The organism is Paenarthrobacter nicotinovorans (assembly GCF_007670255.1).
GTDB lineage: Bacteria > Actinomycetota > Actinomycetes > Actinomycetales > Micrococcaceae > Arthrobacter > Arthrobacter nicotinovorans_B.
This window is the reverse complement of sequence record NZ_SZVS01000012.1, coordinates 1-57671: the sequence shown is the minus strand read 5'-3', so window position 1 is coordinate 57671 and position 57671 is coordinate 1. Positions and strand designations below refer to the sequence as shown.

Annotated in this window: 52 protein-coding genes, 1 tRNA gene and 1 pseudogene (1 of these 54 running past the window's edge); 34 read left to right on the top strand and 20 right to left on the bottom strand. The window is 63.7% G+C overall.

Annotated elements, in window-relative coordinates:
- The 4 genes from FDP28_RS16790 to FDP28_RS16775 form a co-directional block, all read left to right on the top strand.
- Nucleotides 1-537: the end of a molybdopterin molybdotransferase MoeA gene (locus FDP28_RS16790; RefSeq protein ID WP_144662686.1), read on the top strand. 807 nt of this gene lie to the left of the window's left edge; the window shows 537 of its 1344 coding nt (coding positions 808-1344); the start codon falls outside the window, past its left edge; the stop codon is at nucleotides 535-537.
- 65 nt (nucleotides 538-602) lie between these two features.
- Nucleotides 603-2909 carry an FdhF/YdeP family oxidoreductase gene (locus FDP28_RS16785; RefSeq protein WP_144662685.1) on the top strand — a complete coding sequence of 769 codons (2307 nt, stop codon included), beginning with the start codon at nucleotides 603-605 and terminating at the stop codon, nucleotides 2907-2909.
- 1 nt (nucleotide 2910) lies between these two features.
- Nucleotides 2911-3774: a formate dehydrogenase accessory sulfurtransferase FdhD gene (gene fdhD / locus FDP28_RS16780; RefSeq protein ID WP_144662684.1), complete on the top strand. Its 864-nt coding sequence runs from the start codon at nucleotides 2911-2913 to the stop codon at nucleotides 3772-3774.
- A 170-nt stretch (nucleotides 3775-3944) separates the two neighbouring features.
- On the top strand, nucleotides 3945-6974 hold the full coding sequence (locus FDP28_RS16775; protein ID WP_144662683.1) for an alpha-mannosidase: 3030 nt from the start codon (nucleotides 3945-3947) through the stop codon (nucleotides 6972-6974).
- Nucleotides 6975-6986: 12 nt separating this feature from the next.
- Here FDP28_RS16775 and FDP28_RS16770 read toward each other — a convergent pair whose 3' ends face one another.
- The 7 genes from FDP28_RS16770 to FDP28_RS16740 form a co-directional block, all read right to left on the bottom strand.
- A complete protein-coding gene (locus FDP28_RS16770; RefSeq protein WP_144662682.1) occupies nucleotides 6987-8012 on the bottom strand; it encodes a hypothetical protein in 1026 nt (341 codons plus the stop codon).
- A gap of 2 nt (nucleotides 8013-8014) precedes the next feature.
- On the bottom strand, nucleotides 8015-8911 hold the full coding sequence (locus FDP28_RS16765; RefSeq protein ID WP_144662681.1) for a hypothetical protein: 897 nt from the start codon (nucleotides 8909-8911) through the stop codon (nucleotides 8015-8017).
- A 27-nt stretch (nucleotides 8912-8938) separates the two neighbouring features.
- A complete protein-coding gene (locus tag FDP28_RS16760; protein WP_144662680.1) occupies nucleotides 8939-9727 on the bottom strand; it encodes an amino acid ABC transporter ATP-binding protein in 789 nt (262 codons plus the stop codon).
- Nucleotides 9714-10373, bottom strand: a complete 660-nt coding sequence (locus tag FDP28_RS16755; protein WP_144662679.1) for an amino acid ABC transporter permease — start codon at nucleotides 10371-10373, stop codon at nucleotides 9714-9716. The genes FDP28_RS16760 and FDP28_RS16755 overlap by 14 nt, the downstream gene beginning before the upstream one ends.
- Nucleotides 10374-11189 (bottom strand): amino acid ABC transporter substrate-binding protein, encoded by an 816-nt coding sequence (locus FDP28_RS16750; RefSeq protein WP_144662678.1) that lies wholly within the window; start codon nucleotides 11187-11189, stop codon nucleotides 10374-10376.
- A 238-nt stretch (nucleotides 11190-11427) separates the two neighbouring features.
- Entirely contained in the window at nucleotides 11428-12135 is a 708-nt protein-coding gene (locus FDP28_RS16745) for a hypothetical protein (protein ID WP_144662677.1), read from the bottom strand.
- The gene (locus tag FDP28_RS16740) at nucleotides 12132-12854 is read right to left on the bottom strand and encodes a hypothetical protein (protein ID WP_144662676.1); all 723 of its coding nucleotides are present in this window, start codon (nucleotides 12852-12854) and stop codon (nucleotides 12132-12134) included. Before FDP28_RS16740 ends, FDP28_RS16745 begins: the two co-directional genes overlap by 4 nt.
- Before the next feature lie 208 nt (nucleotides 12855-13062).
- Here FDP28_RS16740 and FDP28_RS16735 point away from each other — a divergent pair, with 208 nt between their 5' ends.
- Nucleotides 13063-14724 carry an ABC-F family ATP-binding cassette domain-containing protein gene (locus FDP28_RS16735; protein WP_144662675.1) on the top strand — a complete coding sequence of 554 codons (1662 nt, stop codon included), beginning with the start codon at nucleotides 13063-13065 and terminating at the stop codon, nucleotides 14722-14724.
- 3 nt (nucleotides 14725-14727) lie between these two features.
- The gene (locus FDP28_RS16730; protein ID WP_144662674.1) at nucleotides 14728-16641 is read left to right on the top strand and encodes an ABC transporter ATP-binding protein; all 1914 of its coding nucleotides are present in this window, start codon (nucleotides 14728-14730) and stop codon (nucleotides 16639-16641) included.
- 12 nt (nucleotides 16642-16653) lie between these two features.
- Here the strand turns inward: FDP28_RS16730 and FDP28_RS16725 are convergent, their stop codons facing one another.
- The 3 genes from FDP28_RS16725 to FDP28_RS16715 form a co-directional block, all read right to left on the bottom strand.
- Nucleotides 16654-17052 carry an NUDIX hydrolase gene (locus FDP28_RS16725; RefSeq protein ID WP_144662673.1) on the bottom strand — a complete coding sequence of 133 codons (399 nt, stop codon included), beginning with the start codon at nucleotides 17050-17052 and terminating at the stop codon, nucleotides 16654-16656.
- Nucleotides 17049-17492, bottom strand: a complete 444-nt coding sequence (locus FDP28_RS16720) for a DUF6314 family protein (protein WP_144662672.1) — start codon at nucleotides 17490-17492, stop codon at nucleotides 17049-17051. The genes FDP28_RS16725 and FDP28_RS16720 overlap by 4 nt, the downstream gene beginning before the upstream one ends.
- A gap of 1 nt (nucleotide 17493) precedes the next feature.
- Nucleotides 17494-17566, bottom strand: a tRNA-Arg gene (locus FDP28_RS16715).
- A 108-nt stretch (nucleotides 17567-17674) separates the two neighbouring features.
- Here FDP28_RS16715 and FDP28_RS16710 point away from each other — a divergent pair.
- Nucleotides 17675-18460 carry a DUF998 domain-containing protein gene (locus tag FDP28_RS16710; protein ID WP_144662671.1) on the top strand — a complete coding sequence of 262 codons (786 nt, stop codon included), beginning with the start codon at nucleotides 17675-17677 and terminating at the stop codon, nucleotides 18458-18460.
- Here FDP28_RS16710 and FDP28_RS16705 read toward each other — a convergent pair.
- From FDP28_RS16705 to FDP28_RS16690, 4 genes are all read right to left on the bottom strand, one after another.
- Nucleotides 18447-18872 carry a hypothetical protein gene (locus tag FDP28_RS16705; RefSeq protein WP_144662670.1) on the bottom strand — a complete coding sequence of 142 codons (426 nt, stop codon included), beginning with the start codon at nucleotides 18870-18872 and terminating at the stop codon, nucleotides 18447-18449. The genes FDP28_RS16710 and FDP28_RS16705 overlap by 14 nt on opposite strands.
- The gene (locus tag FDP28_RS16700; protein ID WP_144662669.1) at nucleotides 18869-20320 is read right to left on the bottom strand and encodes a PGAP1-like alpha/beta domain-containing protein; all 1452 of its coding nucleotides are present in this window, start codon (nucleotides 20318-20320) and stop codon (nucleotides 18869-18871) included. Before FDP28_RS16700 ends, FDP28_RS16705 begins: the two co-directional genes overlap by 4 nt.
- Nucleotides 20317-20844 (bottom strand): hypothetical protein, encoded by a 528-nt coding sequence (locus FDP28_RS16695; RefSeq protein ID WP_144662668.1) that lies wholly within the window; start codon nucleotides 20842-20844, stop codon nucleotides 20317-20319. Before FDP28_RS16695 ends, FDP28_RS16700 begins: the two co-directional genes overlap by 4 nt.
- 467 nt (nucleotides 20845-21311) lie before the next feature.
- Complete coding sequence (locus tag FDP28_RS16690) at nucleotides 21312-21932, bottom strand: hypothetical protein (protein ID WP_144662667.1); 621 nt, start codon at nucleotides 21930-21932, stop codon at nucleotides 21312-21314.
- Nucleotides 21933-21965: 33 nt separating this feature from the next.
- Between FDP28_RS16690 and FDP28_RS16685 the strand changes: the two genes are divergently transcribed.
- The 8 genes and pseudogenes from FDP28_RS16685 (at nucleotide 21966) to wsfD (ending at nucleotide 29090) form a co-directional block, all read left to right on the top strand.
- Nucleotides 21966-22811 (top strand): inositol monophosphatase family protein, encoded by an 846-nt coding sequence (locus FDP28_RS16685; RefSeq protein WP_144662666.1) that lies wholly within the window; start codon nucleotides 21966-21968, stop codon nucleotides 22809-22811.
- Nucleotides 22812-23006: 195 nt separating this feature from the next.
- Nucleotides 23007-23636 (top strand): annotated as a pseudogene (locus FDP28_RS20990) (choice-of-anchor G family protein); the annotation flags it as partial.
- A gap of 40 nt (nucleotides 23637-23676) precedes the next feature.
- Nucleotides 23677-24264, top strand: a complete 588-nt coding sequence (locus FDP28_RS20860) for a PVV-CTERM domain-containing choice-of-anchor G protein (RefSeq protein WP_260842508.1) — start codon at nucleotides 23677-23679, stop codon at nucleotides 24262-24264.
- Nucleotides 24265-24304: 40 nt separating this feature from the next.
- Nucleotides 24305-24487: a peptidase gene (locus FDP28_RS16675; protein WP_144662665.1), complete on the top strand. Its 183-nt coding sequence runs from the start codon at nucleotides 24305-24307 to the stop codon at nucleotides 24485-24487.
- Between the two features lie 87 nt (nucleotides 24488-24574).
- Entirely contained in the window at nucleotides 24575-25936 is a 1362-nt protein-coding gene (locus tag FDP28_RS16670) for a glycosyltransferase (RefSeq protein WP_144662664.1), read from the top strand.
- Nucleotides 25937-25941: 5 nt separating this feature from the next.
- Nucleotides 25942-26535 carry an exosortase S gene (xrtS, locus tag FDP28_RS16665; protein WP_144662663.1) on the top strand — a complete coding sequence of 198 codons (594 nt, stop codon included), beginning with the start codon at nucleotides 25942-25944 and terminating at the stop codon, nucleotides 26533-26535.
- Nucleotides 26522-27403: a septum formation family protein gene (locus FDP28_RS16660; RefSeq protein ID WP_144662662.1), complete on the top strand. Its 882-nt coding sequence runs from the start codon at nucleotides 26522-26524 to the stop codon at nucleotides 27401-27403. Before xrtS ends, FDP28_RS16660 begins: the two co-directional genes overlap by 14 nt.
- Nucleotides 27396-29090, top strand: a complete 1695-nt coding sequence (gene wsfD, locus FDP28_RS16655) for a glycan biosynthesis hexose transferase WsfD (RefSeq protein WP_144662661.1) — start codon at nucleotides 27396-27398, stop codon at nucleotides 29088-29090. Before FDP28_RS16660 ends, wsfD begins: the two co-directional genes overlap by 8 nt.
- Here wsfD and FDP28_RS16650 read toward each other — a convergent pair.
- From FDP28_RS16650 to FDP28_RS16640, 3 genes are read right to left on the bottom strand one after another with little or no spacing between them, the layout of a single operon-like run.
- Nucleotides 29064-29705 (bottom strand): response regulator transcription factor, encoded by a 642-nt coding sequence (locus FDP28_RS16650; protein ID WP_144662660.1) that lies wholly within the window; start codon nucleotides 29703-29705, stop codon nucleotides 29064-29066. The genes wsfD and FDP28_RS16650 overlap by 27 nt on opposite strands.
- A complete protein-coding gene (locus tag FDP28_RS16645; RefSeq protein WP_144662659.1) occupies nucleotides 29699-30847 on the bottom strand; it encodes a hypothetical protein in 1149 nt (382 codons plus the stop codon). The genes FDP28_RS16650 and FDP28_RS16645 overlap by 7 nt, the downstream gene beginning before the upstream one ends.
- Nucleotides 30844-32073, bottom strand: a complete 1230-nt coding sequence (locus tag FDP28_RS16640; protein WP_186313665.1) for a sensor histidine kinase — start codon at nucleotides 32071-32073, stop codon at nucleotides 30844-30846. The genes FDP28_RS16645 and FDP28_RS16640 overlap by 4 nt, the downstream gene beginning before the upstream one ends.
- An 88-nt stretch (nucleotides 32074-32161) precedes the next feature.
- On the opposite strand from FDP28_RS16640, the gene FDP28_RS16635 reads away from it, so the two are divergent.
- From FDP28_RS16635 to FDP28_RS16575, 13 genes are all read left to right on the top strand, one after another.
- Nucleotides 32162-32815 carry a response regulator transcription factor gene (locus FDP28_RS16635; protein ID WP_186313664.1) on the top strand — a complete coding sequence of 218 codons (654 nt, stop codon included), beginning with the start codon at nucleotides 32162-32164 and terminating at the stop codon, nucleotides 32813-32815.
- Between the two features lie 59 nt (nucleotides 32816-32874).
- Nucleotides 32875-35394, top strand: a complete 2520-nt coding sequence (gene pcrA, locus FDP28_RS16630) for a DNA helicase PcrA (RefSeq protein ID WP_144662656.1) — start codon at nucleotides 32875-32877, stop codon at nucleotides 35392-35394.
- A gap of 23 nt (nucleotides 35395-35417) precedes the next feature.
- On the top strand, nucleotides 35418-36107 hold the full coding sequence (locus FDP28_RS16625; RefSeq protein ID WP_144662655.1) for a hypothetical protein: 690 nt from the start codon (nucleotides 35418-35420) through the stop codon (nucleotides 36105-36107).
- 264 nt (nucleotides 36108-36371) lie between these two features.
- Nucleotides 36372-37541 carry an ADP-forming succinate--CoA ligase subunit beta gene (gene sucC / locus FDP28_RS16620; RefSeq protein ID WP_144662654.1) on the top strand — a complete coding sequence of 390 codons (1170 nt, stop codon included), beginning with the start codon at nucleotides 36372-36374 and terminating at the stop codon, nucleotides 37539-37541.
- Nucleotides 37542-37553: 12 nt separating this feature from the next.
- Entirely contained in the window at nucleotides 37554-38456 is a 903-nt protein-coding gene (gene sucD / locus FDP28_RS16615) for a succinate--CoA ligase subunit alpha (RefSeq protein ID WP_144662653.1), read from the top strand.
- 523 nt (nucleotides 38457-38979) lie between these two features.
- Nucleotides 38980-39384 (top strand): tautomerase family protein, encoded by a 405-nt coding sequence (locus FDP28_RS16610; protein WP_144662652.1) that lies wholly within the window; start codon nucleotides 38980-38982, stop codon nucleotides 39382-39384.
- 156 nt (nucleotides 39385-39540) lie between these two features.
- A complete protein-coding gene (iolC, locus tag FDP28_RS16605) occupies nucleotides 39541-40560 on the top strand; it encodes a 5-dehydro-2-deoxygluconokinase (RefSeq protein ID WP_144662651.1) in 1020 nt (339 codons plus the stop codon).
- On the top strand, nucleotides 40557-41519 hold the full coding sequence (locus tag FDP28_RS16600; RefSeq protein WP_144662650.1) for a Cgl0159 family (beta/alpha)8-fold protein: 963 nt from the start codon (nucleotides 40557-40559) through the stop codon (nucleotides 41517-41519). The genes iolC and FDP28_RS16600 overlap by 4 nt, the downstream gene beginning before the upstream one ends.
- Before the next feature lie 24 nt (nucleotides 41520-41543).
- Nucleotides 41544-43469: a 3D-(3,5/4)-trihydroxycyclohexane-1,2-dione acylhydrolase (decyclizing) gene (gene iolD, locus FDP28_RS16595; protein ID WP_144662649.1), complete on the top strand. Its 1926-nt coding sequence runs from the start codon at nucleotides 41544-41546 to the stop codon at nucleotides 43467-43469.
- Nucleotides 43470-43515: 46 nt separating this feature from the next.
- A complete protein-coding gene (locus tag FDP28_RS16590) occupies nucleotides 43516-45027 on the top strand; it encodes a CoA-acylating methylmalonate-semialdehyde dehydrogenase (protein WP_144662648.1) in 1512 nt (503 codons plus the stop codon).
- Between the two features lie 27 nt (nucleotides 45028-45054).
- Nucleotides 45055-45972 (top strand): sugar phosphate isomerase/epimerase family protein, encoded by a 918-nt coding sequence (locus FDP28_RS16585; protein WP_144662647.1) that lies wholly within the window; start codon nucleotides 45055-45057, stop codon nucleotides 45970-45972.
- A gap of 35 nt (nucleotides 45973-46007) precedes the next feature.
- The gene (locus FDP28_RS16580) at nucleotides 46008-47021 is read left to right on the top strand and encodes a Gfo/Idh/MocA family protein (RefSeq protein ID WP_144662646.1); all 1014 of its coding nucleotides are present in this window, start codon (nucleotides 46008-46010) and stop codon (nucleotides 47019-47021) included.
- 10 nt (nucleotides 47022-47031) lie between these two features.
- The gene (locus tag FDP28_RS16575) at nucleotides 47032-47904 is read left to right on the top strand and encodes a sugar phosphate isomerase/epimerase family protein (RefSeq protein ID WP_144662645.1); all 873 of its coding nucleotides are present in this window, start codon (nucleotides 47032-47034) and stop codon (nucleotides 47902-47904) included.
- Between the two features lie 53 nt (nucleotides 47905-47957).
- Here FDP28_RS16575 and iolB read toward each other — a convergent pair whose 3' ends face one another.
- The gene (gene iolB, locus FDP28_RS16570; protein WP_144662644.1) at nucleotides 47958-48851 is read right to left on the bottom strand and encodes a 5-deoxy-glucuronate isomerase; all 894 of its coding nucleotides are present in this window, start codon (nucleotides 48849-48851) and stop codon (nucleotides 47958-47960) included.
- 16 nt (nucleotides 48852-48867) lie between these two features.
- A complete protein-coding gene (locus FDP28_RS16565) occupies nucleotides 48868-49608 on the bottom strand; it encodes a GntR family transcriptional regulator (protein WP_144662851.1) in 741 nt (246 codons plus the stop codon).
- A gap of 317 nt (nucleotides 49609-49925) precedes the next feature.
- Here FDP28_RS16565 and FDP28_RS16560 point away from each other — a divergent pair, with 317 nt between their 5' ends.
- The 3 genes from FDP28_RS16560 (at nucleotide 49926) to FDP28_RS16550 (ending at nucleotide 52977) form a co-directional block, all read left to right on the top strand.
- The gene (locus tag FDP28_RS16560) at nucleotides 49926-50921 is read left to right on the top strand and encodes a substrate-binding domain-containing protein (RefSeq protein WP_144662643.1); all 996 of its coding nucleotides are present in this window, start codon (nucleotides 49926-49928) and stop codon (nucleotides 50919-50921) included.
- Between the two features lie 64 nt (nucleotides 50922-50985).
- The gene (locus FDP28_RS16555; RefSeq protein WP_144662642.1) at nucleotides 50986-52038 is read left to right on the top strand and encodes an ABC transporter permease; all 1053 of its coding nucleotides are present in this window, start codon (nucleotides 50986-50988) and stop codon (nucleotides 52036-52038) included.
- 12 nt (nucleotides 52039-52050) lie between these two features.
- Complete coding sequence (locus tag FDP28_RS16550) at nucleotides 52051-52977, top strand: ATP-binding cassette domain-containing protein (RefSeq protein ID WP_144662641.1); 927 nt, start codon at nucleotides 52051-52053, stop codon at nucleotides 52975-52977.
- A gap of 69 nt (nucleotides 52978-53046) precedes the next feature.
- Here FDP28_RS16550 and FDP28_RS16545 read toward each other — a convergent pair whose 3' ends face one another.
- Nucleotides 53047-54066, bottom strand: a complete 1020-nt coding sequence (locus tag FDP28_RS16545) for a LacI family DNA-binding transcriptional regulator (RefSeq protein WP_260842507.1) — start codon at nucleotides 54064-54066, stop codon at nucleotides 53047-53049.
- A 156-nt stretch (nucleotides 54067-54222) separates the two neighbouring features.
- Here FDP28_RS16545 and FDP28_RS16540 point away from each other — a divergent pair, with 156 nt between their 5' ends.
- From FDP28_RS16540 to FDP28_RS16530, 3 genes are all read left to right on the top strand, one after another.
- Nucleotides 54223-55410, top strand: a complete 1188-nt coding sequence (locus FDP28_RS16540; protein WP_144662639.1) for a Gfo/Idh/MocA family protein — start codon at nucleotides 54223-54225, stop codon at nucleotides 55408-55410.
- Nucleotides 55407-56426, top strand: coding sequence for a sugar phosphate isomerase/epimerase family protein (locus tag FDP28_RS16535; RefSeq protein WP_144662638.1), 1020 nt, complete (start codon nucleotides 55407-55409; stop codon nucleotides 56424-56426). The genes FDP28_RS16540 and FDP28_RS16535 overlap by 4 nt, the downstream gene beginning before the upstream one ends.
- A gap of 80 nt (nucleotides 56427-56506) precedes the next feature.
- The gene (locus FDP28_RS16530) at nucleotides 56507-57532 is read left to right on the top strand and encodes a Gfo/Idh/MocA family protein (protein ID WP_144662637.1); all 1026 of its coding nucleotides are present in this window, start codon (nucleotides 56507-56509) and stop codon (nucleotides 57530-57532) included.
- Nucleotides 57533-57671: the final 139 nt, after the last annotated feature.

Genomic DNA, 57671 nt, shown 5'->3' with positions numbered 1-57671 from the left:
ACGGACCATTTCCGGAAGGCGGTGGCCGAACTTGGCGGCCGGCTGCTGATCGACGGCATCGCGATGCGGCCGGGGCACCCAGCCGTGTTGGCAGAGTTGCCGGATGGCCGTTTCGTGGTGGGACTGCCGGGCAACCCGTTGGCGGCCATGATGGCCTTGTTCACCATCGGGGCACCTTTGCTTGCGGCGCTGGGGCACCGGCAGCTGGGCGAGGTGGGAGAGGTTCCCTGTGGCACCACCATCGACGCGGAGCCCGGCCGGACGCGGCTGATGCCGTTCAAGCTGGTGTACGGTCTGGCATCGCCGGCCCAACACACGGGACCGGGGATGATGCGTGGGCTCGCCGGCGCGGACGGAGTGATGGTGGTTCCGCCGCATGGAGTCCAGCTGGGTGAACCTGTCCCGGCTTTCCCCTTGCCCTGGGGGAGGGCGTTGCCCGTGCCCAAATCGCCCGAGGACAAGCCCCGGAAAACGGCCGCACGCCCGCAGCGGAAGCCGTCGTCGGGACCTGTCGACTGGAGCGGACTGGACGCCTGAGCGCGAGGCGGCCGCAGTGTTACTTGTGGCGAAAACCGCCGGCTGCAAGGTGCAATGATGGACTCATGAACAGGCATGCTCCCGAACAGGACATCAATGAAGATGACCTGCAGATCCACCCGCCCAAACGAGCCGCGGCAGGAGTCAAAGCCGTCACAGTGGCCCTCGAACGCGGATACGCCCAAGCCGGGGTAGCCCGGACTGTCCGGTCCATGCTGAGGGTCAACCAGCGTGATGGTTTCGACTGCCCGGGCTGCGCGTGGCCGGAGTCCATCACCGGACGGCGGAGCCCTGCGGAGTTCTGCGAGAACGGTGCCAAGGCCATCGCCGAAGAAAGCACTACGCGCACTGTGGGCTCACAATTCTGGGCCGACCACTCCATCGCCGAACTCGAAGGCAAAACGGAATACTGGCTGGGCAGCCAGGGCCGCATCTCGGAGCCCGTGGTGATCAGGCCCGGGGACACGCACTATTCACCGATCAGCTGGACGGAAGCTTTCGCGCTGATCGGGGACCACATCAACGCCACCACCCCGGATAAGTGCGTGTTCTACACCTCGGGCCGGACAGCCAACGAGACCGCCTTCATGTACCAGCTGTTCGCGCGCAGCCTGGGCACCAACAACCTGCCGGACTGTTCCAACATGTGCCATGAGTCCTCCGGCAGTGCGCTGAACCCCACCATCGGAATCGGCAAGGGCACCGTTTCCCTTGAGGACATCCACCACTCCCAGCTGGTGCTGGTGGTGGGCCAGAACCCGGGAACCAACCACCCGCGCATGTTGTCCGCCCTTCGCGACTGCAAAAACAACGGCGGCAAGGTGGTGGCCGTCAATCCGCTCCCTGAAGCGGGCCTGCTGAACTTCAAGGACCCCCAGTCCCTCAATGGCGTGATCGGTGGTGGGACCACCATTGCCGACGAGTTCCTGCAGATCAAGGTCGGAGGTGACCTGGCGCTGTTCCAGGCACTTGGCCACCTGCTCCTGGAGGAAGAGAAACTCAACCCGGGTACCGTCGTCGACCATTCCTTTATCCAAAGCCAGACCGAAGGCTTTGACGCCTACCGGCAAGCGCGTTCGGTGCTGGACTGGGAGCAAACGGAACGGGCAACGGGTCTTTCGCGTGCCGATATCACCAAAGTGGCCGCGATGATGGCGGCCTCGAAGGCCACCATCATCTGCTGGGCGCTCGGACTGACCCAGCAGCCGCACTCGGTGGACACGCTCCGGGAGATCATCAACCTGCTGTTGCTGCAGGGCAACTTCGGCAAGCGCGGCGCCGGCGCCTGTCCGGTCCGTGGCCACTCGAATGTCCAGGGTGACCGGACCATGGGGATCTGGGAAAAGCCCAAGGAATCCTTTCTTGCCGCACTGGACAAGGAATTCGGCTTCACCATGCCGCGCGACCACGGCTACGACTCAGTGGAAACCCAGCATGCCTTGGAAAAGGGTGAGGTGGATGTCTTTGTCTCCATGGGCGGCAACTTCGCAGCCGCAGGCTCGGATACCGCGGCGTTGGAAGAAGGCCTGAAAAAAGCGGGGCTGACCGTTCACATCTCCACCAAGCCCAACCGCGCCCACATTGTCCATGGCAAAACCTCGCTGATCCTGCCCACACTCGGCCGCACGGACATGGATGACAAACACCCCAAGGGCAAGCAGTTCCTTTCGGTGGAAGACTCCATGTCCGTCATCCACAAGACGCAGGGCCGGCTGGAGCCGGTGTCCGAGCACCTTCTGAGCGAACCGGTGATCGTGGCCCGCATGGCGCAAGCAACCTTGGGCGGGAACCACAGTGTCGATTGGCGGGCCATGGCCGAGGATTATGACGTGATCCGGGACCATATTTCGCGCGTGATCCCCGGTTTTGAGGACTTCAACGCGCGGATCCGTACCAAGAACGGATTCGTGCTGCCCAACCCGCCCCGGGATACCCGGACTTTCGCCACGGACATCGGCAAGGGCCGCTTCTCCGTGCGGCCGCTGGAATACCTGGAAGCTCCCGACGGTCACCTGATCCTGCAGACGATGCGCAGCCATGACCAGTACAACACCACGTTCTACGGCTTGGATGACCGGTACCGGGGTGTCTCGGACGGGCGTCGTGTCATTCTGGTCCATCCGGAGGACCTGACGGAGCTCGGATTCCAGGACCGCGAACTGGTGGACGTTGTCTCCACGTTCTCCGGGTCGGAGCGGCGGGCCAACAAGTTCCGGCTGATCGGGTATCCAACGGCCAAGGGATGCGCCGCGGCGTACTTCCCCGAGGCAAATGCGTTGGTGCACCGGGAGCTCGTGGCCCGGGAGTCCAACACCCCCGGGTACAAGGCCATGACTGTTCGATTTGTGAGGCACGAGGAGGCCGGTTCCTGACATGGGACGTGTGACGCAGCGCCGCAAGGTGCACAAGTTTGTCCTGAATGGCTCTCCCCAGGCATTGGAGCATCCGGTCCGCTTCAAGGAAGACGTCCTGGCGGTGGAGGAGCCCCTGGAAATCCGGCTCGGCGACATGTCGTTTTCGGTGACCATGAGGACCCCGGGGGACGACTTTGACCTGGTGGCGGGGTTCCTTGTCTCGGAGGGCATCATCTGGGAGCCTTCCCAGCTGATTTCAGAGCGTTTTTGCTCAGGGGAGGATGAGAACGGGGTACAGACTTTCAACGTCGTGGATGCCCAGCTCCGCCCCGATGTCGTCCGGCCCGACACGGGCAGGAATGTCTACACGTCAAGTTCGTGCGGCATCTGTGGCACGGATTCCATCGAGGCCGTCCGTAAGTCTTCACACCACAGCCCCAACGAAGACGACCTCACCCTTCCCGTGGCTGCCCTCGCCGCGCTGCCTGACCGCCTCCGTGAGGCGCAGGCCGTCTTCGACAAGACCGGCGGTGTCCATGCTGCCGGACTTTTCAGAATTCACGACGACGGCAGCACCGAACTGCTCTGCCTCCGGGAAGACGTCGGCCGGCATAACGCGGTGGACAAGGTGGTGGGCTGGGCCTTGCGCTCCGGCAAGCTGCCCCTGCGCGGTACGGTACTCCAGGTTTCAGGGCGGGCATCTTTTGAGCTGGTGCAGAAAGCTGCCATGGCCGGTATCCCGGTGCTGGCTGCCGTCAGCGCGCCCTCCAGCCTGGCTGCGGAACTGGCTGCGGACTCCGGCATTACGCTGGTTGGCTTCAGCCGGGGCGCGAGCCTCAATGTCTACGCCGGCCGCGAAAGGATCGTGGAGCAGGGGGCATAGTGTTGTCCGTGCAAGCGATATCCTCAGGTCACTTGGCTATTGACCGTGAACGCCGTAGATTTTATCCATCGATTGGAAACGCGGCGACAACCACGACGCCGTCCTCGCCCGGCACGCCGGCGCCCGGTCATCAAGCCTTGCCACCCAGTCAACGCCAAAAGGGGAATTAATTGCACGACGACCGCCGGATCACTGAACAGCGTCTCGATCGATTCGTTCGGGACCGCATTCTTCCGGCCATTTACGGCAGGGCAATACCGCTGCAACTGAGCAGTTGGGATGCTCCGGGCGAGCCCGTCCCTGCCGCAGAAGCGATGCGCCAGCTGTTTACCCCGCAGGAGCCAGGCGCGCCATGGGGCAAGGCATGGAGCACCAAGTGGTTGCGCCTGCAGGGTGAAGTGCCGCAGGACTGGGGGATGTCCGACTCCACGGCCGTGGAGATCATCGTGGACCTCGGTTTCAACAGCGATGTCCCCGGGTTCCAGTGCGAGGGAACCGCCTGGCGGGCCGATGGCAGCATCATCAAGGCTATCTCTCCGCGGAACTACCACGTTCCCCTCAAGCTTCTGGGTGGGGGGCTCTCAGTCGATTTCTATGTGGAAGCCGCGGCCAATCCGGATGTCGCGCAGGGCTGGTCCTTTGCCCCAACGCCGCTGGGGGACAAGGCTACCTCGGGCGACGAGCCGCGCTACCGCCTTGGCCGTATCGCCATTGCCGAACTGAACGAGACCGTCTGGGAGCTCAACCAGGACATCTGGACCCTCAGCGGCCTAATGCATGAACTGCCCATGGAACTGCCGCGTCGCCACGAGATTCTCCGGGCACTCGAACGCATGCTGGACATCATGGACCCGGACGACGTCGCGGGAACCGCCGCCGCCGGACGGGAAGCACTGCGGGAGGTCCTGGCCCGGCCCGCGTACGCTTCCGCACACGAACTTTTGGCCACAGGCCACGCCCACATCGATTCCGCCTGGCTCTGGCCGGTCCGTGAAACCATCCGCAAATGCGCCAGGACCTTCTCCAACGTCGTGGCGCTCATGGATGAGGATCCCGAGTTCGTTTTTTCCTGCTCTTCCGCGCAGCAAATGGCGTGGATGAAGGAGTTCTTCCCGGAGCTTTTTGTCCGCATCCGGGAAAAGGTCAAGGCTGGCCAGTTCGTGCCCGTTGGCGGTATGTGGGTGGAATCGGACACCAACATGCCCGGCGGGGAAGCCATGGCACGCCAGTTCGTCGAAGGCAAGAGTTTCTTCCTCAAGGAGTTCGACATCGAATGCCAGGAAGCCTGGCTTCCGGATTCCTTCGGCTACTCGGGGGCCATCCCGCAGATCGTCAAGGAAGCCGGTTCGCGCTGGTTCCTGACCCAGAAAATCTCGTGGAACAAAGTCAACCGCATGCCCCATCACACGTTCGCGTGGGAGGGCATTGACGGTACCCGCTTGTTCACGCACTTCCCGCCAGTGGATACGTACAACGCTGAGCTTCACGGCCGCGAACTGGCGCATGCGGAGCGGAACTACCGCGATCACGGCCGGGGCACGATGTCCCTGGTACCGTTTGGATACGGCGACGGCGGTGGCGGACCCACGCGGGAAATGGTGGCTGCCGCGCACCGAACCGCAGATCTGGAGGGCTCGCCGAAGGTCCGGATGGGCACCGCTCGGGACTTCTTCACCAAGGCTGAGGCCGAGTACAGCAACCTTCCTGTCTGGGTGGGGGAGATGTACTTGGAAATGCACCGCGGGACATACACCAGCCAAGCCAAGACCAAGCAGGGCAACCGGCGCAGCGAGCACCTGCTGCGTGAGGCAGAGTTGTGGTGCTCCACTGCGGCGGTCCGCCTTGGCGGCGACTACACGTATCCCCGGGACGAATTGAAGCGGTTGTGGCAGCTGGTGCTTCTGCAGCAGTTCCATGACATCCTTCCGGGCAGTTCCATCGCGTGGGTCCACCAGGATGCCGAGCGGAACTACGAGGCGATCTCCCGCGAGCTCGAGCAGACCATTGCCAAGGCGGCACAGGCGCTGGTAGGGGAGGGCAGTACCGAATTCCTCCTGAACGCCGCTCCACATCAGCGCAGCGGGGTTCCTGCCCTGGGTGTAGCGGAGACCAGCGAGCCTGGATCCGGCGTCCACGTGGAGCAGTCCGACGACGGGTTCGTGCTGGACAACGGACTGATCCGGGTTGTGGTGAACGCGAACGGTCTCCTGACCTCCGTCATGGACCACGCCAGTGGCAGGGAGGCTATCGCCCCCGGGCAGGCCGGCAACCTGCTTGAGCTGTTCCGTGACACTCCCAACGAGTGGGATGCCTGGGACATCGAAGAGTTCTACCGCCACAACGTCACCCCGTTGACCGAAGCGGAAGCCACCGATCTGGAGCGGACCGCGGTCGGCGTCGTCGTGCTGGTTAAGCGCACGGTGGGCGCGTCGGCCATCACGCAGCGCCTGACGCTCGACGCCGGTGCCAACTCCCTGGGGATCGCCACCACGGTCGACTGGCAGGAACGCGAGAAAATGCTCAAGATCGCCTTCCCGCTGGATGTCCGCGCCGACCGCTCCGCCTCGGAGACGCAGTTTGGCCACGTGTTCCGGCCCACCCACACCAATACGTCCTGGGAAGCGGCGAAGTTCGAAATCTGTGCCCACCGGTGGATCCACGTTGCTGAACCGGGCTACGGCGTAGCCATCAGCAACGCCTCCAGCTACGGACACGACGTCACCAGGGCGGTCCGTCAGGACGGTGGAACGACGACGACGGTCCGCACCTCGCTGCTGCGCTCGGCCCGTTTCCCGGATCCGGAAGCGGACCGGGGCGAGCACACCTTGGAGCTGTCCATCAGGCCTGGGGCTGCAATAGCCGACGCTGTGGAAGAGGGCTACCGCACCAACCTGAAGCCGCGTTTTGTCAGCGGAGGGCACGGTGTTGATCCCTTGGTTTCGGTGTCCAATCCGGGAATTGTGGTGGAAGCCGTGAAACTGGCCGAAGACGGTTCAGGCGACGTTGTGGTGAGGCTCTATGAATCCCTGGGAGAGCGCTCAGCTGCCCTGGTGAAGCCCGGCTTTGACGCTACGGGTGCCACTGCTACGGACCTGTTGGAACGCGTCACGGAGACTCCCGGGGTCACTGTGGAGGACGACTCCACCGTCAGCCTGGTGCTCCGCCCGTTCCAGTTGGTTACGCTGCGCTTCTCCCGGTAGTCCCCGGGGAGGCTACTCCACCAGCTGAACGTCGATGCTGTCCTTCAGGATTTGTACGCGGGCCGGAATGACGGAGTCGAAGTGCTTGATGTCGGCGGCGACTTCCTTGGAGAAAACATTCTCGATGAGGGAGGGCATCTCTTTCACGCCTGACAGGTAGCGTTTTGCCGCGAAATCGAATTCGGACCGGTTGGCACGGATCCGGGCGTTGACCGCTTTGGCTTCGTCGGCGATTTTCAGCACCTCTTCGCTTGGTGCGTTCCGGGCCTCGGCATCGTCTGCTTTTTTGACCAGCTCATCCTTGGCGCGGACGAACTCCGCGTACTTCTCTTCGCCTGCCGCCGTGACCTCGGCGCGTGCCTCGAGGTCGGCCACGTGCTTGTCGAAGGTGCGGGCGAACTCGACGTATGCGTTGTTCTTTGATTGCTTGAGCTCACTGGCTGCCTTGCGGCAGGGAGCCGCGGCCTGGGCCAGGAGGGTCTGGCGTTCCCGCAGTGTGGCCGCTTTGGAGCCCACGAACAAGCCGTTGCATCCAGCGGCGTCATCTTCGCGGAAAAGGCCATCAAACTGCGGGTAAGACTCCACCAAGCCCTCCATGTAATCGAAGTAGCGCTCGTGAGAGTCCACCAGCTGCAGCACCGCCACTCCCACGGGGTTGTCGCCGGAGTCGTTCCCCGACTTCACTTCCTGAAGGGCGGAGCGGGCAGACGTTGTGGCCTGCTGGAACTCCTCTTTTTCCTTTTGGCTGTCCTGCACGGCCTGGTCCCGCGAGACAGGAGTGTTGCGGGCTTTCTTGTACGCCGCCAAATATGCGTTGACCGCCGGCTGGATTTTGTTCCGGGCATCACCCAAGGCGTTCAGGCGGTCCTCCTTCAGTGATGCCAGACTTTCCTTCTTCTGCTGGCTGGAGAACTGATTGACAGCCACCAAGGCGGCGGCAGCGATCACCAGTACGGCAACAATGATGCTGATCGCCAAAATAGCCCGACGGCGGGGACGGGCTGGGGCGGGATTGGTCGCGGGGTGCTCAATCGTCATGGTTACTTCCCCTCATGACCGGTTGCATCAAAACTTTGCAGGCGGGATTTCAGGGCACGTTCAAGCCCGGCATTGGATGAGTTGGCGTCCTCAACCAGTTTGGTCGATTTGGCTTTGACGGCGTCCTCATACGTCGTTCGCACTTTATTCAAGGCATCGTTGATATCGAGAAGGGCAACTCCTGCCGTGGTGCTCTTGGCCAAACGGGCCAGGGGTTCTGTCTGATTCAGGACCTCCTGCTGCTTGTCCCGTTGCCCTCTGACCACACCTTCGATGCCGGTGAGGAGCGCTACTGTCTCTTCATCTGCCTTGTCTTTGGCGGCGGCCAATGCTTCCAGGCACGCATCAGCGGTCTTGACGTAGTCCGCCGAATAGTTCTCGCCAGCCACGTTGAGGTCCTTGTGGAGCGGTGCGCAGGGGCCTCCTACCGACCGGGTGATGTTGGCGGTATTAATGAGCTGCTGGTCGCTGTAGGCGATGACAGCGGCGTAGTTTTCTTTGAACAGTTGGAATGCGGCAGCCACACTGTCTTCTTTGACCACCGGAGAGGCGGCCATGGCGTTCAGCCTGCTGGTGTTGGCTTCCGACTCGCGTTTGACCAGCTCGCTTTCCTGGTTCAACACCTGGTCTTTTTCCTGGTCCTCGTCCGCCTGTGCCACCACGTTGGTATAGCGGGCCGTGAACTCCTGGAGCAGCGGATCGTAAAGGTTCATGGAGTTGTCCACGATTCCGCGTTGTTTGTCCAGGCGCTCAACATCCGCCCGCTGGACCCCGGTGGGGCGGAACAGCGCGAACCACGTGCCGAAGCCTCCCGCTACCAGTGCGATGGCCACGATCACCACGATGAGCGTGGTGCGCCGGGATTTTCGGCTCCCTGCTTTGACGCTTGTCTCGTCCAAAGTCCCCCCAATAGTTCCCCAACCAGCTCAGACGTCGTGCTGGAGTCGTTTCACGAAAAGTTTTGTCCGCTCCTGCCGGGGTGCCCGGAGCACCTCGGCAGCGGGGCCGCGTTCAACCACAACTCCGCCGTCCATGAAGATGACCTCGTCCGCCACGTGCTGGGCGAATGCCAGCTCGTGGGTCACGATCACCATGGTCCAGCCTTCTTCCGCCAGCTCCTTGATGACCCCCAGGACATCGCCCACCAGTTCAGGATCCAGGGCTGAGGTGGGCTCGTCGAACAACAAGAGCTGGGGTTTCAGGGCCAGCGCCCGGACGATGCCCACGCGCTGCTGTTGGCCGCCGGAGAGCTCGAAGGGATAAGCGTCGCGTTTGTCAGCCAGACCCACACGCTCCAGCAGGCGCTCGGCCTCGGCGATGACCTCGGCCTTGGGACGCTTCTGTACCTGGACGGGGCCCTCGATGATGTTCTTGAGCACCGTCATGTGCGGGAACAGGTTGTAGTGCTGGAAAACCATGGCGCTGCGGTCGCGCAGTGCGGCGATGTCCCTCTTGCCCACCTTGGTCCCAAAATTGATGGCAAGACCTTGTGAGGCATCGCCGCCGCCGAAGGTGACCGTACCGCCGTCGGGAATTTCCAAGCCGTTGAGCGAGCGCAGGACCGTGGTTTTCCCGGAGCCGGAGGGCCCGATCAGGGCCACTACTTGTCCACGGCGGATGTCGATGTCGATGTCCCGCAAGACGGTGTTGCTGCCAAAGGACTTGGCGAGGTTCCGTGCCTCCAGGACCATGTTCGACGGATCAGTGGGCGACATAGCGGTCCAATCTCCTTTCCACCGCGGACTGCGCTGTGGAAAGGACCAGGCAGATGACCCAGTAGACCAGGGCTGCCTGCAGGTACAGGGCCATGAACTCCTGGCTGAAAGCAGCGATCTGCTGGGCATTCCGGAACAGTTCGGTGACCAGGATCAGTGATGCAAGGGACGTGTCCTTCACCAGTGAGATGAAGGTGTTGGACAACGGAGGAACGGAGACCCGGGCAGCCTGCGGGAGGATGATCCGCACCAGGGTCTGCCGGTTGGACATGCCGATCGTGTGCCCGGCTTCCCACTGCCCCTTGGGCACGGACAGGATGGCGGCCCGGATAATCTCGGCCGCGTAACCGCCCACGTTCAAGGAAAACGCGATGACCGCACTGGGCCAGGGATCAAGCTTCACTCCAACGCTGGGCAGGCCGTAGAAGATCACGAACAGCTGCACCAGCAGGGGAGTGCCGCGGATGACCGACACATAGAAACGGCCGATTCCCGAGAGCACGACGTTGGGACTCAACCGCAGCAAGGCCACGAACAAGGCAAGCACCAGGCCGAAGGCGAAGGACATCAGAGTGAGCGGAATGGTCCCGGTCACGGCCCCGGTGATGAGCGGCCCGAAGGAACTCCAGACGAGGTCCCAGTTCATCTATTTGGTGACGTCCGCGCCGAAGTACTTGTCCGAGATCTTCGCCAGCGTTCCGTCCGCACGGAGGTCTTCCAAAGCCTTGTCCACGGCCTTGGTGAGCTCGGTGGAACCCTTGCGGAAGACCAGCGCGCTCTCAGTCTTGTCCGGTGCTTCCGCTGCAACCTTCAGGCCGGAATCGGGAGTGGTCTTGGCGTAATCCAGGTAGGTGAGTTTGTCGTTCACCGTTGCGTCAACGCGTCCCTGCTGGACCAAGGTGACGGACTGCGCCCAGCCTTCAACGGCCTGGACATTGGCGCCGGCTTCAACGGCCATCTTGTAGAAGTTGCTGGTCAGGGACTGCGCGGTGGTCTTGCCCTTGAGGTCGGCGAAGCTGTTGATGCTGGAGTTGTCCGACTTGGTGACCACTACGCCGGTGGAGATGGTGTAGGGGCTGGAGAATTCGTACTTGGCCTTGCGCTCATCGTTGATGGAGATCTGGTTGGCGATCGTGTCGAAGCGCTTGGAATCGAGGCCCGCGAAGATGCCGTCGAACTGGGTCTCCTGGAAGGACGCTTTGACGCCGAGCTTTTCGGCCACAGCCTTGGCGATTTCGACGTCGAATCCGGTGAGGTCGCCGGCGCCCTCGGCATGGAAGCTGAACGGACGGTAGGTACCCTCGGTGGCGATGACCAATTCGCCCTTGGACTTCACGTCTGACAGGGACGTGTCCCCGCCGGACTGCGCCGGTGCTGATCCTCCGCCGCAGGCCGAAAGGGCAAGGGCAGCGGAAGCCAGGGTGGCGGCAAGGACGGAACGACGGGTGCGGAGGCTGTTCATGGAGCCATCTTAGTCACCCGAGGGGAACGGTTCTGCGGTGGACACCGATGCCGGGCGAATGTGGCGTTAAAAAGGCTGAGTGGGGGCGGTCCCCAACAGCCCGCCACCACTCATCCCCCCAATTGTGCTCACGTGGGCGCCACATCCACCGGAAACCCGTTCTCTGATTCCGGTGTCAGGCTGCAGCCGCATTCACACATTCATGATTGTGCCACGATCTAATGGTTTTGTGAAAGTCTTACGCCGAGAGACGTCGTTTGCGACGTGCGAAGGCCTTCGAGAACCAGATTCCGGCCAATCCGATGCACGTAGACAGGGCTGCGGAGTAGTTGATCAAGACGCGCAACCAGGCCTCCGAAAAGGGGATGAGTGGAAAGAGCTGGGACAGCAAAAGGAGCGACAAACCCAGGAGCAGCAAGCCCGAAGCCACGCGCAGCAGCACGGGGGCCTGGCTCACCACCGTGCGCCAAATGGCCGGTAGCAGGCAGGCGGCGACGAACCCCGGATAGAAGCGGCCCATGAACGCGTAGGCCTCCAAGGACGGTCCCCACACCAGCCCGCTCATTCCCGCCGACGAGCCACGCGTGTCCGTAATGAGGAAAAAGTAGATGGTCAGGGCACCCACAATCGCGGCCACGGTGATGCCAACAGGGCCACGGATGGCCCGTAAAGCGGACTCCGACCCGAAAGCCGTGGCGATCTTGATGCCCATGAAGAAGAACGTGGCATACAGCAGGAAGCGCAGAATCAGGTTGCCGATGTTCATCCCGCCCAACCAACCATCAATCACGAGGTAGGGAGCTTCGATGCTGATGAGGATACTGAGGGAGATCAACGAAAAAATGTAGAACACCACGCGGTTCTCCCCGCGCAGCGCGCTGGGTATCCGTGCGACAGTGATCGCAAGGCAAACTACCAGCGTGACCCAGGGCAGGACAGCCGTCATCCGAGGTTCTCCCAAATTCTTTCAGTACGTTCGTGGTCTTGTTCCTGTCGGCGAAGAGTCTTGCCCAACGCCATAAGCCGTTCACCGGCAAGGGTCACCAGTGCACTTTGGCTCATCCGGTCCAGAGCGTCGCGGCGGGCATTGGGAGCCCATCCGGCCTCGGCTTCCGTGATGAGTCCCCCTGCCACCAAGCCTCCCGCCGGGCCGACGCCGGCAGCACGCGAGGTGGCGATCGCCAGTTCCGGTGGAAGCCGGTTGGCTGTCAGGTGGGCGGAGAAGTTCTGGGGAGCGATGCCCGTGGTGTCGCTGACCCGGTGCCGCAGCTCGCCGTCGTCGATCGCGTCCACCCAGTTGCGCACCGACGTAGGGTGCGGCGGTTCCGAAAGGGAAGCGGCGGGACCGGAACCGGGCTCGCTGCGTTCGACCACAGCGCGCAAAAGGTCGATGGTGGCGACCTGGCTCACCAGCTCGCAGGGGGTGGGCGGCACGGGGTCGCCGCGAAGGTCGGAGTAGAGGTCGAACGTGGACAGCGCCTGCACAGGGTTGATGTTGAAACCCCGGCTGATGCTCACCAGCGTGGATTCGGCCACCTTGCCGCGGACCAGTTGCTGGGCCAAGGTTGTCCTCTTGATGCCGGCGATCCTGCAAACGTCCGCCGTGCTGGCATCGGGCGCAACGCCATGAAGCCAGCGCTGGAACGCCTTGGACTGTAGGGGCATGGGGAACTCTCTGTGATGTGACGCGGCAAACCAGCGGAATGCTGTAAGTGGGAGTACAGATCGATTTTACGCCGTCGCCACATTGAATTATGCTTGGTAATTGAACCCGCTGGTCCGTACACCCCCCAAGTCCGGACCGGCGGGTTTTTCCATGCCCGCGGGAATCGCGGCCGAACCATCCGCGTTCCCTTTGCTGGAGGATAGACAAATGACTGCAACCTTGGTGGCCAAGGAACTTGCCGGTGGTCATGGCCACCGCACACTCTTTTCCAAACTGTCCCTCACAGTGGCGCCAGGCGACGTCGTCGGCGTCGTGGGCGCGAACGGTGCCGGTAAATCAACTCTGCTTCGCCTCCTGGCCGGCGTGGACCAGCCACAGGCAGGCAGCATCAGCCTGGCGCCCGCGGATGCTTTCGTGGGCTGGCTGCCGCAGGAACACGAGCGCACGGAGGGCGAGACGATCGCGGGCTATATCGCGCGCCGCACCGGCTGCGCCCAAGCCACCTTGGAGATGGAAACCACGGCCGAAGCGCTTGGCTCGGGGGCTCCCGGCGCTGATGACGCCTACTCCCTTGCCTTCGACCGCTGGATGGCCTCCGGCGCGGCGGACCTGGAGGACCGCATCCCCGCTGTCCTGGCGGACCTCGGGCTCGAGGTCGGCGCCGACGCCCTGATGACCGGCCTCTCCGGCGGGCAGGCGGCCCGGGTGGCGCTGGCCGCGTTGCTGTTGAGCCGCTTCGATGTGGTGCTCCTGGACGAGCCCACCAACGATCTCGACCTCGAGGGACTGGCACGCCTTGAAGCTTTCGTCCAGGGTTTGCGTGGTGGGGTGGTCCTGGTGTCCCACGACCGCGAATTCCTGGCCCGCTGTGTCACGACAGTCGTGGAACTGGACCTGGCCCAAAACTCGGTGGCAGTCTACGACGGCGGCTACGAATCCTTCCTCGAAGAGCGCGCCGTGGCCAAGCGGCACGCCCGCGAGCGCTACGAGGAATACGCCAACACCAAGGCCGATCTCGTCTCCCGCGCCCGCACCCAGCGCGAGTGGAGCTCACAAGGTGTCCGGAACGCCATGAAGAAGAACCCGGACAACGACAAGATCCGTCGCGCCGCCAGTACCGAATCCTCCGAGAAACAGGCGCAGAAGGTCCGGCAAATGGAGTCCCGCATCGCCCGGCTCACCGAGGTGGAAGAGCCCCGCAAGGAGTGGCAGCTCCAGTTCAGCATCGGCCAGGCACCCCGCTCAAGTGCCGTCGTCGCCACCTTGCGCGACGTCGTCGCCCGCCAAGGCGACTTCACTCTGGGACCGGTCAACCTGCAACTCAATGGCGGGGAACGGATCGGCATCACCGGACCCAACGGCGCGGGCAAGTCCACGCTGCTGCGCCTGCTGTTGGGAACGCAGAAGCCCGACGACGGCGAAGCCTCCATGGGTGCGTCCGTCGCCATCGGCGAAATCGACCAGGCGCGAGGACTGCTCGACGGCGGCCAGCAGCTGGGTGATGCCGTGGAAGCTGTGCTGGTGGACTGGAACAGCGCGGACGTCCGCACCCTCCTTGCCAAGTTTGGCCTCAAGGCAGACCACACCTCGCGCACCGGGGACTCGCTGTCCCCGGGGGAGCGGACCCGTGCTGCGCTCGCCTTGCTGCAGGCCCGGGGCGTGAACCTGCTGGTCCTGGATGAGCCCACCAACCATCTGGACCTGCCCGCGATCGAACAGCTCGAAGAGGCACTGGAAAGCTACGATGGTGCGCTCCTGCTGGTCACCCACGATCGCCGCCTGCTGGAAAACGTCCGACTCGATTCACGGTGGCATCTGGACAACGGACAAGTCCGGGAGCTTCACCACACCCCAAGCCAGGAGAAGTAACGCATGAGCATGGACCGCGTGGCCTGGAGCTCGCTGTACAACATCACCACTGCCAAGAGCGGCTCCAAGCCGTTCTCCAAGGAAACCCTGAAGAGGGTCCTGGCTTTTGCGGCCCCGCATAAGGGCAAACTCATCGCCTTCGTCATCGCCTCCATCGCGGGCGCTTTCCTGGCCGTGGCCACCCCGGTGCTCGCCGGGCAGGTGGTGGACGCGATCATCGCCAACGCAGGTGTGGGAACGGTCATCTGGCTGGCCGTCCTCATTGCGATCGTCGCGGTGGGCGAGGCCGGCGTGGGGCTGCTGACGCGCTGGCTCTCCTCAACGATCGGCGAGGGCGTCATCGTGGACCTGCGCACCCGCGTGTTCGACCACGTACAGCGCATGCCGATTGCGTTCTTCACCCGGACGCGGACCGGTGCCTTGGTGAGCCGTTTGAACAATGATGTCATTGGCGCCCAGTCCGCCTTTGCCGGAACCCTGTCCGGCGTGGTCAGCAATGTTGTGGCCTTGGCGTTGACCCTTGCCGTGATGCTCAATACCTCCTGGCTGGTCACTGTGCTTGCCATGGTGTTGCTGCCCATCTTCCTGATCCCGGCACGCCGCATGGGTTCGAAACTGGCCGATCTCCGCCGCGAGGCCGCGGCCCACAATGCCGCCATGGGCACCCAGATGACGGAGCGCTTCTCCGCCCCCGGTGCCACCTTGGTGAAGCTTTTTGGCCGCCCGGACGAGGAATCGCGTGAGTTCGCTGACCGGGCCGGACGCGTGCGTGACATCGGCATCCGGACCGCCATGCTCCAGTTCACGTTCGTCACGGCCCTGACGTTGGTTTCCGCTTTGGCTCTGGCGCTCGTGTATGGCCTGGGCGGTTGGCTGGCCATCAGTGGTCAGCTCGCCCCCGGCGACGTTGTGGTCCTGGCGCTCCTGCTGACCCGCCTCTACGCGCCGTTGACGGCACTGTCCAACGCAAGGGTGGAGATCATGAGCGCACTGGTCAGCTTTGAGCGCGTCTTCGAGATCCTGGACCTCAAGCCTCTCATCACCGAGAAACCGGATGCCGTCGAGGTTGCTCCCGGTCCGGTCGCTGTGGAGTTCGACGATGTCCGCTTCTCCTACCCCTCAGCCGACAAGGTGTCCCTGGCGTCTTTGGAGGAAGTGTCCACGCTGGACACCCGCGGTGGGGAAGAAGTCCTGCACGGGGTCAGCTTCCGGGTTGAACCGGGCCAGACTGTGGCGTTGGTGGGTTCCTCCGGCGCCGGGAAGTCAACCATCGCCCAACTGCTGTCCCGCCTCTACGACGTCGATTCCGGAGCTGTGCGCCTCGGCGGCCACGGAGCGCGGACGGGCACCGACGTCCGGGACATCACCTTCGATTCGCTGCGTGACACCTTGGGCATGGTGACCCAGGACGGCCACCTTTTCCACGAAACCATCGCTTCGAACCTGCGCCTGGCCCGGCCCGGTGCCACGGAGGAGGACATGTGGGACGTGCTGCGCCGTGCACGCCTGGAGCCCATGATCCGGTCATTGCCCGACGGCCTGGAGACCGTGGTGGGGGAGCGCGGCTACCGGCTCTCCGGCGGCGAGCGGCAACGGCTCACCATCGCGCGTTTGCTCATCAAGCAGCCCCGCGTCGTGATCCTTGACGAGGCTACGGCAGCACTGGACTCCACCAACGAAGCCGCCGTGCAGGCGGCCTTGGGTGAGGCGCTCGAGGGGCGTACCGCCGTCGTGATTGCGCACCGCTTGTCCACCATCCGGGCCGCTGACGCGATCCTTGTGGTGGAGGATGGCCGGGTTGTGGAGCGTGGCACCCATACGGAGCTGCTGGCGGCGGATGGCCGTTATGCGGAGCTGTACCGGACCCAGTTCGCCGAGGCTACAGCTGTGGCCCAGGAGGCGGTCCCCGAGCTCTGACCCAACTGTCCCCTAGTTGGGTGCCGCGAGGGCGGGGAGTACGTGGTCCGTGAGGAGCGGGGCAAGGTCGTCGGGCAGGGGAGCGCCAAGGTCGAGCCAGCGGATTTCGGCGATTTCCGCAGAGGGGTGCGCTTCCCACGTGCCCGGGGCCGTGAACACAGTGGCCTCGATGGTGGTCTCGTCCTCGTTGGCGGCGACGGCATGCCAGACGCCCAAGGGTTCCAGGTCCTGTGCGGCAACCTCGATGCCGACTTCCTCCAGCAGCTCCCGGGACGCCGCCTCGGCAGCAGTCTCTCCGGCCTCGGGCTTTCCGCCGGGGTGCATGAACTTCTCCGTGCCGCGTTTTCGGACGGTGAGGAGCTGACCGTCCTGGTTGTAGACGCACACGGCACTCACCACGATCACGTTCATGCATTTCTCCTCAGGTGCGATTCCAGCAGCAGATCCTTCGCGGGGCCCCTGACGTCCCACGTGAAGCTGAACGCGTCCGGGCCTTCCCACAGATAATTGACGCGGTAATCGTCCGGATCGCACCAGTGCTTGTCCTGGTGGCCCTGCTCCGAGAAGCTCATGACGTGGAATGGCCGGCCGTCGGGAAAGAACACGTCCATGGATTCCGGACCAGCGCCAGGCTTCAGGAGGTATTCGCGGAAGGCGGGCCCCGAGTGGGTGGGCCAGTGCATGGTTCCGTCTTCGCGGTAGTCCAGCCCGCCGTCGGGGTTCTCTTGATAGCGCACGACGCCGGTGAAGGAACCTTTGGTGCCTGAGGCGCGGTCCAGGAGTGTCCGCTCCACCACCCAGCTGCCGGCCAGATAGGCCCGCAGGTCCGGGGTGGGCTGCTGATGGTTCAAGTGCCCTCGATTGGAATCGAACCAACGACACCGGCTTTAGGAGAGCCGTGCTCTATCCACTGAGCTACGAGGGCCTGTGTGTCCACGGCTTGGAATCCCACTGCTGGAGCTCGAGGGCCCGGACACGACTACAAGCATACAAGCTGCCGGGCCGCCGCCCGAACACGGCTAGGCTGACGGTCATGAATGGCCACCAGATTGAACCCGTACAGGCCGGAGCGTTCCTTCCGGACCTGCGCAGCACCAGGGCGAACATCGGCGGATGGGCCCAGCTGAGCGTGGTCCAGTATTTCGTGGCGGAGGCTGCAGTGATCGAGGCCTGGGCCGGGCCGGAGCCCTACAGCAGGGCCACCGGCTTCATCAGCGACCTGGGGGCTGTCTCCTGCGGCGTGTATGAGGACCGGGCGGTCTGTTCGCCCTTGCACTGGCTGATGAATGCCTCCTTTGTGGTCCAGGGCCTGGCCTTGGTTCTTGGCGCGCTCTTCCTCACGGCAGGTCTTTTGTGCGTCGCGGCGAGGCCGGGCGTCCAGGCCAGGCGTTTCCGTGCGGCCGGGGACAGCTTGGCCCAGGCCCGCGTGCTGACGGTGCCCTGGATTCTGGCAGTAGCTATTCGGATACTGACCGGCGTTGCGGGGCTAGGAACGGTGATTGTTGGCTTGGTACCCGAAGATGCGGGCTCTCCGTGGCACTTCGCCGGGGCCCTCATGTTTTTCATCGGCGGAGGCTTTGCGCTGCTGCTGCTGGCCATACTGTGGTTCCGGCAGACGCCGGTCAGCTGGTTCCTCGCTGCCTGCGCAGCAGTCTGTCTGGGGGCGCTGGTGGTGGGCGGGCTCACGGGAATGCACGTGCCGCAGCCGGGGACCTTGGAACGGCTCATGGGCTATCCCGTGACCATTGGCCTGGCCGCCGCGGGCCTGGTGATCGCCCAACGCGTGCGGACGGAACGGAAAGCGCTCAGGGCCGGTTGAGGAAGTACTCGCGGATGTCCACCAGCGACGTGCCACCTGTGTAGCCCAGCTCTGCCGCCCCGACGGATACGGAATCGTCCGGTGAAAAGATGCTGATTGAGAAGGAGCCGGAGTCCAGATCCTTGGTCTTGTCGAGCATCGCCGGCAACGCTCCGTCCAAGGCCTCGGCCAGTGCGGCCTGGTCGGTGCCTGTCCCTGTCAGCTTCGCGGTGATGAAGTTTCCGGACGTGTTCATGTTCACGTGCACCTGGGCATCCTTGATTCCGGGCACAGTGCTTGCCGCGTCCTCCATGTCTTTACCGAGCCGTTCCGCCTTGGAGGGACCACCCGCACCGCAGGCCGTGATGCCAAGGAGGAACAGCCCAACGATCAGGACTGCTGCCAGTGCTCTGGGAAGTTTGCTCAAGATCACTGCTTTCGGGAAATGTTGGACACGGTTGAGGACACCTGGCTGGCGTCGTTGGTCAGGAACTGCTGGGTGGAGTCCTTTTGACTGTACTGGTTGATGGGACCGCCGCCTTCCAACCGCGTGACTGAATCCACGTAGCGGTAGGAATCGTGGTAGCTCAACCCGGCGACACCGGGATCGATGTCCGGATTGGGCAATGTAACCACCACGGCGTTGTTGTCCCGGCTCATGGAGACCCCGCCGGGCACCATGGTGGCATCGGCCAGGTCCACTTTGGGAACGGGGTCGCCGGAGTGTTGCAGAGCCAGGACATCGATCGATGACGGGATGGGAGCCGAGTCCACCGGGGAGCCATACGTGACTACATTGGTCACGTTGAACCTGTCCGTGAATCCACTGTCCGAGGCCAACGCCGTGGCGATCATCCCACCCTGGGAATGCCCTGACAGCATGACTGGCGCACCGGGAGGAATCCCGGCTTTCTCCATGGCCAGGCTCACGGCCTGAGCGGCCGTTGACAGGTTCCCGCCGGCGAGTTCAAGGTTTCCGGTGAGGTCCGTAGGGTTGGCCGCGCCATCGGGCATCCACCGCGTCGTGCCCGGAATGCTCACGATGTAGGCAGGCGGACTGCCTGGCTTTTCGACCGTGGTGATCCTGATCCCGGTGTCCTCCGTACCGTCCTTTCCAGCGTCAGAGTATGCGGCGTCGGTAGCGGCAAGGATGGCACTGATGCTTGAGGGAACAGGCGTGACGGCCCTGCCGTTGGCATCTGTTTTTCCGGGCGTTCCCACCGTCAGCGGAAGGGGATTCCCCGCCACCGGCCGACCATCATCCAACAAATGCGGGTTCTGGAAACCGAAACTCGTCACCGTCGCGGCGGTGTTCAGCGTCGCCGCGACGAGTAGCACGCCGTTGGACACCAGCTGGGTGATCGATGGTGGTTCACCTGACGTCAGCCAACCCCAGCCCATGTTTACCAGGTCGCCGAAACGGGTGAAGCGGTTCTCCTCGGCATCCATCAGGTTTCCGATGGGGAGGGGCGCCAGGTCTTGGGCGAGGTACCACATGCTTGAGGCGGTGCCGGCAAGCACGCGGTTGACCCTGCCGAAGGCGCTCCACAGCTCGCCGGCATCGTCAGCGGCCGCGTCCAGCAGCCGGTCCAAAGCGGACGTACCAGCGGAGCCGGCCGATGGGGCGCTGGCTGCCAGCTGCTCGTCAACGTTCCGTTGCACGGCTTGCGAGGCGGCTTCGAGCGCATGCCCGGCGGCGACAAGTTGGCTGCGGTAGGCCTTCCAGTCGTGGGTGAACCGTTGCCCGTCGTCGCCGTACCACTCCACGTCGGCGATGAGCGGAGTGAGGCTGCCGCTGAGGTCCAGCAACCGTTGGCTGTTCCGGGCAAACTCCTTGCTGAGGCGTCGGCCGCCCTCCACGTCCATTCCATACAGGCTCATGCGTGCACGCTCCCGTTGCTGACTTCGACGCGGGCGCTGGCGAGGTATTCACGGCCGCCCAGCACGGACCAGCCAAACTCGCTGGCAATATCGGTGGCGGGGACGGGCATCAAAGAGGCCGTGGCAGCGTCCCCGGGGCTTGCCTCCACGGAGTACAGGCATTCGGCAACGCCCCAGCTGTGGCGGCGTTGGTATGGCTGGGAACCGTGCCTCCCCGGGGGAACCGCCGTCACCTCAAGGTGGATAGTGCAGCCGACGTCGGCGGCCGTTGCCTGCGGAAGGTTGTCGGGGGAGTCAACGAGCCGGGGCAGGTCCGGAAAATGACGGCTGAGGGACGCCCAAGCGTCCTCCTCCCGGAAGAAGGAAACCTCGACGGCGTTGCGGACTTCCGTGACAGCACCGCCTCCCGCTTCGGTGCTGATGCGGCGGCGGTACGAGAGGCCAACGCCCCGCCCGCCCGCCCGCCATGCCGACCTCAGTGTGGACCGACTCCAGCGTGCCCCCGGACTGAGCTGTGTCCCCAAACTGAGCTGTGCCCCCGGACTGAGCTGTGTCCCCGCGCTGAACGACGGTGGACGCTCTCAGCGGTGCCGACGCCGCAAGGAAGACTGCCAGCACCCATTGCTGTGACATCACCCCACGGGCATCGAGAATGCCGGCGCGGAGGAGTTCCTCTGCAACTTCGGGTGTAACGTCACCCTGGGCCTGCAAGGAAGCCTGATACGCGGCAAGTTCCGCGTCCTGGCTGCTGTCCATCGCTTCGGCGGCTTTGCGGACGGTCGCTGCCCACGCCAGAGGGCTGATCTCAACGACGTTGAGCCTGGAATCGGCCCGGATTTCTCCCACGAATTTCCCCCAATACACTCCGCGCGCCGAACCTGGCGCCAAGGCTCACGGTATCGGCGCGGGGCTGGCGGCGGAATGGGGAGAAGTGCCCGGACAGGCCGGGCGCGGGAGACGGCTCAAACAGCCGTGGCTCAAACAGCCGTGCTCAGGCGGCGCGCTTCTTCCCCAGGAACACGGCAACCACACCGCATACCAAGCTGATCAGGAAAAGCACCCAGGACGCGACGGTGACCGCCGACGCCACGGCAACCGAACCGGCGTCGGGCGTTTCTGCCGCCAGCACCGAATCGATGGCCACGTTGGACCACAAGTGGGCCACCGCGAAAAGCAGGGGAGCGGCCCACATGGCCCACCGCCAGGACTTGCGTGCCACGTTGGTACCGATGAGCAGGAGCCAGCTGAAGCCAAAGATCAAGGGGAACAGCGTGCCTGCGGTCTTGTGGACGTAATTGAGCTGGCCACGGGCGGAGTCGTCCATGGCGGTGCGCAACTGGGCGATGTAGTCCTGGGAGAAGCCGCCGATCAGGGAGTCGGGCATTGCCAGGCCATTGGAGAGCTGCGTCATCTGGTTCAGGGTCAGCAGGTGCAGGTACCAGAAGAGGAACAAGCTGGCCACGACGCCGGCGATCACGATCAACTTGGAGTTGCTCTGCGCCTTCTGCGAGGTGCGCTGCGTGGTGGGGTTGATCACGGGAGGCAGGGAGTGATCGGGCACCACTGCCTTTGCTCCGTGCTTCTTGATGCGCTGCGCTGGTGTCTTGGCCATGTCATTCATTATCCCGCCACATAAGCTGGACCCATGACCACCGGCAGGCACACCGCAACTGAACTCGATCCCTCACTTGATGACTACCAGCTGGCCAGCGCCCTGGTCCGGGAAGCAGGGCAACTGGCGCTGCTCATGCGGATGGGCGGACTGCAAGGCGAACGCAAGACGTCCATTTCCGACGTCGTCACCGCCGCTGACCACGCCGCCGAGGCTTACGTCCTGGACCAGCTGCGGCGCTGCAGGCCCGACGACGGCATCCTCGGCGAGGAGGGAGCCTCCGTAGCCGGGACCAGCGGACGGACCTGGGTGATCGACCCCGTGGACGGCACCTACAATTTCCTGCACGGCTCCACGTACTGGTGCTCCGCCATCGCCTTGAAGCGGGACGACGCCGGCCATGGCGGAAGCCCCGTAGCGGATCCCTCCGTCCTGCTCGGTGCCATCTACCAGCCCGAGCTGGACAAGCTGTGGCTGGGCGGCGAAGACCAGCCAGCCACACTGAACGGCGAGCCCATCTCCGGCTCCGGCGATGTGTCCGTCGCCGAAGTCTCTGCCGCCACCTATATCCACCCCACGTGGCTCGCCGACCCCCGTACGGCCATGCCCTGGCACGCAGCCGCCATCACCGCGGCGTCCCTTCGGATGTTCGGCTCGGGTTCGTGCGACCTCGGCCGGGTGGCCGACGGCGAGCTTGGTTGCTGGTTCCAGCACAGTTGCCCCGAGTGGGACTGGCTCCCCGGCAAGGCGATCGTGCGTGCAGCAGGCGGGGACACCGCCGTCGTCAAGGTCAACGGCATGAACTGGTTCGTAGCAGGAAGCCCGACGGCGGTCCGTGAGTTGGGTGCCGCTCTCACCTCGGTTCCCCAGTTTGCTTAGTGGCTGAACAGTTTGCTTAGTACCTGAAGGAGGCATTAACCCCTTCGGGTACCCCCGAGCCTGTGCCCCCGATCTGCTTGTTATTTTGCAGCGGGGGGCGCCTGCCCCCACAGTCTCAGCTGCAGAACAGCCCTGTCCTGCAGCGTTCGCAAGGGGGAATACTTGAACAGCAAGAGCAAGCTGTGGCCCACTGCCGTGGGTGTCACAGCGGTATCGGCCCTGGCCATCGGCCTGGTGGCCGCACCGGCAGCAAACGCAGCACCTACCGACGTCATCTCGGTGGGCAGCGGACAGATCATCGACGGGTCCGTCCTCACGCTCCCGAACTTTGCCAGCCTGGCATCCAACGGAGCAGCAACTGCCCAGCAGATCGGCACCCCGCCGTCCGGCCCGGCAGTCATTGAAAACGACACTCCGCTGGACCTCAGCGCCGTGTTCGGTGTCGTGAACGTGGGCGCGGGCAACATCCCGCTGCTCCAGAACAACGGCATCATCCAGGTCGGCGCTGTCAGCCAGTACGGCAAGGCAGTCAACGACGGTTCCTCGGAAGCATTCTCCGGCACTGTGAGCGGCGCTCCCGGCTTGGTGACGCTGCCCGGCGGACTTCCGACGAACGGCGATCCTTCGATTCCGGCAGCCCGCATCAACCTCGGCACAGCCGGGATCCTCGGGGGCACCGACCTGGTCAACGTGGACCTCCAGGTGGCTACCCTCGCGGCAGCAGCCAAGAAGGACCAGGGCGCAGCACCCCAGGGTGCCTACTCCGTGGCCGGGGTTTCCGCTGAAGTTGGCGGCACGGTCATCGGCGGCGTCGCGGGCACCATCAGCACCGCGATCAACACGGCCAACGCCATCCTGACCCCCCTTGGGCGTCACGGTGGCCAACCCGGTGGCCGGTGGGACCATCTCCATCACGGAGGCCGACCTCCTGGCTGTCGCCGGCGTCGCAGACCTGAACTCCCTGCCGGCCGGAACCGACCTCATCTCGTTCCTGCCGCAGGCTGTTGCCAACAAGCTGACCTCCGTCGTGAGCAGCACCCTGGCAACCGCCACGACCGCCGTCAACGGCCTCGGACCGATCGCCCAGCTCGCCGCTGCACCTGCCCTCGCTGCCCTGACCGCAACGTTGAACGGCGTGACGGGTGCCCTCGCAACAAGCATCGTGGCTCCTTTGAGCACCGCACTGACCGCCCTGGTTTCGGCCAAGGTCAACGTCCAGGAAACCGCACCGTCGGGCGCCTTCACCCAGCGCGCCCTGCAGGTCGCTGTTGCCGGGGGCTCCATCGCCACCGTCAACCTGGCCAACGCGACCGTTGGACCCAACCTTGACGCAGCGGCGATCCCGCTGGTCAACACCGACACCATGGCGATCACCGGCGGCGTGGCCCTCCTGGCACTGCTCAGCTGGCTGTTCGTCCGCTCACGCCGCCGCACTGCGGCAGCCGCTGCCTGATCGCTCCGGCGACCACGCAACGGCGAAAGGAGAACTGTCAATGTACGGCAATAACTGGACTGCCGGCGGCACGGCCGCAGGCGGTACCACGCTGGCTGTCACCGGTGCCCCAACCCTCGGTTGGGTCATCCTGGTGGGGGTCGCCCTGCTGATCACCGGTTTTGTAGTCCTGCGCAACAGCAGGCTCAAAGCGGCAAAGCGGGGAACGGATCCCAACGCATAATACCATCGGCGGGACGGCTCTTTCCGGGCCGTCCCGCCACCCCATTTTTCCCGGGCTTTCCAGCCCTCGCCCAAGCATCGGAAGTAAATGTCGGTACTCGAATCCGCACAGGCGCTGGCTTTTGTGCTCCTGGTGGTTTTTCTTTCGTACATCCTGGTGATTCTGGTGCCCTTCCTCCGGCGCAAACCCGATCCCGAAGGAGATCCCGGCTCTTTCTCGTGGCATGTGTTCATTCCGTGCCGGGACGAAGAGGTGGTGATCGGCGAGACCCTGGGACTGCTGCGCAAGCAATTTCCCGAAGCCCACGTCTGGGTTGTCGATGATGACAGCGACGACGGTACCGCCGGTATCGTCGACGCCGCCTCGACGCGCGACTCCATGATCCACCTGGTGCGCCGGCGGCGCCCCCTGGCACGTACCGGCAAAGGCGACGCACTGAACGCCGCCTACCGCACCCTGGACGCTTGGCTCCCGGCCGACGTCGACCGGTCTTCGGTGATTGTCCTGGTGGTCGACGCCGATGGCCACCTTGCCGACAACGCGTTCCGTCAGGCGGCCGGCCCGCTCGCCTTCGGCGACCCCGAAGTCGGAGCTGCCCAAACCGCCGTCTGGATGTCCAACCTGCAGGACCCCACCCTCGAGGGTGGCACCGGGCTGCAGCGCCTCAAGAAGTCCTTTGGACGGTATCTGGTGCTGATGCAGGACATGGAATTCCGTACCACCATCGCTGCCATGCAGTCGCTCAGGCGCCACACGCTGACGGTCGGCCTGGGAGGAAACGGCCAGTTCACGCGTCTTTCCGCCCTGGACGTCATTGCCAAAACGTCCGGACAACCGTGGCATGGGGCGCTCCTGGAAGACTACGAACTCGCCATCCACATCATGCTTGGCGGCTACAAGACCGTCTACATGCACGACACCCACGTGGCCCAGGAAGCGCTCCCTGACCTGCGTCGCCTCCTGACGCAGCGCACCCGGTGGTGCCACGGCGGCATGCAGTGCAGCGTGTACCTGAAGCGGATCTTCGAATCGCCCTACTTCAGCAACGTCGGCGCCATCGAATCCAGCTACTTCCTGGTCCAGCCCTTCATCCAGATTCTTGGCCTGGTCCTCTGGCCTACGCTCTTCATCACCATGGTGGCGCAGGGTTCGCTGACCATGGGCAGCTTCGGCGCCTGGATTAGCGCGGCATGGTTCATCATTCCCCTGATTTTTGCCACGGGCGTGCTGCCTTTCGCGTTGTGGGGCCTGGTGTACAGGAAGCAGGTCACGCCGGAGAAGAACTTCATGGTGGGGGTGCTCTGGGGCTTCGGCTACTGGCTTTACATGTATCAGAACTACGTCACGGTGCTGAGGGCAACCTACCGCCTCATCACCGGCCGGCAGGGGTGGGCCAAGACCCGCCGCAACCAGGAAGCTGACGTCAAACTCCTAGCGAAGGAAGCGTAGTGGCCATGAGCGCCGAAGCCGGCAACATCAGCATTCCCTCAGGACCCCGGGCCATCCCGGTGCGAAAGGCACGCGGCGGGGGACTCATCGGGTTGCTTTTCATCGCTGCTGCAGCAGCTGCGATGCTGCAGCAGGAACACATCCGGTTCGCCGAAGCGTGGCTCATGTCCGCGATTTTCGACGGCGTACTCGGCGGCGCGTCATACAGCGTGGACGACATCATTTTCCACAACGTGGGCGGTGGCCAGCCGCTTGCCCTGCAAGTGACAGGACTGTGCTCCAGCGCGGTCCTGCTGGCCCCGGTCGCGGGCTTGGCCGGGATCTTCTTCCTGATGGGACGCATCCCGGTATCCCGGCTCATGCCAGCCGCCATCATCGCCCTGGTCATCGTGTGCATCAGCAACGCAACCCGCTATTTCATGATCGCAGCCGCGCAGCAAAGCTGGGGTCAGCAGGGTTTTGACCTCATGCATCACTTCCTGGGTTCCTTCGTGGTGATTTTCGGGTTCGTGGCCGCCATCATCGTCCTGGTCCGGGCCGCCGTCGTCCGCAAGAGCCGGCCGGCTGCGCAGGGCAAGGGCCGGCGTGCGTCGTCGTAGCCCGTTCCGCGCAGGGGTCATGGTGGCCGCTGCGGTTTTGATCTCAACACTCTCAGCATGTGAGCAGCCGCAGCCAGGTGTGGACACGGCCACTCCGGAAGCCGGGCTGTGCCACGCGGTGTTCTCGCCGGAGGAATTCGATGCCGCGAGCGAATCCCGGCCGCCCGTGCCCTGCAGCGATCCCCACACCACCCAGACGTTCCTGGTCACAAAATTCCCCGAACCCCTGGCCAGCCAGGAAGCACGCCCCAGCCAACAGCAACTCAAGGCTGTCGGCAGGAGAGTGTGCACCGTTGAGGACCTGCGCACCTATCTCTCGGCGTCCACCAGGGATGCAACTACCGGGCTGACGGTCACCAGCTACTTCCCAAGCCGCGACGCATGGGCAGCGGGCGCCCGATCGGTTCGCTGCGACGTCGCCCTGACGGACCAACACGGAACGCCCCAGGAAACGGGCCTTGACCTCAAGGGTGCGCTGGCCGGGCCGAACTCCGCCGTTGTACGGCTCTGCTACCGGCAGGAACTCAAGGATGGCGTCCTTTCCGAGGATGGGGCGGACGTTCCGTGCTCGGAACCCCACACCGCCGAGGACATCAGCGCCTGGGTGGCGCAGGACGCGTCGCTGGCAACACCCGAGGCGCGGGAAGCCCGCTGCCTTCCCTACGCCCTGGAGTTCCTGAAGAGTGAAAAGATGCCCCCAGGCATAAGCGTCCACCCCGTCATCCGCGCCGTGGGCACTGCACGAACCATCCGGTGCGCGGTGGCCCCTGCGGGCCTTCAAGAACCTGGCCAGCCGCTGGCACTGACGACCGGTAGCCTGGCACCTGTGCACGCCCCTGGGACCGGGGGAGTGACAAGCAATGGTTGAGGACGCGACCGGACTTCGTGAACGTACCAGCGAACCCACGGAAGTGTTCGCTCCCGCCCCGGTGCGCGGCCGGGAGCTGAACAAAGCCCGGCCGATAGGGAGTGTGGCCCGCTTCCTCGCGAGGACGTTCGGGCCCGGGGCATTGCATCTGGGTCCCGTCCCAGGGGTGGCCCTGATCGCCGGACTGGTGTCGGCTGCCCTCATGATGGTGCGGTTGCTGGTTCCCGAACCTGTCGGCATGGGTGACCAAGGCGACGGGCACAGCTTGGTGTGCTCCTTGGGAGTGATGAACCAACGCCCGTGGGACTACGCCGAATTCACAAAGTACATCCACCCAAGCTGGGTTCCCCATACGTACTACGGCGAAGGCTGTGGAGCCAGCGGCACTGGAGAGCCCTACTATTCTTCCCAGCTGCTGTTCTTGTGGCTGGGGAAGCTGTTGACCCCGTTGCTGGGCTGGGGGGAGGGGCTCGATACCCGTGCGGTTGGCATTGTCTGCTGCGCAGTGTTCGGGCTGTTGATCGCGGCGCTGGTCAACGTACTGCCGGGTCGGGCCTGGTTCCGCGTCCTGATCGCAGGGCTGGTGACGGTGGTGATGGCGGACGGAATCTTTGCTGACTTCTTCATCTCGCCTTACAGCGAGGCCGCGGCCTTCCTGGGCATCCTGGCCGTGTCCGTGGCGTTGCTCCACTACTGGAACGGACGCGGACCCCAGTGGCTGGCTGTACTTTTCGTTGTCCTCGCCACCGTGTTCACCTTTTCAGCCAAGACGCAGCTGGTCTCGTGGCTGCCCGTCGTGGCCTTGGCGCTGCTCTGGCAGCCGTGGCGTCCCGGCGCGGCTGAAGGTGACGCGACCGCCGTCGAACCTTCTGCTGCGGCCGCCCGGCGTCCGCGCTGGCGGACATGGTTGCTGCCGGCGACGGCGATCCTGGTGATCGCTGCGTTCTCGGCAGGCTTCATCAACGCCCAGCCCAAGAGGTTCTCCGAGGTAAACCTCTACAACGCTGTGTTCGTGGAGCTTCTCCCGTACAGCCCCACCCCCGAGGCGGACCTGGAATGGCTGGGGTTGGACAGCAGTTTCATCAATGCCATGGACACCACCGTGGACTCAACGCGCTCAGCCGTGCACAACCCGCTGTACCACCAGTTCCAGGAGAAGATCAGCCTGGGTACCATCGCCGGTTTTTACGCCACGCATCCCGAACGGCTCATCACCATGGGTGAACGGGGCATCACGGCCATGCTGACACCGGAACTGGGCTATGTTGGCTCCTACCTCGAAGGCTCCGGGCATGGACCGTACGAGAAAGAACGGCGTTTCCCCGTTGTCCTGGGCGTGTTCAGCGCACTGAAGGCCGCGCCAGTGGTCTTTGTCGGGATGCAGCTGGTGACCCTGCTGTTGGGCCTGGCTGTGGCTTTCCGGAAGCGGAGCGCCGTGGGTCGGTTGGCCGTGGTCATGGTGCTGGGATGCTGGTTGCAGTTCTGGGCGGTCATGCTCAACGGGGGCCAGTCCGAGATCTACAAACACATGGTCATCGCCGGCTTCATGGCAGCTCTGTGCGGCCCACTGCTGGTCGCGTTGATCAGTCTCCTCGCCTCCGCGCCACAGAAGGAGCCGGCGCGAAAACGCAGGGGCCGGCGGGCCAAGGCACAGCAAGGCTCAGCTGATCCAGCCGTCAGTGGTTAGCTGCTTGCGCAGGCTGATGACGTTGCCCACTTTGACGCCCGCGGTGGCATAGCGCTGCCGGATCCTGTGCAGATGGGCCTTGACGGTCTGTTCGCTGATGCCCATGGCGTCGGCCACTCCGCGCACGGGCAGCGGATCGCCGCCGAGATAGAGCTCGGCGAGGCGTTGCTCGCGCGGTGACAGCTTGACGCGTTCCGGCGTGCTGTCCGCCATGTGGCCCACGGCATCAGGATGCACGTACTGCTGTCCGGCGGCGGCCGCACGGAGGGCCGACTCCGTGTGCTCGGGCCCCGCCGCTTTGGGAACGTAGCCCAGGGCTCCGGCAGAGCGGACTGCTTCGGCATCCCACGGGTCCAGGGCCGTAGCCAGGACCACCACACGTAAGCCCGTCCGGACCAGATGACCGACTGCGGGGACAAGGTCTGCGCGGTGGTCAAGGGTTCCCAGGACCGCCACGGTCGCGGACAAGCTGGTCCAGGCGTCCTGTTGGAGATGGGTTGGAACGGTGGCGAAGCCTGCCGCGACCACCAGGTCCGGCGCATTTCGGCGCAACCAGGCATCCAGTGTGTCGATCATCAGTTGGTGCCGGTCCACCACCACCAGCCGCGTCACCATAGCTTGGGTGCCTTGATATGGACCATCACGCTTGCTCCTCCAGGGTCCGTGTGTACACGTGGGACCCCCAGCGAATCGACCTCACTCCACAGGGCAGGGGTGCAGCGTGCGGGATCGAGGTTGGTCACTCTCCACGTGATCAGCACCCGTTCCCCGATATCCGGCTCCACGTAGACGTGCAACCTGCCTGGTGCCTCGGCGGCGTTGTGCCCCGGGTGGGGAACGGGCGTCGCGAGAAGCATGGTCACCGAGAGGAACGCGGGGCGATGCGCCTGCGGAATGCGTTGCAGGAGGTCCGGCTGTGCAGCAACTGAGACCCTGGAATCAAGACCCGCCAGCACCAGGGACTCATTGAACCAGTTGCTGCTCTGGGCCACCATCAGCTGTGCACGCAACCGGGATGCCAGCAATTGGGCCTCCGCGGCCAGGTCCGGACCCAGAGTGCGGCCTTCACTCCGGGCCGCCCTGGCAAAGAGGTCCTCGATCTGACGGTGCGTGGCGGACAGCTCGTCCGTGCGGGCCGAGTCGAGGCTATCGGCCTGTCGGGTCAGTGTGGCCAGAGACTGGGAGACATGCCGGGCCATCTGCTCCTCCATGCGGCTGCGGATACCCACCACGATCAGGACTCCCAACAGCCCGGGGATGAGGGTAATGAAGAAAATCAACAAGCCCTCCCCGGAACCGAAACGGGGGGTAATGGCGTAATAGGCACTGCTCAAGAGGGAGTTCGCAGCGGAAAGAAGCATGAATCCCAGCAGGTCCCATCGCAGGCAGACCAAGAAGACCAGGGCCGTCCCCAGCATGACGTTGAACGCGAGCGCGAGGTAGCCCGAGGACAACGTCACCACTTGGGCCGTCATGATGCCCGAACCAATGGAGCTGGCAAGCCAGAGCAGGCGCAACAGGGGAAGATGCCGCCGGGCGGTTGTGGGGGCCGATGCCAGGATGGCTATCACGCAGCCTGCGAGGTCGAAGGCGACCGAGGCAAGCCTGGAGTCATCCAGGCTGGTCCCGTCCAAGGACCCTGCTTGGGTCATGGCCGATAAGATCCACAGCGTCGCACTGGCCGTTACCAGCACGCCCCGGGACAGGAACAGTGGTCCGGTTGCAGTGCCTGTACTCTCTGGAAAGATCCGGCTCATGCTGCCTCTACTTCGAGGACCACCGTCGTTCCTCGTCCCGGCGTCGACAACAGCCTGACCCTTCCTCCTACCTCCGTCATCCGCTCAATCACCGAATGGCGGACACCAAAACTCTCCGGCGGGAGGGACCCGGCATCGAAGCCGCAGCCTGCATCGCTGACCAATACCGACACCAGGGGACCCGTTCGGGAGACGAGCACATCCACGTGGTCGCTCCCGGCGTGCCGCGCTGCGTTGACCATGCATTCCCCGGCTGCGTCGGCCACAGCCAGCCCAACATCCGGAGGCAATGACCCGCCCTCGCCGAAGACGTCCACGCAGAAACCGTCCCGGCTGTGTTCGCGGGCACGCGCCTTCAGCAAGGAAGTCACCTCGGTGCCTGTGGAGGGCTCGACGACGGCAAGGCGGCCGGCCGGGCGGATCGTCACCTGCCCGGCGTCCCCCACGGATGCGGTCCCAAGGGCGCCGACGTTTCGCGCGGGTGCCCCGCCGTCGTCGTAAGCTGCCGGTGCGATCATGCCCCGGAAGTCCTCCGGCGCCACACCGGCGCCACCCCTGGCCAGGAGGGTGAGTCCCCTGAGCACGGTGTCGTGGATTTGCCGGGCGTCCTGGGATGCTGCGTTGATCCGGTCCCGGGCAACTGCCTGGGCGGCCAGGGACTCAGCCTTGACAGCCTGGTCGCGCAGATAGACATCCAGGGCCCTGGGGGCCGAATGTCGGATGGCAAGCATGATGAGCCAGAATCCAAGAAGGATCAGGAATGTCGTGGGCCCAAGGTGGTGCATCATGGATGTCGCCAAGGTATGCCCGAAAACCATGATGCCCAGCAGACCCGTAAAGACTCCGGACTTCCATGTGCCGCGCAATGACAAGGCAACGGTGGAGCTGGCACCGATGAGCAGACTGTGCGCCAACAACAGCGAATCCGAATCCTGGCGGTAGGCAACACCTGCAAGGAGCTCCGACAAGATGATCAGCCCGGCCACAATCATCAGCCGGAGCGGCCAGACGTCGCTGAGCAGCATCACCACGAAGCACAGCACCAGCGTGGTCACGATTGCCCAGGCAAGGGCCCGGTGCCACAAGGGACCATCCATGATGGGGAACAGGTATAGCCACGAGGCCGCAACGAAGACAAAGCTCATTACTGTCCCGGACCGGGCCAACAGGTCCGAGCGCTCCACCGCTTTCCGCTGCGCTGCCAGCCGCGTTATCCATGCCCCCATGAATGTCTCCCCAAAACCTGTCATCGGAATAAGATGACCACTTAGGCAGCATCATATGCGCGGAGGACCGATAAAAATGCGATACCCGGTGTCCCAACCCACCATCGAGGTGGACATCGTGGAAGACCATGCGGTCCTGCTGGAGGGGCTTTCCCAGTGGCTTCAGGACAACACCACTGGTATTCGCGTGGTTGGCCGCTACACCTCGTGGGCCGACGCCGCCGCCCGCCTGGGTGCCTTGTCCGACGTCGTTATCCTCGATGTCCTGCTCGGCGACCAAGTGCCGCTGCGGGCCAAAATCCAGGCGATCCTTTCGTCGGGTCCACAGGTGGTGGTGTGCAGTTCCGTCGTGGACCCGGCTGTCATGCGGCAGGCGATGGCGGCCGGTGCGCTGGCCTACATCCCCAAAACCGCCCCGGCGAGCGTGGTGGAGACTGCGCTCAGATGCGCGGCGCAGGGTACGCATTACGTAACCCCTGAAGTCTCTGAGGCCATGGACGCCGGGATGGGGGAGCCGCAATTGTCTGCGAGGGAACATCAAGTGGTGTCGGTGTATCTCGGAGGAGCGGCCGGGACGATGGCCGAGACAGCGCAATTGCTGGGCATTTCAGTGGACGGCGTGAAGAAGCATCTCGCCTCGGTACGGCGGAAGTTCCAGGACGGTCCGGAGCCGCTGACGAGGCTGGGGCTGCGGGAACGGCTCACCGCGGGCGGGTGGTTGCTGGAGGAGCCTCGGCAGTAGCCGGGCTGTGGACGCAAGGCTCTATAGTGTCGGGGGCACCGCCTAGACTGGTAGGCACCATGGATATGTTGTTTGACCCCTACGCAGACGGACCCTTCAAAGCTGGAACCAAAGCCGCAGTCAAGGCTGCGCCGGAGCTTTCGCGCTCAGGTGGTGGTGCAACGGGCGCCCGCTTGCAGGAGGGCGACTCTCCAGCCTCCGGCGGATGGGGCAATTCGGGTGCATCCGGGCTTCCTTCCGCGGATGCCTTGCTTCAGGGGCTGAACCCGCAGCAGGAAGAGGCAGTCAAGCACGCCGGAAGCCCGCTGCTCATCGTCGCCGGCGCGGGCTCAGGCAAAACCCGCGTACTCAGTAACCGGATCGCGTACCTGATAGCCACCAAGCGTGCCCATCACGGCGAAATCCTGGCCATTACCTTCACCAACAAAGCGGCAGCCGAGATGCGGGAGCGCATCGAAGCCTTGGTAGGGGCACGGGCCAAGGGCATGTGGATCTCAACCTTCCACTCCTCCTGTGTCCGCATCCTGCGGCGCGAGGCTGCCAACGTGGGGTTGAACTCCAACTTCTCCATCTACGATTCCGCGGACTCCCTGCGACTGATCACGCTCGTGGCGAAGAACCTGGACCTCGACCCCAAGAAGTTCGCCCCGAAGGCCATCCAGCACAAAATCTCTGCGCTCAAGAACGAGCTCATCGACGCCGATTCCTACTCTTCCTCGGCGAACTACAACGATCCTTTTGAGCAGGCCGTGGCCGAGGTCTTCAAGGGCTACGCCCAGCGGCTGCGCCAAGCCAACGCCATGGACTTCGATGACCTCATCGCTGAAACCGTCTACATGTTCCGGGCCTTCCCCGCGCTCGCGGAGTCCTACCGCCGCCGCTTCCGCCATGTCCTGGTGGACGAGTACCAGGACACCAACCACGCACAGTACGCGCTGGTCCGGGAAATCGTAGGGCTCGGGACCGACACGGATGTCCAGCCCAGCGAACTCACGGTGGTGGGCGACTCCGATCAGTCCATTTACGCCTTCCGTGGCGCGGACATCCGGAACATCGTGGAGTTCGAGGCCGACTACCCGAACGCACGGACCATCAAGCTGGAGCAGAACTACCGCTCCACCCAGAACATCCTCAGCGCGGCCAACTCGGTGATCTCCCGCAATCCCAACCGCCAGGAAAAGCGGTTGTGGACGGCCGAAGGCGATGGCGAAAAGATCATCGGCTACGTCGGGGAGAATGAGCACGACGAAGCCCAGTTCATCGCCAAGGAAATCGACCGGCTGCAGGACGAGGAAGGGCTTCGTCCCGGCGACGTTGCCATCTTCTACCGGACCAACGCGCAGTCGCGGTCCATTGAAGACGTCCTGGTCCGTGTCGGCCTGCCGTACAAAGTGGTGGGTGGCACCCGCTTCTACGAACGCAAGGAAATCAAGGATGCCCTGGCGTACCTGCGCGTCCTGGTGAACCCGGACGACGACGTCAACCTGCGCCGCGTGCTGAACGAACCCAAACGCGGAATCGGTGACCGTGCCGAGGGCGCCGTTGCCGCCCTTGCCGAGCGCGAGCGCACGTCCTTCATGGCCGCTGCCCGTCGCGCGGACCAAGCACCGGGCATGGCCACACGCTCGGTCAACGCCGTCCTGGGCTTTGTGAAGCTGTTGGATGACCTCGCCGAAGTTGCCGCAGGCTCCGGTGCCGCTGCGGCACTCGAAGCCGTCCTGGAGCAGACGGGATACCTTGCAGGGCTGCGCGCGAGCACGGATCCGCAGGACGAGTCCCGTGTGGAGAACCTCGCCGAACTGGTGGCAGTGGTCCGTGAGTACGAACGCGACAACCCCGACGGTTCGCTGGGCGAATTCCTGGAACAGGTTTCCCTGGTGGCAGATGCGGACCAGATTCCGGACGCGCCGGGTGCCGACATCGATGCGGCTGTGGCAGAGGCCAAGCGCATGGGAGTTGTCACCCTCATGACGCTGCACACGGCCAAGGGCCTGGAGTTCCCGGTGGTGTTCCTCACCGGCATGGAGCACGGCATCTTCCCCCACCAGCGTTCGGCCACTGATCCCAAGGAACTCGCCGAAGAGCGACGCCTGGCCTATGTGGGGCTGACGCGTGCGCGGAAACGGCTCTACGTCACGCGCTCGGAGGTCCGGAGCATGTGGGGCCAGAGCCAGTACAACCCTGCCAGCCAGTTCCTGGAAGAGATTCCGTCGGAGCTGGTGGAGTGGAAGCGCGAAGGAATGAGCCGGCAAGCGGGCGGATGGGGCAGCGCTCCCATCGGTTCCAACCGCTACGGCGGTTCCTTCTGGGGCGCCGGAACCTCCCGTGGTCAGGCCGCAAGCCCTACCGCAGGGTTCGACGCCGACGTGCCTGCCGCCGTCGCACGCAACAGGGTCCAGCCGCAAAAGGAAGTCATTTCCGTCGCTGTGGGGGACAAAGTCAACCACACGAGCTTCGGCAACGGCGTGGTGCTCGGCGTCGAAGGCGCGGGAGACAAGACGGTCGCCAAGGTGAAGTTCGACGTCGGCGAGAAGCGCCTGCTGTTGCGCTACGCGCCGCTGACAAAACTGGACGCGTGACGCAGCACGGCATAATTGGTGGCATGCGACGCACAGTGTGGGGGCTCCTGGCCGCTTTGATCCTGGTTGTGGTGTCGGGTTGCTCCTTCGCCACCAAGGACCCCGACTACGTTCCGCCTGCCCCGTTGCCGCCGCTGGAGCAACTGCAGCAGGTTCCGGTCTCTGAGCAGACCACCCTTGCCGCCGGCGAGGACGTTACGGCGTTCGTCGCCGCGGACCGGAACATCGTGTGTGCCATGACGTCCTCACGGGGCGGCCACCTCAACCTGCCCTACGAGGCCAACTCCTATTCGGACGCTGCCAACAACAAATTCGCGATCGTGCCGGTCGTCCATTGCGAGCTCGCAGCGTACGCCAAGCCTGAGCCTGATGACATGGCGGACGACTGCGCCGGGACGGGGCTGGGCTACCTCGGCGGTACGGCGCTCCTGACTCCGGACAAGGCCGTGTACGGCTCGTGTCGTTCCGGCGTAACACAAATGGAGTCGGAGTTCGGGCCCAAGGGCAGCCGCACCGGCCCCATCTCCAAGCTCCGCGAGCTGGCCGACGGGCAGAACATTGAGCGCAACGGCCTGCGGTGCTCGGCGTACAACGGCGGCGTTGCCTGCGGAAACGTCTCAGGGGGCGTGGCATTCTTCGTCAGCCGCAAGGGCTACCAGCTGGTTTCCGACGGCGGCAAGACAGTCCGGGGGAGCCTGAAGGAAGGCTTCTGATCGCCCGGAAAGGGCCGTTGACGAAGCCAAAATCCGCGTCATCCTGCGGTTTTTCTACATGCGATAGAAGTGTAAGGTTACTCACTTAACAGGTAGTGTGTAGCTGGCGGGACTCCTCAAAGGGCTAAAGTTCCGAGAGGACCTTACGCAATGTGACCGGCTTCAATCCTGGTTGTTACCGCGTACTTTCCGCAGCTGGCTATCGCGGTCATCGCGGTTCCCGGCTGAACAGAAAACTACTTCGACGTAGAAGGACACTAAACCGTGGACCTGTTTGAATATCAGGCGCGCGATATGTTCGAAGCGCACGGTGTACCCGTGCTCGCCGGCATCGTGGCGCACACTCCTGAAGAAGCGAAGGCAGCTGCCGAGAAGATCGGTGGCGTTACTGTCGTCAAGGCACAGGTTAAGGTCGGTGGCCGCGGCAAGGCTGGCGGCGTGAAGGTTGCCAAGTCCGCTGATGAGGCGCTTGAGCACGCAACCAACATCCTGGGCATGGACATCAAGGGCCACACCGTCAACAAGGTGATGATCGCCCAGGGTGCCGATATTGCTGAAGAATTCTACTTCTCGGTCCTCCTCGACCGTGCGAACCGCAACTACCTGGCCATGTGCTCGGTTGAAGGTGGCATGGAAATCGAGCAGTTGGCTGTGGAGCGCCCCGAGGCCCTGGCCAAGATCGCCATCGACCCCGCCGTGGGCATCGACCAGGCCAAGGCTGACGAGATCGTTGAAGCTGCAGGCTTCGCTGAAGAACTGCGCGGCAAAGTCGCCGACGTCATTCTGAAGCTCTGGGACGTCTTCAAGAAGGAAGACGCCACGCTCGTTGAGGTCAACCCGCTGGTCCGTACCGGCGCCGGTGACATCGTTGCCCTTGACGGCAAGGTTTCCCTGGACGAGAACGCTGACTTCCGCCACGTTCACCACGGTGAGCTGGAGGACAAGGACGCAGCTGACCCGCTCGAGGCCAAGGCCAAGGCGCAGGACCTCAACTACGTCAAGCTGGACGGCGAAGTTGGCATCATCGGCAATGGCGCCGGTCTTGTGATGTCCACGCTCGACGTCGTTGCCTACGCTGGCGAAAACCACGGCAACGTGAAGCCCGCCAACTTCCTCGACATCGGTGGTGGAGCTTCCGCCGAGGTCATGGCCAACGGCCTGGACGTCATCCTGGGCGACTCCCAGGTCAAGAGCGTCTTCGTCAACGTCTTCGGTGGCATCACCGCTTGTGACGCTGTGGCGAAGGGCATCGTGGGTGCACTGGCCGAGCTCGGTTCCTCCGCGAACAAGCCGCTGGTAGTTCGCCTCGACGGCAACAACGTCGAGGAAGGCCGCCGCATCCTGACCGAGGCCAACCACCCGCTGGTTACCCTGGCCGCCACCATGGACGAGGGCGCCGACAAGGCCGCCGAGCTCGCCAACGCAGCTAAGTAAAGGGACGCGAGAATGTCTATCTACCTCAACAAAGACTCCAAGGTCATCGTTCAGGGCATCACGGGCGGCGAAGGCACCAAGCACACCGCGCTGATGCTCAAGGCCGGCACCAACATTGTTGGCGGCGTGAACGCCCGCAAGGCCGGTACCACGGTCCTGCACGGCGACAAGGAAATCAACGTCTTCGGCACCGTCAAGGAAGCCATCGCTGAAACCGGCGCAGACGTCTCCATCGTCTTCGTTCCGCCGGCATTCACCAAGGACGCCGTCGTTGAAGCAATCGAAGCCGGCATTGGCCTCGTTGTTGTCATCACGGAAGGTGTTCCGGTTCAGGACTCCGCCGAATTCTGGGCACTGGCCCAGTCCAAGGTGGATGCTGACGGCAAGCAGATCACCCGTATCATCGGCCCGAACTGCCCCGGCATCATCACCCCGGGCGAAGCCCTGGTTGGCATCACCCCGGCAAACATCACGGGCAAGGGTCCCATCGGCCTCGTGTCCAAGTCCGGTACCTTGACCTACCAGATGATGTACGAACTCCGCGACCTCGGTTTCTCCACCGCGATCGGCATCGGTGGCGACCCCATCATCGGCACCACGCACATCGACGCCCTGGCCGCGTTCGAAGCCGACCCGGAGACCAAGGCCATCGTCATGATCGGTGAAATCGGTGGCGACGCTGAAGAGCGTGCAGCCGACTTCATCAAGGCCAACGTCACCAAGCCGGTTGTCGGCTACGTGGCAGGCTTCACGGCTCCTGAAGGCAAGACCATGGGCCACGCCGGCGCCATCGTCTCCGGCTCCGCCGGTACCGCCCAGGCCAAGAAGGAAGCCCTTGAGGCTGCAGGCGTGAAGGTCGGCAAGACGCCGTCCGAGACCGCGACGCTGCTGCGCGAGGTTTACGCAGCGCTCTAAAGCTCCACCAAGCAGTACGACGGCGGCCCGGTGCCTTCCCCACGGAAGGCGCCGGGCCGCCGTCGTACTTTAAGCCCCCGTGTACTTTAATCCCCCGTTGTGGGCCCCGTTGTGGGGGCTATTCCTGTGCGGGGGGCAGAGTGGGCCGCGCAATGTGGGTTGGCCTGTTGTGGGGCCTGCTGTGCGGGCTATTCGGGTGTTTTGGGGCGCAGAGTGGGCCTCGCAAGGTGGGTTGGCGTGTTGTGAGGCCCGCTATGCATCCCGCCTCTCTAGCCTCGCAAACTCGGCCAGGGAACCCTGGCGTTGTGGGCCCTGCTAAGGATTTGGGGCGCAGAGTGGGCCTCACAAAGGGGTGGGCCTGTTGTGGGGCCTGCTGTGCGGGTTATTCGGGTGTTCTCGGGCGCAGAGTGGGCCTCGCAACGCTCGAGCAAGTCCCGTCGAGAGCTTCCGGCGTGCTTTGCTGTATCCAGAATCAGACAACTTTGTTAGTATGTTAGGACAAACTTCCAAGAAAGGTTCTGCAATGCCGCTTGTTCGAATAGACGTCAACCAAGGCCGTTCACCCGAAGAGCTGGCCGCCGTCAGCCGCGCCATCCATGACGCGATTGTCGCCGAGTATGGAATTCCCGAGCGCGACTACTTCCACATCCTCACCGAGCATCCCCAGGGGCAGATCATTGCGCAGGATGCCGGGCTTGGATTCGAGCGGACATCCGGCGTGGTGATGATCCAGATCTTCACCCAAGAGGGTCGTAGTCAGATGGCCAAGAGTTCGCTTTTCGAAGCCATTGCAACGAGCCTCGCCCGGGTGGGCGTGGCCGGCGAAGATGTCTTCGTGGGCTACGTGGAGAACACTGCCGGCGACTGGTCATTTGGTTTCGGCCGCAGCCAGTATGTCACCGGTGAGCTGGCTGTTCCGCGCAAATAAAGCCGGGCTGTGTCATGTTGTAAATATGTCAGTACAAACCTTTGACAGGACATGCGATCTGGTGCAAAGTAGTCATGTGGCCCCGCTCACTGAGGGGTGGCAAGGCATTGGGGCCCAGCGCTCAAAGAGTTCACAAGAGAAAGGTCAACGATCACCGTGACCCACGAACTGCTCACGATCGGGCGCATCAGCGTTGATATCTACCCGAACGACATCGGAGTGGACCTGGAGGACGTGACGTCCTTCGGCAAATACCTCGGAGGTTCGCCTTCCAACGTTGCCGTTGCTGCCGCCCGCCATGGCCGCCGTACCGGCGTCATCACCCGTACCGGCGACGACGCCTTCGGAAAGTACCTGCACCGCGAACTGCACAAGTTCAACGTTGACGACTCTTTCGTCTCGCCGGTAGCCCAGTACCCGACTGCGGTGACGTTTTGCGCGATCAAGCCCGCCACGGACGAATTCCCGCTGTACTTCTACGGCCGCTTTCCCACCGCGCCTGACCTGCAGATCAAGGCCGAAGAACTGGACCTGGATGCCATCCGGGAGGCCGGCATCTTCTGGTCCACCGTCACCGGCCTGTGCCAGGAGCCGAGCCGCAGTGCACATATCGCGGCGCACCAGGCCCGCCCCCGGACCGGGCTCAAGAATGGCCAGTTCACCATTCTCGACCTGGACTACCGCCCCATGTTCTGGACCTCCGAAGAAGAGGCCCGTGCAGAGGTGGCCAAGATCCTCCCGCACGTCACGGTAGCGATCGGCAATGACAAGGAATGCGCCGTGGCCGTAGGGGAGGGGACGCCTGACGAGCAGGCAGACCGCCTGCTGGCCGCCGGCGTCGAAATCGCCGTGGTGAAACTCGGCGCGGAAGGCGTCATGGCCAAGACCCGCACAGAACGTGTGGTTTCGGCGCCGGTACCGGTGGAAACCGTCAACGGACTGGGCGCCGGTGACTCCTTCGGAGGTGCCTTCTGCCACGGCCTGCTCTCCGGCTGGCCGCTGTCCGAAGTCCTGGATTACGCGAACGCTTCCGGTGCCATCGTCGCTTCCCGCCTCTCTTGCGCGGATGCGATGCCGACGCCGGAGGAGGTCACCTCGCTGCTGGCCGAGCGCGGACGTCCTGTCCCGGGCGCAACCGCGGCCGAAGCCCCCATTGCAGAAGGAGCAGTGCGTTGAGCCTCAACGATGACCCCCGCCGCTATGAACACTTGAGCCGTATCAGGCTTGAGGATCCGGAGGCCGTGGCCCGCGCAGCTGCCACCCGCCGTCGTCATCCCGGCCTGAAGCATGGGGTGCAGAACTTCATTGTCGCCGCCGACCATCCCGCCCGTGGGGCCCTCGCTGTCGGCTCCGAGCCGATGGCGATGGCCGACCGGCGCGACCTGTTGGACCGCCTGCAGATCGCCTTGGCCAACCCCGCCGTTGACGGCATCCTGGCCTCGCCGGACATCATGGACGACCTCCTGCTTCTCGGCGCCCTTGAGGGCAAGCTCGTCTTTGGTTCCATGAACCGCGGCGGCCTCGCCGGCCTGGTCAACGAGTTCGACGACCGCTTCACCGGCCACACCGCAGCCGCGCTCGAGGCACTGGGCGCTGACGGCGGCAAAATGCTGACCCGTATCTGCCTGGGTGACCCGGACACCGTTGCCACCCTTGAGGCCACAGCCAAGGCCATCGATTCGCTGGCCGAACGGAAGCTCATCGCCATGGTTGAACCCTTCCTTTCGGTCCGTGATTCGCACGGCAAGGTCCGTAACGACCTCCGCGCCGACGCCGTCATCAAGTCCGTCGGCATTGCCGAGGGCCTGGGATCCACCAGTGCCTACACCTGGATGAAACTGCCGGTAGTTGCCGAGATGGAGCGCGTCATGGCCTCCACCACCCTGCCCACGGTGCTGCTCGGCGGCGACCCGGACGGCAGCCAGGACGAAGTGTTCGCTTCCTGGCAGGCGGCCCTCGCCCTCCCCGGCGTCCAAGGCCTCACGGTGGGGCGCACCCTGCTGTACCCGCACGACGGCGATGTCGCCGGTGCCGTAGCGACGGCCGCCTCGCTGCTGAACAACACTTCGCCCGGGGCGGCTGATGCTTCCGGGCTCAGCTCGTCAGACCGTATTCCCGTGAAAGTATCGGAGTAGAGACCAGTGGGAGCAACCCGTCGGATGACCGTGGCGCAGGCCGTGGTCGAGTTCTTGTCCAAGCAGTACACCGTGGACTCTGTTGCCGGTGTTGATTACCGTGAGCGCTTGATTCCGGGAACGTTCGGTATTTTCGGACACGGCAATGTGGCCGGAGTGGGCCAGGCATTGAAGCAGTACCAAGCCGCGGACCCGACCATCATGCCGTACTACCAGGGACGTAATGAGCAGGCCCAGGTGCATCAGGCTGTGGGGTACGCCCGGCACACGCGCCGCCGCCAGACGTTTGCTATCAGTACATCGATCGGTCCGGGTTCCTCGAACCTGTTGACGGGCGCGGCCTTGGCCACCACCAACCGGCTGCCCGTCCTGCTGCTGCCTTCGGATACCTTCGCCACGCGCGCCGCCGACCCCGTGTTGCAGCAGCTGGAGCTCCCCTACGCGTATGACATCACGGTCAACGACGCGTTCCGTCCGCTCTCGAAGTTCTTCGACCGCGTGTCCCGGCCGGAGCAGCTGTTCTCAGCTTTCCACCACGGCCTGCGCGTACTGACGGACCCGGCCGAGACCGGTGCCGTGACCATCTCGCTGCCGCAGGACGTCCAGGCCGAGGCGTTCGAGGTGCCCGAAGAGTTCCTGGCCGAGCGCGAGTGGCGGATCCGACGCCCCGAAGCCGAGGATGAGGACATCAGCCGTGCCGTCGAGGCAATCCGCGCCGCGAAGCGCCCGCTGATCATCGCCGGCGGCGGCGTGCTTTATGCCTACGCCAACGAGGAACTGGCAAAGTTTGCAGAGCTTACCGGCATCCCGGTAGGCAACACCCAGGCGGGCGTCGGCGTCCTTCCGTGGGACCACCAGTTCTCCCTCGGTGCCATTGGTTCAACCGGCACGACGGCGGCCAACGCCATCGCTGCCGAGGCGGACCTGATAATCGGCATCGGCACCCGCTACGAAGACTTCACCACTGCGTCCCGGACCGCGTTCCAGAACCCGGATGTGAAGTTCGTGAACATCAACGTCGCGGCAATCGACGCGTACAAGCACGGCACCACTCTGCCGATCGTGGCTGATGCCCGCAAGGCCTTGGTGAAGCTGAACCAGGCCTTGGGCGGCTATCGGGTCGGCGCGGACCTCGAAGAGAAAATCGCGGCGGAGAGGAAGCGCTGGAACGCGATCGTGGATGAGGCCTTCGAAACGCGCTTCACCCCGTTACCGGCTCAGAACGAGATCATCGGCGCTACCAACAAGGCCATGGACGATCACGACGTCGTCATCTGTGCCGCAGGTTCCCTCCCGGGCGACCTGCACAAGATGTGGCGGGTCCGGGACCCGTTCGGTTACCACGTCGAATACGCCTACTCCTGCATGGGCTACGAAATCCCCGGCGGTCTGGGCGTGAAGCGCGCAGCGCTGGCCGAAGCCGCCGCTGGGGGCGTGGACAGGGACGTGGTGGTCATGGTCGGGGACGGCTCCTACCTGATGATGCACACCGAACTGGTCACCGCCGTCGCCGAACGCATCAAACTGATCGTGGTCCTGATCCAGAACCACGGCTACGCCTCCATCGGTTCCCTCTCCGAGTCCCTCGGTTCGCAGCGCTTCGGAACGCAGTACCGCGTCCTGGACAAGGAACAGCACAGTTTCGACGCCGGTGAGCACCTGCCCATCGACCTCGCCACCAACGCCGAATCATTGGGCGCCAAGGTTATCCGGATCGAACCGGGCGAGAACGTCATCGAGTCCCTCGGTGCTGCGATCAAGGAAGCCAAAGCCGCCCCGGAAACCGGCCCGATCGTGATCCACGTCGAGTCCGATCCTTTGCTGGATGCTCCCAGTTCTGAGTCTTGGTGGGACGTTCCCGTCTCAGCGGCGTCGGAGCTGGAATCCACGCAGCAGGCCTACAAAACGTACACAGACCACAAGAGCCGCCAGCGCAAGCTGCTCGGCTGAACCCCAAGACCCCGCCACAAGAGCACTAAGACGAGGAAGTCCGCAGATGTCGACGACGACCACTTTGACCACCATCAACCACTTCATCAACGGCGCCGAGTCCGCCGGTGAAGGTGACCGCACCCAGCCGGTGTACAACCCGGCCACCGGGCAGGTTACCGCAGAGCTGCGCCTGGCCAACGAGAACGACTTGAACACCACGGTGGCCGCTGCCCGCAAGGCCGCTGATTCCTGGGGCGACATTTCCCTGGCCAAGCGCACTGCGGTGTTGTTCAAGTTCCGCGAACTCGTCGCAGCGCACGTCGATGAACTCGCCGAGCTGATCACCGCCGAGCACGGCAAGGTCCTCTCCGATGCCAAGGGCGAGATCGGCCGCGGCCTGGAAGTCATCGAGTTCGCCTGCGGGATTCCGTCCCTGCTCAAGGGCGACTACTCGGACCAGGTTTCAACCGGCATCGATGTCTTCTCCTTCCGGGAACCGCTCGGTGTGGTGGCCGGTATTACCCCGTTCAACTTCCCAGTGATGGTGCCGTTGTGGATGGCCCCGATGGCCATCGCCACCGGTAACGCGTTCATCCTCAAGCCCTCGGAACGGGACCCGTCCCCGTCGCTGCTGCTGGCAAAGCTCTGGCAGGAAGCGGGGCTTCCCGATGGCGTGTTCCAGGTCCTGCACGGCGGCAAGGAAACCGTCGACGGCCTACTGACCCACCCGGATGTGGACGGCATCAGCTTTGTTGGCTCCACCCCGATCGCCCAGTACGTCCACGAAACCGCCACCAAGCACGGCAAGCGTGTCCAGGCGTTGGGCGGGGCAAAGAACCACGCGATCGTGCTCCCTGACGCTGACCTGGACAACGCCGCCGACCACCTCGCTGCCGCCGCGTTCGGCTCCGCCGGTGAGCGGTGCATGGCAATTTCTGTTGCTGTAGCCGTCGGGGACGCTGCTGACTTGCTGGTCAAGAAGGTCGAAGAACGTGCCCTGGCCGTGAAGGTCAACAATGGCACCGAACCCGGCGCCGAGATGGGCCCGGTGATCACCCCGGCCTCGAAGGAACGCATCGTCAAGATCGTTACCGACGCAGAAGCCGCAGGTGCTGCCATGGTGGTGGACGGCCGCGACCTCGTCGTCCCGGGCCACGAAGAAGGCTTCTGGGTAGGCCCCACCGTGATCGACCACGTCAAAACCGAAATGACCGCCTACCAGGAGGAGATCTTCGGCCCTGTCCTGGTAGTGGTACGCGTCGACACCCTGGAAGAGGGCATCGCGCTGATCAACTCCAACCCCTACGGCAACGGCACCGCGATCTTCACCTCCTCCGGCGCTGCGGCACGGAAATTCCAGCGCTCGGTGACCGTTGGCATGATCGGCATCAATGTTCCCCTCCCGGTCCCGGTGGCGTACCACTCCTTCGGTGGCTGGAAGGCATCCCTCTTCGGCGACAAGCACATCTACGGCCCCGAAGGCGTTTCCTTCTACACCCGCGGCAAGGTCATCACCTCCCGCTGGCCCGAGACCCACCACGCCTCCGGCGCCTCCTACAACTTCCCCTCCAACTGAACCGCTGCAGAGAAAGACAACGCTGTCATGACTGATGTCGAGAACAAGCTCATCATTGGCACCGCACCCGATTCCTGGGGCGTGTGGTTCGCGGACGACCCCAAGCAGACACCGTGGGAGCGGTTCCTGGATGAGGTTGCGGAGTCCGGCTACAAATGGATCGAGCTCGGCCCCTATGGCTACCTCCCGAACGACCCCACCCGCCTGGCGGAAGAACTCAAGCAGCGCGATCTGAAGGTCACCGCCGGGACGGTCTTCACCGCGTTCCACCGCGGCGCCACGCAGTACGACGAAGCCTGGGAGCCCGCCCGCAAGGTAGCGGAACTCACGGCGGCAATGGGCGGCGAGCACATCGTGGTCATTCCGGCCATGTGGCGCGACGACGTCACCGGCGAGGCCGTGGAAAACGGGGAGCTCAGCGATGGGCAGTGGGCGGACCTCTTCGCCGGCCACAACCGTATGGGCAAGGTCCTCTTGGAGGACTTCGGCCTGCACCAGCAGTTCCACTCCCACGCCGATTCCCACGTCGGTGCCCAGAAGGACATCGAGACCCTCCTCGCGGCCACGGACCCCGAGTACCTGAACCTTTGCTTGGATACGGGCCACGCCGAGTACTGCGGGGCTTCCAGCCTGGAACTCATTAAGAACTACCCGGACCGCATCGGCTACCTGCACCTGAAGCAGATCAATCCCGAGGTCCTGGCTGAAGTCAACGAGAAGAACATGACGTGGGCCGCCGCCAACCTGGCCGGTGTCATGACCGAGCCGCCGAACGGTCTTCCGGATCTGCGCGCAGTCATCGAAGCCGTGGAAGGGCTTAACCGGCCCATCTTCGGCATCGTGGAGCAGGACATGTACCCGGTAGCGTTCGACGTGCCGATGCCCATTGCCAAGCGCACCCGCAACTACTTGCTTTCCTGCGGCTCGCGTACGCGGGTCCAGTAGCCAGACCACCCCGACTTTTTCGAAGGATAGATACAGTGACCAAGACTCTCCGCGTTGCCGTCATCGGCGCAGGCCGCATGGGTGCCGACCACATCAAGCGTCTCAGCACGCGCATCCACGGCGCTGAAGTAGCCGCCGTCGTCGATGTCGATCTTGCCCGCGCGCAGGCCGCCGTCGAAGGTATCGACGGCGCCGTGGCGCTGGCAAGTGCCGACGAGGCACTCAACAACGGCGACGTAAACGCCGTCCTGATTGCAACCCCCGGCTTCCTTCATGAGGAAATCCTCTACAAGGCGCTGGAAAAGGACTTTCCAATTCTGTGCGAGAAACCGTTGACCCCGGACGCCGAGAGCGCCTGGAAGGTTGTCCAGGCTGAGCAGGTTTTGGGCCACAAGCGCATCCAGGTCGGCTTTATGCGCCGCTTCGATGCCGAGTACTCGGCTTTGGGTTCCATCATCCGCAACAGCGAGTTGGGGGAGCTGTTGATGCTGCACCACCAGCACCGGAACCCGAGCACGCCCGAGGGCTTCACCAACGAGATGCTGATCAACGACTCCGTGGTCCACGAGTTCGATGCCATCCGCTACTTCACGGGTGAGGAGATCACCTCGGTGCAGGTCCGTCTGGGGAAGGCAACCCGCAACGCCCCTAATGGCCAGCACGACCCCCAGCACGTGTTGCTCGAAACCGAGTCCGGTGTGCTGGCCGACGTCGAAATCTACGTCAACGCAAAGTTCGGCTACCAGGTGGCCACGCAGGCGTCCTTCGAGGACGGCATCGTGAGCATCGGCGGTGACTCGGGTCCCTACATCCAGACCGCGGGCAAGTGGGGCGGCACCGTCACCCCCGGTTTCGAGGACCGTTTTGGTGCAGCGTACGACGTCGAGGTGCAGGCCTGGGTGGATGCGGCACTTCGCGGCGAAATCGGCGGCCCGACGGCCTGGGACGGTTACGCCACTGCAGCGTGCTGCGAGGCCGGCGTCGAGGCGCAGAAATCCGGTGAGAAGGTCAAGGTCCAGTTGAACACCAAGCCGGATCTCTACAAGTAGGGGCATCGGCATGAAAATCGCACTTGATCCCACTCCGTTCCACCACAGTCACAGCCTGCTGGAGTTTCCCCGGGTCGCGGCCGACCTCGGTTACAAGTACCTGCAGATGACCCCGCACGCTGACCTCATTCCGTTCTTCAACCACCCCAAGGCCGACGATGAGCTGGTGGGCAAGCTGAAGGCCGCGTGCAAGGACGCCGGCGTCGAGATCGCTTCTGTGTTGCCTGTCCTGCGCTGGTCGGGGCCGGATGAGGACGCCCGGGAGGCCGCGGTCCGTTATTGGAAGCGTGCCATCCAGATTGCCGTGGACCTGGGCGTGCAGACGATGAACACCGAGTTCAGCGGCCGCCCTGAGAAAGCCGAGGAGTCCGAGCGGGCTTTCTACCGTTCCATGGAGGAACTCCTGCCCATCATTGAGCGGGAGGGACTGGATGTGCTGATCGACCCGCATCCGGATGACTTCGTGGAAGACGGTCTGGCTGCCCTGCGGGTGATCCGTGGCGTGAACTCTCCGAACATCGGCATGGTCTACGTTGCCTCGCATACCTTCCATATGGGCAACAAGCCGCTGGAGATCATGCGGGCCGCCGGAGACAAGCTGCGCCTGGTGCATGTCTCGGATACCATGAACCACCATGCCTCGCACGGCCTGCGCTACATCACCAACCCGCCCGGCAATGCGGTGCGCGTCCACCAGCACCTGAAGATCGGCGATGGCGACGTCAACTGGACCGAGTTCTTTGGCGGACTTAAGGAGATCGGGTTCCTCGACAAAGCGAACACAGTGATGGTTTCTTCTGTGTTTGCCGAGGACGAGAACGCCGAGGAAGTCTCCCGCTACCAGCTCAAGACGATGACGGACTACATCGCCCAGGCCGGATAGTAGACATCAAGAAAGCCCCTGTGAATCCACAGGGGCTTTCTTGGTATTCGGAATCAGGCCGTGAACGGCAGTCGGGGATCCACGTCCTGACCTTCCCAGGTCTGGCGGATCCAGCCGTGGTGGGGGTCGTCGCTGATGAGCCAGTCGCGGACGCGTCCGGGGCCGGCCATGACGTTGAGGTAATAGAGGTCGTAGCCGGGGGCTGCCATGGCGGGGCCGTGCCAGCCGTAGGGGACCAGGACCACGTCTCCGGTCCGGACTTCGGCGGAGACATCGATGGGTCGTTCATCTGAGGCGTAGACGCGGGCGTAGCCGATCGCGTCGGTTTCCTCCGGGGCCGGGGAGCCGGGAGCCACACGGGTTTCGAAGTAGTAAATCTCCTCCAGGCTGGTTTCGCCGTCCTTCTCCTCGTCGTGCTTGTGGGGAGGGTAGGAGGACCAGTTGCCGGCCGGAGTGATCACTTCGCAAACGATGAAACGGTCGGCTTCCAGTACTGCGGGTGTGCCGAAGTTATGGACCTGACGGGAGCAGTTGCCCGCGCCGCGCAGTTCGACCGGGGTTTCGGCTGCCGTGATCAGCCGGGTCGGGTACGACGCCTTGGCGGGGGCGGTCGCGATGGCGACCCTGCCGCCGTCGTTCGAGCTGATGGTGACGGCCTTGTCGATTCCGGTGTAGAGGACATCGCTCGGCCCGTGGAAAACGGACTGCCGACCGGACAGACTGTACGCCTCGCCGTCGACTGTCACTGTAAAGGAGCCCCTCAGCGGCACCACGATGCGCTCTTCCGGAGCGGCAGGAAGCTCGACGGCGGCACCCGCGGCGAGCGTCGCGGCCTTCAGTCCCGTGTGGGCCCAGCCGTCGACGGCGAGGCTTGAGTCGGAGGTGCCGAGGGAGATGTCCCACTTGCCGTCAGTGGCGGTTCCCAGCGGGTATACCCAGTTGGCCATAAGTAGAGTCCTTGCGTTAGCGCTGTACGAGGGTCATTTCAAAGCTGTAGGAGTCAGCGCGGTAGACGTGGTGCCCGGTTTCGACCATGCGTCCGGTGTCGTCAACCGCGGTGCGTTCCATGGTGACCAGGGCGGAGCCGACCTCGGCCTCGAGGAGGGGCGCCTGGTAGTCGTTGGCGATCATGGCGCCGATGCGTTGGGAAGCGAGCCGGAAGTTGACGCCGCCGCGCCGCAGGATGGCGTAGAGGCCTTCGCTGGCGAGCTGGGCTTCATCCATGCTGGTGATGTCGTCCCGGACCCAGTTTTCCATGAGGGCCAAGGGCTTCCCGCCCACCTTGCGTAGTCGTGTGAAGTGGTAGACCTTTGACCCGGCAGGCAGTTGGAGGGCGGTGAGCGTTGCGGCGTCGGCCTCGACGTGGGAGAAGCTGAGGACCTCCGTGGTGGGCTTTTTGCCGTTGTTGCTGAGGTCGTCGAAGAGGCTGGAGAGTTCCAGCGGGCGGCGGACCTGGCTGGCTACTACCTGAGTGCCCACGCCGCGTTTGCGGACCAGCAGTCCCGCCCGGACGAGCTCGTCCATGGCTTTGCGCATGGTTGGCCGGGACAGATTGAGCTGCGCTGCGAGGTCAATTTCGTTATCCAAACGGCTGCCGGGTTCCAGCACACCGCTGTGGATGGCGGCCTCGATGCCCTGTACTACCTGGTGGTAGAGGGGTACCGGGGACGAACGATCGATGCTGAGACTGAGTTGGTTCGTCACTGGTTCCTCCTGGACGCCTGCTGAAGCCGACGAGGAAGCAGGATGCGGCTCCTCTGCCGGATGGAAGCTATGTCCGCTCATGTTCGCTTGATAGGACATACTGCCTTTTTCTGATAATAGCAGCAGGGTCGCGGCCGTCAAGGATGGGGGTCCGGGCAGGTCGCTTGCGGGTATCTACTCGAGGCAAGTACGTAAAAACATCCTAATGTCAGGACAAACTATTGACAAAGTGTGAGGTCAGTCACCATGATCTGAGTAGTGGGGAGATCCGGATACGAGTCTCCGGACCCCTCAACCTGAAATCAAAGGAGATAACGGTGGCAAAATTCTCATGGCGCAAAGCGGCGGTCGTCGCTGCAGTGGTTCCCTTGGTGGCACTGAGCGCCTGCTCGAGCCAGGGCGGCAAGCCGGCGGATGCCGGTGGGGGAGCAGCTGCAGGCCAAGTGGCCAGCACCGACCGCATCAAAGTTGCCCTGATTACGCATGCTGCTGCAGGAGACACCTTCTGGGACATCGTCCGCAAGGGTGCGGAGGAAGCATCCGCCAAGGACAACGTGGAGCTCCTTTACACGTCCGACCCCGAAGCGGGGCGCCAGGCGCAGCTGGTCCAGCAGGCCATTGACCAGAAGGTCGATGGCATCGCACTGACCCTGGCTACTCCGGATGCGTTGAAGGATGTCCTGAAGAAGGCCACTGATGCAGGCATTCCCGTAGTGAGCCTCAACGCCGGTGAATCAGTCTCGGCCCAGCTCGGTGCCTTCACCCACTTCGGTTCCAACGAGCAACTCGCTGGCGAAGCCGTTGGTACCCGGCTCGCGGCCGAAGGCTACAAGCACCCCGTGTGCGTCATCCAACAGCAGGGTCACGTAGGCCTGGAAGCCCGTTGCGCCGGCGTGAAGGCCAAGGTTCCCGCCACTGAGATCCTCTACGTTGACGGCAAGGACATGACCGCGGTGCAGTCCACGGCAACTGCCAAGCTCCAGGCGGCCAAGGACGCCGACGTGATCATCGGACTCGGTGCACCGATCACTCTTACCTTGCTGAAGTCGGTTTCCGACGCCGGAAGCTCCGCCAAGGTGGCCAGCTTCGACCTCAATGCCGACCTCGCCCAGAAGATCGTGGACGGAGCGGTGATCTTCACCGTCGACCAGCAGCCGTGGCTCCAGGGCTACATGTCCGTTGATTCCCTGTGGCAGGCAAAGCGGGGAGGCTTCAAGATCGGCGGCGGCCAGCCCGTCCTGACCGGTCCCACCATCGTGGACAAGTCCAACGCTTCCGACGTCCTCAAGTTCGCCCAGCAGGGCGTTCGCTAGATCCCGGCATCGGGCTGCGCGGCGGATGGCCGCCGCGCAGCCTGGACAACAAGGAGTCACTCCCATGGCAAACACAGCAACCCTGCCGCCGGCGACATCGCCTGGTGATGAACGGGTAGGCCGACGCAACCCCTTCCAGAAATTCCTCGCCAGGCCCGAGGTCGGTGCCCTCGTAGGTGCCGTGGTCCTGTTCATCTTCTTCGCCTCCGTGTCGCAGACGTTCACCCAGCCAAATGCACTGGCTACCGTCCTGTACGGCTCCTCGACCATCGGCATCATGGCGGTCGGTGTTTCGCTGCTGATGATCGGCGGCGAGTTCGACCTCTCCACCGGCGTAGCCGTGATCTCGTCCGCGCTGACGGCCTCGCTCTTCAGCTGGAACTTCTCTCTGAACGCCTGGGTGGGCGTTGCTTTGGCCCTGGTGGTCTCGCTGGGCATTGGTTTCATCAACGGCTGGATCCTGGTCAAGACCAAGCTCCCCAGCTTCATTGTGACGCTGGCGACCTTCCTGATGCTGACCGGTCTCAACCTGGCATTGACCCGGCTCATCGGTGGCAGTGTCTCTTCCCCGTCCATCTCCAAGCTTGATGGCTTCGAATCGGCGCGTGCGGTTTTCGCCTCCTCCATCAGCATTGGCGGCGTGGAAGTGAAGATCACGGTGTTCTTCTGGATTGTCTTGGTCCTGGTTGCTTCCTGGGTACTGCTGCGCACCCGCGTCGGCAACTGGATCTTCGCCGTGGGCGGCGATGCCAATGCTGCCCGCGCAGTAGGTGTCCCCGTCACCAAAACCAAGATCGGCCTGTTCATGGCTGTGGGTTTCTGCGGCTGGATCCTGGGCATGCACAATCTCTTCGCCTTCGATGCCGTGCAGTCCGGTGAAGGTGTGGGCAACGAGTTCCTTTACATCATTGCGGCGGTCATCGGTGGCTGCCTCCTGACCGGCGGCTACGGCTCAGCAGTAGGCGGCGCTATCGGCGCCTTCATCTTCGGCATGGCCAACAAGGGCATTGTGTACGCACAATGGAACCCGGACTGGTTCAAGTTCTTCCTGGGCTTGATGCTCCTGCTGGCAACCATCGTCAACCTCATCGTCAAACGCCGGGCAGAGCTGAAGTAAGGGGCCGGAACCATGAACGCACAACAGATCGACCAGCAGACCCTGCTGAAAGACGAGAAGGACCCCTTGACGCACACACCAGTGCATCTGCTCTCACTCGATGGTGTAGGTAAGCACTACGGCAACATCATCGCGCTGCGGGACGTGACCATGGCCGTGGACAATGGCCGAGTCACCTGTGTCCTCGGCGATAACGGTGCCGGCAAGTCCACCCTGATCAAGATCATCGCCGGACTCCACCAGCACGATGAGGGCACGTTGAACGTGATGGGGGATGCCAGGAAGTTCAACTCACCCAGGGACGCCCTCGACGCCGGCATTGCCACCGTTTACCAGGACCTCGCCGTGGTCCCGTTGATGCCCATCTGGCGGAACTTCTTCCTCGGTTCGGAGCTGACCAGCGGTTTCGGCCCGTTCAAGAGCATGGATGTCCAGAAGATGAAGGACATCACCAAGAAGGAACTTGCTGACATGGGCATCGACCTGCGCGATGTGGAGCAGCCCATCGGCCAGCTCTCCGGCGGTGAACGCCAGTGCGTCGCCATCGCCCGTGCAGTGTACTTCGGTGCCAAGGTCCTGATCCTCGACGAACCGACGGCCGCGCTGGGAGTCAAGCAGTCCGGCGTCGTCCTTCGCTACATCCTGCAGGCGCGCGACCGGGGCCTGGGCGTCATCTTCATTACCCACAATCCGCACCACGCCTATCCCGTCGGTGACCGGTTCCTGCTGCTCAAGCGCGGCAAATCGATCGGTTACTACGACAAGAAGGACATCAGCCTCGATGAGCTGACGGCGCAGATGGCCGGCGGCGCGGAGTTGGCCGAGTTGGCCCATGAGCTGGAGCAGCTGGGCGGACACTCGGCTGCATTGGAGGAAGTCAAAGCCGAGGTCGCGGACGTCGCAGAGGCTGCCCCGGAGGCAAGCTCAAAGCGCCACTAGGCTTTCTTCGCGGATCTCTGCCCGGAGCCCCTCAGTGGCTCCGGGCAGAGCCGTATCCAGCCCAGGTTTTCAACCTCGAATGGACGTGGTTCCGCGCAGCACCAAGGCAGGTTCGATCAGCGTCTGCTCGGGTTGGAGGGCGGGATCCTCGATTCTTGCCAGCAGCCTGCGGGCGGTAGCCACGCCTACGAGGTCGCTTCGATTGTCTATTGAGGTGAGGTCCAGATAACGCGACTTCGCCAGGGGCGAGTTGTCGTAGCCGATCACCGATACATCGTTCGGAACTGAGAGACCGCGCGCCTTGAGCGCGGCGAACGCGCCGACTGCCATGGTGTCGTTGGCTGCGAAGATCGCGGTGGTCTCCGGGTGGCCGTCCAGGAGTCGGACGGCTGCCTGATAGCCGTCCTCTTCCGACGTGCCAGGGGACTGGCTGATCACAGGTTCGACGCCGGCCGTCTCCACCGCGCGCAGGAAACCGGCCCGTCGGTGTGCGGAGGCGCCGTCGGAACCTGAGAGGTGACCGATGCGGAGATGACCCAACTCCAACAGGTGGTTCGCGGCCAGGGTGCCCCCGCCGTCGTCGTCGTTGGTGATCAGGTCCGCGCCATCCGGAACGCCGTTGCGCCACCCGGCCACCACCGTGGGCACCCGGATTCCGGACAGCATGGCGTCGCTGGGCTCGGCGGCGAGCGTCAAAGCGTCCACGTGCATGGCCAGTAGCCCGTCGGTGGCTTCCTTGATGCGGTTCTCGCCAGGGCGGGAGTCGGCGAGCATCACCTGGTAGCCGAGGTCGGACAAAATCGATTCCATGCCGCGCAGGAGGTCGACGAACCACGGGTTCCGGTAGTCGTCGATGACCAGGCCGATGCTTTTGGTGCGGCTGCTGGCAAGAGTGGTTGCGGCGCGGCTGGGGCGGTAGCCGAGGTCGGAGATCGCTTTTTGCACGGCTCCCCGGCGCTTTTCGCTGATCCTTTCGGGGGCCTTGAGGTAGAGGGAAACCAACGACGGCGAGACACCGGCGTGTGAGGCGACGTCGTAGAGGGTGGGCCTCTTGCCCAGGGGGCTGTTGTGCGTTTCGGGGCTTTTCAAGGGATCTTCGTTGCCTTTCGTTCCTGCTTTCGAGGATAACCTCTCGGACATTGACAGGACATATGGACATGGCTACGATCGATCCAGGCGCAAATTGTAGCGCTACAAAATTGCCGACAGTGCTCACGCTGCGGCGACATTTCAAAGGAGAAATCAATGGCTGAAAGCCTCGGCGTCGCCGTCATCGGCGCAGGCATGGCCGGCAAGGCCCACGCTGCCGCCTACCGTGCGGCCTCTGCCCTCTACAGCCCCGTACTGCCCCCATTGCGCCTCGTGTCGATCGCGGATGTCAATGCCGAATTCGGCTCCCTGGCCGCTCGGCGCTTCGGATACGAACGCAGCGACACCTCCTGGCAGGCCATTGCGGAGGCTGACGACATCGACGTGGTCAGCGTGGTCATCGCCAACTCAATCCACCGCGAAGTGGTTGAAGGGCTGTTGGCTGCCGGCAAGCATGTTCTGTGTGAGAAGCCGCTCAGTGACACCATCGCCGATGCGCAGGCCATGGCTGATGCTGCCCGGTCCGCCGAAGCCCGGGGGACCTTGGCCCGTATCGGATTCACGTTCCGACGGACCCCTGGCATTGCCTACATCCGGGATCTCATCCGCAATGGAACCCTGGGTAACGTCCTGCACTTCAGCGGCCGCTATTGGACGGACTATGGCGTCAGCCCCGCCGCTCCCATGAGCTGGCGCTACAAGGGTGGGCCGGGCTCCGGTGCGCTCGCCGATGTCGGAAGCCATCTGACCTATATCTCCGAATTCCTGTGCGGCGACATCCAATCCGTCAGTGGAGGTCGTCTGGTCACCTCGATCGACAAGCGCCCGCTGCCACTGAGTGCCGTGATGGGACACGACCACGTAGCCGTGTCCGACACCTTTGAAGCCGTGGAAAATGATGACTACGCGGCCTTCAATGCCGGGTTCGCCAGCGGAGCGGGCAGCTTTGAGGTCTCACGTGTTGCCGCAGGGCATGCGAACAGCCTGCAGTTCGAGGTGTTCTGCGAGAACGGCGGCGCCAAATTCGACCAGCGCCGCCCTTCTGAGATCCAGTTGTTCCTGAATGACGAAGCGGGCCTGCAGAACGGCTACCGGCAAGTCATTCTGGGCCCAGGGCACCCTTACATTTCGGGAGGCCTTGCCATGGACGCCCCGGAAGTGGGTTTCGGCCAGAACGATGCCTTCGGCTACCAGGCCCGGGCGTTCCTCGAAGAAGTCGCAGGGCTGCCCGAAGCGGAGTCACTGCCTCGCTGCGCAACCTTCGACGAGGGCGTTCGCAACATGGCACTCCTCGGTGCTGTTGCCGAGTCCGCCCTTAACAACGGAAAGAAGATCACACTATGAAACTCGGTGTCTACAACGCCATCCTGCATGACCGGTCCTTGCCGGAGGCCTTGAAGGTCATTGCTGACCTGGGGCTGACTGGAATCGAAATCAATACCGGAGGGTTCCTTCCAGCGGTGCATGTGCCCACTATGGACGACATCCTGGTGTCGGATGCTGCCAGGGACGATTACCTGGGCCTCTTCGAAGGCACGGGCGTCTCTATCGCCGGCTTGAACTGCAATGGAAACCCCCTGCATCCACGTCGGGAAATCGGTGAGAGGCATGCCGAAGACATCCGCCGCTCCATCCGACTGGCCCGCAGGCTGGGGCAGGATCGCGTCGTGACCATGTCTGGACTGCCCGGCGGCGAACCCGGTGCCACGGTGGTGAACTGGGTAGTCAACGCCTGGAACTCTGCGGCACTGGACGTACTGGACTATCAGTGGGGCGTGGCGGCGGAATTCTGGAAGGAAATTGACCGGCTGGCCGCCGATCACGGGGTAAAAGTGGCCCTGGAGTTGCACCCGCAGAACATCGTGTTCAACACGGCCGATGTCTACAGGCTCATCGAACTCACGGGCGCCACGCATGTGGGCGTGGAGCTGGATGCCTCGCACCTGTTCTGGCAGCAAATGGACTCGGTGGCTGTGGTCCGGGAACTTGGGTCGCTGGTGTTCCAGGCTGCCGCGAAGGACGTTCGCGTGAACACGGGCAACGCTGCTTTGTATGGGGTCCTGGACAACAGCTTCAGGCGGTTGTCACCCGAGGAGGACCGGACCAACCTTGGCGGAGACGAATGGGCCAACGAATGGCCGAAGAACTCAGCCTGGGACTTTGTTGCCCTGGGGCGCGGCCACGACACCTCCTACTGGGCCGAGTTCCTCCGCGCGCTTTACGACGTGGATCCGGACATGCTGGTCAACATCGAACACGAGGATGTATCCCTTGGCCGGATCGAGGGTCTTGAGGTTGCGGCGAAGGTATTGCGCGAGGCGGACGCGGCTCTCGAGGCGTCGTTGGGTGCGAATGTTTGACAGGACAAACTGACAAGCTTTAGTGTCGCATCAGGAATTTTCCCAAGAAAACAACTTCTGCTGCAGTGACGGAGACAGAAATGACGAACGTAGTGACCCTCGGCCTGGTGGGCGTGGGCCGGATCGGCGTGATGCACGCCAACAACATCAGCGCGCTCAACGACACAATGGCACAGGACGGAGTGCAGGTGCGGCTGAAGCTGACGGACGTTGCGGAGAAGCACGCGCGCTCCGTCGCGGACAGCGTCGGTGCTGAATTCGTGGGCTCGGTGGAGGAACTGATCGCCTCCGGGGTGGACGGCCTGGTTATAGCTACAGGTACAGCAACGCATCCCGACCTCATCAGGGCTGGAGTGGATGCCGGTATCCCCGTGTTCTGCGAAAAGCCAGTAGCCGTGAACGTGGCGGAATCGCTTCCGGTCCTGGACTATATCCGCGAAAAGAACGGAGTAGTGCAGATCGGGCATCAGCGCCGCTTCGATGCGGGCTACCTTGAGGCCAAACGCGCCTACGAAGCCGGAGAACTCGGGTGGATCCACTCGGTCAGGGCCGTCACCTGCGACATGACCCCGCCCCCGGTCGAATTCCTAGCTACCTCGGGTGGTCTGTTCCGCGACTGTTCCGTCCACGACTTCGACATCCTCCGCTGGCTCACCGGCAAGGAAATCGTTGAGGTCTACGCCAAAGGTTCCAATAATGGCGACCCGGCGATCGGCGAGGTGGGCGACGTTGATACCGCTTTGGCGGTTGTGACGTTCGACGACGGCACGGTAGGCACGGTCTCAGCCAGCCGATACAACGGGGCCGGGCACGATGTCCGGCTGGAACTCCAGGGTTCCGAACGCTCGGTCCTGGTGGGCATGGACCAGCAGATGGCCATGCGTTCTGCTGAGCCGGGAGTGGTGTTTCCCTCCGGAACGGCGCATGCCACCTTCGCTGAGCGCTTCGATCAGGCATACCGGTCCGAGATGGCGGCGTTCGTGGAACTCGTGCTTGGGCAACGAAAAAACCCTTGCACTCCCGAGGACGCAGTGGCCGCATCCAAGGTAGCCGATGCAGCACAGGAGTCCCTGGAAACAGGTTTGCCGGTCAGGGTCTCTGCCTAGTCGCTCCGTGCTCCCTATGCTCTTGCTTATGTTCTGAGCGGTGGAGACTGTCCGGTAAACACTGTGTGGTGGTGGTTGCGGCGGGGTGTTTGGTGGGGGTCGATGTGGGGTGGGGGGATGAACCAGGGTGTGCCGGTTT

Coding starts and splice junctions, on each gene's coding strand:
- FDP28_RS16550 (WP_144662641.1), top strand. CDS start 52,051: ATGAACGCACAACAGATCGACCAGCAGACCCTGCTGAAAGACGAGAAG.
- FDP28_RS16700 (WP_144662669.1), bottom strand. CDS start 20,320: ATGAGCCTGTATGGAATGGACGTGGAGGGCGGCCGACGCCTCAGCAAG.
- FDP28_RS16745 (WP_144662677.1), bottom strand. CDS start 12,135: ATGACGGCTGTCCTGCCCTGGGTCACGCTGGTAGTTTGCCTTGCGATC.
- FDP28_RS16755 (WP_144662679.1), bottom strand. CDS start 10,373: ATGAACTGGGACCTCGTCTGGAGTTCCTTCGGGCCGCTCATCACCGGG.
- fdhD (WP_144662684.1), top strand. CDS start 2,911: ATGGGACGTGTGACGCAGCGCCGCAAGGTGCACAAGTTTGTCCTGAAT.
- FDP28_RS16760 (WP_144662680.1), bottom strand. CDS start 9,727: ATGTCGCCCACTGATCCGTCGAACATGGTCCTGGAGGCACGGAACCTC.
- sucD (WP_144662653.1), top strand. CDS start 37,554: ATGTCTATCTACCTCAACAAAGACTCCAAGGTCATCGTTCAGGGCATC.
- FDP28_RS16690 (WP_144662667.1), bottom strand. CDS start 21,932: ATGGCCAAGACACCAGCGCAGCGCATCAAGAAGCACGGAGCAAAGGCA.
- FDP28_RS16740 (WP_144662676.1), bottom strand. CDS start 12,854: ATGCCCCTACAGTCCAAGGCGTTCCAGCGCTGGCTTCATGGCGTTGCG.
- FDP28_RS16530 (WP_144662637.1), top strand. CDS start 56,507: ATGACGAACGTAGTGACCCTCGGCCTGGTGGGCGTGGGCCGGATCGGC.
- FDP28_RS16610 (WP_144662652.1), top strand. CDS start 38,980: ATGCCGCTTGTTCGAATAGACGTCAACCAAGGCCGTTCACCCGAAGAG.
- FDP28_RS16750 (WP_144662678.1), bottom strand. CDS start 11,189: ATGAACAGCCTCCGCACCCGTCGTTCCGTCCTTGCCGCCACCCTGGCT.
- FDP28_RS16585 (WP_144662647.1), top strand. CDS start 45,055: ATGACTGATGTCGAGAACAAGCTCATCATTGGCACCGCACCCGATTCC.
- FDP28_RS16555 (WP_144662642.1), top strand. CDS start 50,986: ATGGCAAACACAGCAACCCTGCCGCCGGCGACATCGCCTGGTGATGAA.
- FDP28_RS16675 (WP_144662665.1), top strand. CDS start 24,305: ATGTACGGCAATAACTGGACTGCCGGCGGCACGGCCGCAGGCGGTACC.
- FDP28_RS16735 (WP_144662675.1), top strand. CDS start 13,063: ATGACTGCAACCTTGGTGGCCAAGGAACTTGCCGGTGGTCATGGCCAC.
- xrtS (WP_144662663.1), top strand. CDS start 25,942: ATGAGCGCCGAAGCCGGCAACATCAGCATTCCCTCAGGACCCCGGGCC.
- FDP28_RS16710 (WP_144662671.1), top strand. CDS start 17,675: ATGAATGGCCACCAGATTGAACCCGTACAGGCCGGAGCGTTCCTTCCG.
- FDP28_RS16670 (WP_144662664.1), top strand. CDS start 24,575: ATGTCGGTACTCGAATCCGCACAGGCGCTGGCTTTTGTGCTCCTGGTG.
- iolB (WP_144662644.1), bottom strand. CDS start 48,851: ATGGCCAACTGGGTATACCCGCTGGGAACCGCCACTGACGGCAAGTGG.
- FDP28_RS16625 (WP_144662655.1), top strand. CDS start 35,418: ATGCGACGCACAGTGTGGGGGCTCCTGGCCGCTTTGATCCTGGTTGTG.
- FDP28_RS16640 (WP_186313665.1), bottom strand. CDS start 32,073: ATGGGGGCATGGATAACGCGGCTGGCAGCGCAGCGGAAAGCGGTGGAG.
- FDP28_RS16770 (WP_144662682.1), bottom strand. CDS start 8,012: ATGACGATTGAGCACCCCGCGACCAATCCCGCCCCAGCCCGTCCCCGC.
- FDP28_RS16590 (WP_144662648.1), top strand. CDS start 43,516: ATGTCGACGACGACCACTTTGACCACCATCAACCACTTCATCAACGGC.
- iolD (WP_144662649.1), top strand. CDS start 41,544: ATGACCGTGGCGCAGGCCGTGGTCGAGTTCTTGTCCAAGCAGTACACC.
- FDP28_RS16785 (WP_144662685.1), top strand. CDS start 603: ATGAACAGGCATGCTCCCGAACAGGACATCAATGAAGATGACCTGCAG.
- FDP28_RS16535 (WP_144662638.1), top strand. CDS start 55,407: ATGAAACTCGGTGTCTACAACGCCATCCTGCATGACCGGTCCTTGCCG.
- FDP28_RS16540 (WP_144662639.1), top strand. CDS start 54,223: ATGGCTGAAAGCCTCGGCGTCGCCGTCATCGGCGCAGGCATGGCCGGC.
- pcrA (WP_144662656.1), top strand. CDS start 32,875: ATGGATATGTTGTTTGACCCCTACGCAGACGGACCCTTCAAAGCTGGA.
- wsfD (WP_144662661.1), top strand. CDS start 27,396: ATGGTTGAGGACGCGACCGGACTTCGTGAACGTACCAGCGAACCCACG.
- FDP28_RS16650 (WP_144662660.1), bottom strand. CDS start 29,705: ATGGTGACGCGGCTGGTGGTGGTGGACCGGCACCAACTGATGATCGAC.
- FDP28_RS16685 (WP_144662666.1), top strand. CDS start 21,966: ATGACCACCGGCAGGCACACCGCAACTGAACTCGATCCCTCACTTGAT.
- FDP28_RS16730 (WP_144662674.1), top strand. CDS start 14,728: ATGAGCATGGACCGCGTGGCCTGGAGCTCGCTGTACAACATCACCACT.
- FDP28_RS16575 (WP_144662645.1), top strand. CDS start 47,032: ATGAAAATCGCACTTGATCCCACTCCGTTCCACCACAGTCACAGCCTG.
- FDP28_RS16725 (WP_144662673.1), bottom strand. CDS start 17,052: ATGAACGTGATCGTGGTGAGTGCCGTGTGCGTCTACAACCAGGACGGT.
- FDP28_RS16645 (WP_144662659.1), bottom strand. CDS start 30,847: ATGAGCCGGATCTTTCCAGAGAGTACAGGCACTGCAACCGGACCACTG.